The sequence below is a fragment of the Geodermatophilus sabuli genome (assembly GCF_900215145.1).
In the GTDB taxonomy this organism is placed as follows: Bacteria; Actinomycetota; Actinomycetes; order Mycobacteriales; family Geodermatophilaceae; genus Geodermatophilus; species Geodermatophilus sabuli.
The window spans coordinates 282,538-339,896 of the sequence record NZ_OBDO01000004.1 but is presented as its reverse complement, the minus strand read 5'-3'; the positions used below and the strand labels follow the sequence as shown (position 1 = coordinate 339,896).

Here is a 57,359-nt window from a genome sequence, read left to right as displayed (position 1 = left end):
GCACCAGCGCCACGCACATGGAGTGGTTCTTCGGGCCGAAGGGGCTGAAGTTCAGCGAGATCGGCTGCCGGCCGCCCGGTGTGGGCGCCTGGGACCTCTACTCGGCCGCCAACGATCTCGACATCTACCGCCAGTGGGCCGACTCGATCGTCCACGGGCAGGTCTGGGGGCAGCCGTCGCGGCAGTACTCGGCCGGCATCGTGGCCCTGCGGCCGGAGCGGGACGGCACCATCTCCGGCTACTCGGGCGTCGACGACATCCAGGCCCGGCACGGGCAGTGGGTGCTGGACGCGCACCTGCCGCCGCCCGGGACGCCGACCCAGCCCGAGACCGCCGGCTACATGGCCAACGCGTACGTGCGCATGCGGCACCCCGACTTCGACACGCTGCGCGGGATGCTCGACGACGTCGGGCGCACCGTGCACGTCTACGCCCGCTGAAGCCCGTGACCCCTTCGATCACGCTGCTCGGCCCGCAGCGGCGGCCGACCCTGGATCGGGTGCTGTCCTCCCTGGGTGTCGGTGGCCCGGTGGCCGTCGTCAACGCCGGCTGGCAGGAGCGGGAGTCCGACGACGCCGAGATCCTCGCGCTGGCCGGTGGGGAGGCGACGAACCTGCGGTTGTTCGCCCGCTGGATGGACGTGCTGCGGGCCGACCCGGAGTACGCCGCGGCCGAGCGCGAACACCGGCTCGTGCTCGACGAGCTGCAGCAGCTCTACCTGATCCGGCTGGACCACGCCCTGCAGGCGGTGTCCGCGGTGGCCGCCCGGCCGGACGGGCACGCGAACACCCAGGCCATGGCGCTGGAGGACGCGCTCGCGGCGGTGCGGCTGCTCGACGCGACGCACGTGGCCCGGGTGCAGGAGCTGCACGGCGCCTTCTACGCGAGGTGGCGGCCGGAGGAGCGGGGTCCGATCGCCGGGCACCGCGAGGAGGTCCGCGGGCTCCTGGCGACGGCGGAGTGCCTCGTCGTCGCCGGTGGGCACGTCGGTGACCTGCTCCGCGTCCTCCACCTGTTCCACCTCTCGCCGCACCTGCCGCCGCGGCTGGTCGCGTGGTCGGCCGGGGCGATGGCGCTGGCGCCGCGGGTGGTGCTCTTCCACGACCGGGCGGCGCAGGGCGCCTCGTTGACCGAGGTCTTCGATGCGGGCCTCGGCGTCGTCCCCGGGGCGGTCGTGCTGCCGCACGCGCGGCGGCGGCTCCGGACCGACGACCTCCCCCGGATGTCGGTGCTCGCCCGCCGGTTCGCGCCGGCGTCCTGCCTGGTCCTGGACGACGGCGTCCGGCTCGACCTCGGCCCCGGCGGCGCCCTGCCACCGGATGTCCGGCTGGTCGGGGACGACGGGCGGATCACCGAGGGGGCGGCGGCATGACGGCGGCGCGGACGGGGAGCGGGCGCCTGGCCATCAACCGGCTCAAGTCGGCGAAGCCCCTCGACGCCGAGGCGGTCGACCGGTTCCTCGGCCGGCACGAGGTCCCGGTGGTCGAGGGGGACCAGTGCACCTTCCTGTGGCGCGGCGAGGCCGACGAGGCGTGGGTCTGCCAGCGGATCGTCGGGCTGCCCGACCGGATCCCGCTGCGCCGCCTGCGCGGCACCGACCTGTGGCAGCTGGTGCTCGAGCTGCCGGAGGGCTCGCGGGTCGAGTACCAGATCGAGATCCGGCGTGGCGACCACTACGAGCGCTTCAACGACCCGCTCAACGAGAAGCGGTCGCACAGCCCCATGGGCTCGTCGTCGGTCTGCTTCGCAGCGGGCTACGAGACGCCGGACTGGGTGCTTCCGGATCCCGAGGCGCGCCCCGGCGAGCTCAAGGAGCTCGTGCTGCGCAGCCGCGCGCTCGGTCGCGACGCGCACGTCACGGTGTACCTGCCGGCCCGGTTCCGGCCGACGGCGTCCTATCCGCTGCTGGTGGTGCACGACGGCGGGGACTTCCTGCAGTACGCCTCGATGAAGACCGTCCTGGACAACCTGATCCACCGGCTGGACGTCGCGGAGACCGTGGTCGCCTTCACCCACCCCGGCGAGCGCCTGGACGAGTACGCGAACTCCACGGCCCACTCCCGGTTCCTCACCCAGGAGCTGCTGCCGGAACTGGAGTCGTCGCTCCCTCTCGTCGGGCAGCGGGCGGGCCGGTGCCTCCTGGGCTCGTCGTTCGGCGGGGTCGCTGCGCTGTCGGCGGCCTACCGCTCACCGGACACGTACGGGTCGCTGGTGCTCATGTCGGGGTCGTTCGTGTTCACCGACATCGGCACCGACCACGGCGGCGGGCCGGCCTTCGACCCGGTGGTGAAGTTCGTGAACCGGTTCCGGGCCAAGCCGCGCTGCGTCGCCGACCGCGTGTTCATGTCGTGCGGCGTCTACGAGCAGCTGATCGTGCCGAACCGGTCGATGGTGCACGTGTTCGAGAACGCCGGCATGCAGGTCCGCTACACGGAGGCCCGGGATGGCCATTCGTGGGAGAACTGGCGGGACCGGCTGCGCGACGCGCTGTCCTGGGTGTACCCAGGGCCCCAGAAGCTCTACTACGAGTGAAGGGCACCGGTCCGAGGATCCGGAGCGGACTGCCAGCGCGTCCTGCGACGGTGGTGCGACGACGGGCACGGGCCCTCCCGGGGTTCGGCGCGCCACCGTGGTGGTGCGTTCAGGACCGTCCGCAGTGGTCGAGACGGCGATTGTCGACCACCATCTCGACCTCCATTGCACCCTGTCCGGGGCGGTTCGCCGTCGCTGCGCATGCGGCTTGCCTGCGCCTGTGGGCTCCGGCGAACGGCTGCGGACCCGCTGCCGTCGGCTGGGGGTCGGGGTGGCCTCGTCATGCAGACGCCCCGGGCTCCTGACCTGCAGGAGCACTGGGGCGCGAGAGTGTCCGAGGGGGGACACGGTGCTTCCGCACACGTCTGCGACCTCACGAACCGACCGCCCGGACGTCAGGGGAGGCGCCTACGGCGTGGGGCCGTAGGCGGCACGGCCCTGGACGGCGGACGTCCCGAGATCGCTGCCCGTCAGGGCCTGACCCTGCTCGACGGCACTGGTCCACGTCGCGGTGGTGGCGACGGCGGCGAAGTTCGAGTTCAGCAGTGCCATGAGCGTCTGATGGACCTGCTGGGCGGAGGCGCTGCCGGCGTCGTTCACGATGTTGATGGCGCCGGTGGCGTCCGAGAGGACCTCGACGGCGATGCCCAGGTCCTCGGCGGCGGCTGCGGTGCCGATGACGCAGTTGTTGGTCATGTACCCGACCAGCGTGACGCAGTCGACCTCGTTGGCCGCGAGCCAGGAGGCGACGTCGGTGCCGGAGAAGACGCTGGCGTTGCTCTTGGTCACCTGCTTGCACGCGTCCGTCGTCCGCTTCTCGACGTCCGGGTGCAGCGCCTGCCCGGTTGAACCGGCCGCGAAGACCGGCGCCCCGTCAGGCAGCTCGTGCCTGACGACGACGACCGGGAGCTCGTGCTCCGCCGCAACGTCCATGGCGGTGACGATGCGGGCCAGGGAGTCCTCACGCGGCGGGTACTGGATCTCCAGCGGTCCGTCGAAGTAGTCGTTCTGCACGTCGATGACGACGAGGGCGCGGCGGGGGGCGGACATGGCTCGTTCTCCCTGGTTGGGCGGCGGTGACGCCCTTCAGGTTGCCGCCTGCTCCCGGCGTACCGTGAGTGGCAGGCGAGACGATGAACGATGAGATCAGGACAAGCGTGGAGATCGCGGTGCATGCCTTCGACGGCATGACGATGTTCCACCTGGCCACACCTCTGCTGGTGTTCGGTGAGGTGTCGCGGCTCGGCCTGGCGCCCGGCTGGCGCACCCGCGTGTGGACGCAGGACGGGCGCGGCATCCGCACGGCTGAGGGCTTGCGCGTCGAGGACGTCGCGGGACCCGAGGTGGTGCCGGGCGCCGACATCCTGGTGCTGCCTTCCTGGCCCGCTGATCTCCCGCGCGCCGGCGACGAACTGGTGCACGTGGTCAGCCGTGCGCACGCCGGCGGGTCGACCGTCGTCGGTCTGTGTCTGGGCGCGTTCCCCGTCTCGGACAGCGCGCTCCTCGACGGCCGGGGCGCCGTCACGCACTGGGCGGCGGCACCGCTGCTGCAGCAGCGTCGGACCGCGGTGCAGGTCAACGCTTCTGCCCTCTACCTCGACCACGGCGACGTCCTCACGTCGGCCGGCACCGCCTCGGGCCTGGACGCCTGCCTGCACGTGGTCCGCACCCGCCTCGGAAGCGCTGCGGCCAACACGCTCGCCCGGCACCTGGTGGTGGCGCCGCATCGCGACGGGGACCAGGCGCAGTTCGTCCAGCGGCCCGTGCCCGAGCCGGGTGGAGTGGGCCCGATCGGCGCGACCATGGAATGGGCGCTGGCCAACCTCGACCGGGACCTGTCCGTCGAGCAGCTGGCCGGCCACGCCCGGATGAGCGGGCGCAACTTCACCCGCCGGTTCACCGAAGCGGTCGGGACCACCCCTGCCCGCTGGATCCTGACCCAGCGACTCGAGGAGGTCCGGCGGCTGTTGGAGACCACGACCTGGTCGATCGAGCGGACAGCACGCGCCTGCGGCTTCCGCAGTGCCGTGACCCTCCGTCAGAACTTCACCGCGGCCTACGCCACCACTCCGACGTCCTACCGGCAGCGGTTCCGCGTCCCAGACGGTGCGTGAGGTCGCCATGGAACCGCCCGGGTCTCTGACCTGCGAAGACACGGGGCCGGTGCGGTGTCCGAGGGGCGACACGCACACGCACACGCCTCGCGGGTGCCGTCTGACGGGCGTACCGCGCGCTGATCACACCGCTGTCGTCATCCCCGTCATCGGCAGCGTCGCGCACGTCAGCGTCGTCGCGGCGGGGCGGACCATCCGTTCTCATCAAGGTCCTGGCTCGGTACATCCAGGCGGTCGGCCAGGCCTCGCGCATCCGGACATCGAGCGGGCGCCGTTGTGCGAGGAGCCGTTCGTCCACCCGTCAGAACACCCGCAGCGCCGATGCGTACGGCGCGGTGGTCATCACCTCGGCACGGCGCCCCACGTCCATCGCCATCGACTCCGATGATGCCCCGACTCACCCAGCGCGGGTGGTTCGGCGGCTGCCACCTGCGCCTGCAATCGGACTCGGCCGGATGCTCGCACACAGGCAACCCCTGACGATGAAGGTGTTCGCCGGCGGAATGCCGCGGCAATGGAAGGACGATGATGACGTATTCGATTCTTGGTTGGGAGGAGACCAACGGAGACCTCGGCGTGGCTGTTCAATCCAGGTTCCCGGGGGTGGGCAGTCTCGTTCCGTACGGCGAGTCCGAAGTCGGCGTCGTCGCGACGCAAGGATTCGGGAACCCTCGACACGGTTCTGCCGGGTTGATGCTCCTGAAGTGTGGGGCCACGCCACAGCAGGCGGTCGACGTCCTGCTCAACGACGACGCTCAGGGTCACAAACGGCAGTTCGCTCTCGTCGACCGGCGCGGCCGCGTCGCTGCCTATACGGGAGCAGACCTGCACACCTGGGACGGCTGGGCGGGCAGCACCTCGGGGCGACACTGCGTGGCGCTCGGGAACGGGCTCGCGAGTAGCGACGTCGTCGACCGGATGGTCAGGACTTTCGAGGGCTCGCGCGCGTCTCTCGCAGAACGACTGATGGCAGCCCTCGAGTCGGGCCAACGAGCAGGCGGTGACATACGAGGCCAACAATCCGCTGCACTGCTGGTGTTGAGGCGCAACGGCGGTTATGGGTCATTGGACGATCGTCACGTCGTGATCTCCATCTACGACCACGAGGAGCCGATCGATGAGCTCGTGCGGTGCTACGCCCTGCACAGGCTCTCCTACTTCCCGAGCGAGCCGTCCGAGCTGGTGCCGATCGGTCCGGAACTCGCACTCGAGCTGAAGGGCTTCATGGCGGCCCTCGGCTTCTACGAGGGCGCGCTGGACGACACCTGGGACCTGGCCGCCCGGAGGCGGTGGGACCTCTTCCTGGGGAGCGAGAACTACGACAACCGGATCAACGACGGCGGGATGCTCGATCTCGAGGTACTCGCCGACCTACGTCGCAAGTACGGCCGGAGCGCGGTCTGACCACAGCCGTCACCTCAGGAGCCGGGTCACCCCGTTCGGGTGACGCTCCAGCCGCTCCGGCGTGGTGCATTGGCACCGGAGATCGATTCGCATCTGCGGGAGGGCGTGTACTGATGTGCAGATGGATGGCCTACTCGGGCGACCCGATCCTCGCCCACGACCTGCTGTTCCGGCCCGAGCACTCGATCATCGACCAGAGTCTGCACGCAAAGCTGGGCGGGTTCACGACGAACGGTGACGGCTTCGGCATCGGGTGGTACGGCAACGGCAACGGCGAGGGGGCGGCGCCGGTCGTGTACAAGAGCACCCATCCGGCCTGGAACGACGAGAACCTGCGCGAGGTCGCCACGCAGATCCGCACGCCGCTGCTGTTCGCCCACGTCCGCGCCTCGAGTGGGACCCCGGTGCAGCGCAGCAACTGCCACCCGTTCCGGTACGGGCGGTGGATGTGGATGCACAACGGGTCGCTCGCCGGGTTCCAGGAGATCAAGCACGATCTCCTGATGGCGGTGGACGCGTCGCTGTTCCCGGGAATCGAGGGATCCACCGACACCGAGACGCTGTTCTTCCTGGCCCTCACCTTCGGCCTGGCCGACGACCCACCCACAGCGGTCGCCCGCGCGGTCGGCTTCGTCGAGGACGTCGGCCGACGCCATGGCGTCGAGTACCCGGTCCACATGACCGTGGCAACCAGCGACGGCGAGTCGATCTGGGTCTTTCGTTACTCCAGCGAGAAGGCCACGAGTTCGCTCTACTACTCGACCGATGTCTCCCAGCTACGCCGGCTGTATCCGGAGCTGGAGGTCCTGGACCGCCTGGGAGCCGACGCGCGCTTCATCGTCTCGGAGCCCCTGGGGGAGCTCCCCGGCGCCTGGAACGAGGTACCCGAGGGGTCGTGGGCGTTCGTCCGGAGGGGCGAGCACGGCATCCAGCCGTTCCACCCGACGGTCCCTGCGTGAGCCGGCGGGGGCCGGAGCAGAACACCACGATGAGCGAGCTGCAGAACCTGCGCGCACGCGTCGCCGAGCTGATGCCGAAGGCGCTCGAGGAGCTGTCCGAGCTCGTCGCCATCCCGTCGGTCGCCGACCCCCAGTTGTTGCCGCCGCAGGAGTGCGTGCGCGCAGCGGAATGGGTGGCCGACCGGTTCGCCGACGTGGGCTTCGACGACGTCGGCCTCGTGGAGACCCCCGACGGCAGCAGCGCGGTCATCGGGTCGCGACCGTGCGGGTGACGGCGGACGTCGGGAGTTCCGGCCAGGCCTCTCGAGCGACGACGGATGGGCGCGCCTACCGAGCGACGACGGCTGCCATGCAGTCCGTCTACGGCAGGCCGGTCGTCGAACTGGGTCAGGGGGGCTCCATCCCGCTCTGCAGTGTTCTCGCAGCCACCCATCCCCGAGCGGAGATCACACTGATGGGGGTCGAGGAGCCGCTGTCGTCGATCCACCCGCCGGATGAGAGCGTGGATGCGAAGGAGATCGCCGACATGGCACTCACGGAGGCGTTGTTCCTGCAGGAGCACGCGGCGGCGCCCCGCTGAGCATGTGGTCGAGCCGATGGCCGGCCGGGTTGGTCATCGTCGCCCGCTATCCGCCGGGCGTCACCGCCGTCGGGCCGCACCACCCAGACCGCCGTCCGCACGCCACCGTCGGTGGCGACCTCGCACGCCAGCCAGCGGCTGTCGGCCGCGCACCGGCACAGCGATCACCGGATCGGGAGCAGGGCGAGGTGCCGCGCATCCGGCTGCGGGCCGACGAGGACGACGTCCGTCGTCACCGTTCTCCCGTCACCGCGGCTGGTCCTCCACCTTCTGCAGCCACATCTCGAGCACCGCCAGCTGCCACAGCGCGTTGGAGCCGAGCGTCGTGCGGGTGACGTTCGGCTCGCGCAGCATGCGCTCCACGGCGTCCGGACGGAACAGGCCGCGGCGCTTGGCTGCTGGATCGGTCAGCGCGTCCCGCACGCGCTCCAGGTATGGGCCGTCCAGCTGCCGGATCGCCGGCACCGGGAAGTAGCCCTTCGTGCGGTCGATGACCTCGTCGGGCACCACGCCGCGACTGGCCCGCTTGAGCACGCCCTTGCCGCCGTCTGCGAGTTTGAGTTCCGGAGGGATGCGCCCTGCGAACTCGACCAGCTCGTGGTCGAGGAACGGCACTCGCGCCTCCAGCGCCCACGCCATGGTCATGTTGTCCACCCGCTTCACCGGGTCGTCGACCAGCATGATGGTGGTGTCGTTGCGCAGCGCGGCGTCGACCGACGTCTCGGCGCCGGGCCGGCCGAACTGCTCGGTGATGAAAGCGGTGGGCGCGTCATCGGGGACCAGCCACTCCGGTTCGACGAGCTCGGCCATCGCCGGCCAGCGGCGGTCGAAGAAGACCTGCGAGTAGGCCTCGACGGCGTCCTCCCGCGGGACGCCGGCCAGGGGTGGGTACCAGTCATAGCCGCCGAGCACCTCGTCGGCGCCCTGGCCGGTCTGCACGACCTTCACGTGCGCGGAGACGTCCTCGCTGAGGAGGTAGAAGGCGACACAGTCGTGGCTGACCATGGGCTCGCTCATCGCCGCGACGGCAGCGTCGACCCCGGGCAGCAGCCGGGCACTGTCGATCTTGATGCGGTGGTGGTCGGTGCCGAATCGCTCGGCGACCAGCGTGGAGTACTCGAACTCGTCGCCGGACTCCCCGCCGGCGGAGTCGAACCCGATGCTGAAGGTCGAGAGCCCCGTCTGCCCCATCCCGGCCAGCAGCGCGACGATGAGACTGGAGTCGATGCCACCGGACAGCAGCACCCCGACCGGCACGTCGGAGACCATCCGGCGTTCGACGGCGATGCGCACCTTCTCCAGCAGCGCCTCCTCCCAGTCGCGCGCGGTCCAGTCACGGCGGCCCTCGTCGCGGGAGAAGTCGGGTCGCCAGTACTCGCGGTCGCGGGTCGTGCCGTCGGCCTCGATGGTGCGGACCGTCGCCGGCGGTAACTTGCGGACCCCGGACAGGATCGTCCGCGGCGCAGGGACGACGGAGTGGAAGGTCATGTACTGGGCCAGCGCCGTCCGGTCGATGGACGTGTCGACGCCGCCGCCGGCCACCAGCGCCTGCACGGTGGAGGCGAAGCGGATCCGGTCGGGGCGCGCATCGATGTAGAGCGGCTTGATGCCCAGCCGGTCGCGGGCAAGCACCAGCCGGCCGGTGCGGTGCTCGACGATGGCGAAGGCGAACATGCCGAGGAAGTGGTCGACGCAGTCGGTGCCCCACTCGGCGTAGGCCTTGAGCACGACCTCGGTGTCCGACGTGGAGAAGAAGCGGTGGTCGGCCCGGTCGAGTTCGGCGCGTAGTTGCCGGTAGTTGTAGATGATCCCGTTGAAGGCGATGGTGAGCCCGAGATGCGGGTCGACCATCGGCTGGGCGCCGCGCTCGGAGAGGTCGATGATCGACAGCCGCCGGTGACCGAGGCCAACCGGGCCGCGAGCCCACAGTCCCTCGCCGTCGGGCCCGCGGTGCTGCATGCAGGCGGTCATGCGGTCGAGGCACGCGACGTCAGCGCGCGCCCCGTCCAGCCGCAGCTCACCGGCCAGTCCGCACATGTGTCTGTCCTCCCTCCTCCGGGCCGAGCACGATCCAGGTGTCCTTGGCGCCACCGCCGCGCGAGCTGTTGACGACGAGCTCCCCAGGGGCGGCGACCCGCGTCAGCCCGAGGTCGGGGACCCGGCAGTCCTCGGGGTCGGTTCCGGTGAGGTACACGAACGCGCGCAGGTCGACGTGCCGCGGGTGGAGCCCGGTGCTGTCCAGCGATGGCGCGGAGGAGAGTGCGACGACTTCCTGGGCCACCCAGTCGGTGGGCCGTGCCGCGAGCTCCGCCCGGCGCGCGGCCACCTCCGACGCGCTCGCCGCCGGGCCGATGAGCACGCCCGCGCCGCCGTAGCCGTCGACCGGCTTCGTGACCAGTTCCCCGATGCGTTCGAGCACGGCGCGGCGTTCCGTCTCGTCCCCGGGACGATAGGTGGGGACCGACTGGAGCAGCGGGTGTTCGTCCAGGTAGTAGCCGATCAGCTCGGGCACCCAGCAGTACATCGCCTTGTCGTCGGCCACCCCGGTGCCCGGGGTGTTGGCGAGCACGACCGCGCCGGTCGCCGCCACCTCGAGGACCTCCGCACCGATCGGCCGGCCGGCGGAGTCCACCAGGTCGGCCAGCTCCTCGTCGAGCCGGAGGTAGAGGGAGCCGATCGGGCGGCCCCCGGCCCGGGGCACCACGTGGCCGCCGACGATGTCGAGATCGTCCGCGCCGACCAGCAGCAATCCGGCGCCCTCGGCCAGGCGACGGTGCTCGAACCAGGCTGAGCTGTCCGGCCCGCTGGACAGGAGCGCCCCGGAGGTTCCCGGCTCCGCGCGGGCGAGCAGGGTCGAGCGCAGGAGCGCGTACCCGGTGGCCGGGTCGGCCAGACCGGGGGGACGTGGCAGGTCGGGCATGACGTCGTCCACGAGCCGGCGCACGGCTATCGCGTACGCCGCGCCGCTCGGGTTCCGCACGTTGTCCTCGAGCACCCGCCAGTCGCCGTACTCGGTGCGGACGATGTCGAAGCCCATCACGGGGGCACGCACGGCGTCGGCGGGCAGCCCGGTCGCCTCCGGCCGCCACCCGGGACAGTCGAGGACGACATCGCGGGGGACGACGCCGTCGGCCAGCACCTTCTGCTCCCCGTACACGTCGCCCAGGAAGTGCTCGAGCGCCCGGGCCCGCTGGATGAGCCCGGCACGCAGCGCCTGCCACTCGTGCCTGGCGATCACCCGGGGCACGAGGTCCACGGCGAAGGGACGCTCTTCGCCGTCGACGCGGAACGTCATCTTCTGTCCTGCGAGCCAGGACGCGCGCACGCGCTCGCGCCGCAGGACCTCCTCCGGCGGCAGCGCGCCGACGACGTCCATGAGCTCGCGGTAGGCCACCCGCGGCACCGAGCCGGCACCGATCGCCTCGTCGCCTGCCCGAGAGCGGTAGCGGCGCAGGGCAGGGGGAGACATCACGGGTCCGCCGGCCGGACCGTGGGTCTCGTCCACGACGAGCCGCATGACGTCGTCGAGGTCCCCGCGCTCGGCGTACACGGCGCGCTGCCGGTCGGCGGAGTTCCCGCGGGCCAGCGCGGTCTCGGTCAGCTCGCTCACCGCGTCCCAGTCGCCGAGCTCCTCGAGCTGCGGACGTAGCCGATCGAGCAGGCCGCGTACGACCTCTGCGCCCGGACGCGGCCTCGGGTGCGGGGCGGCAGCGACGAGATCGCGCGAGAGCCCCGACCTGGCCGCCTGCCAGAGCGCGGCGCGGTGCAGCGGGGGAGGAACGGGCAGGTACGGCCGACCGGCCTCGATGTCGAGCTCGGCGGCGCGCAGCATCGCGCGGAACAGCCCTGCGATGAGGACGGCGTCGTCGACCAGGGGGCAGGCGTCACACACCCGCAGCTCGAGTGTCGGAGCGTGGGAGGAGGGCCGCACGTCGAAGTAGGCCATCTTGGCGTCGGCGATGACGCCGGAGCCGATGAGGTCGGCGAGCAGCTCGTCGTACTCGCGGGCCGAGGCGAGCGGGCCGGGGGATCCGGCGGTGGGCCAGCGCTGCCAGATGATCGAGCGGATGCTCGCGTAGCCGGTGTCCTGACCGTTCCAGAACGGGGAGCTCGCCGACAGCGCGAGGAGAACGGGCAGGTCGCGGGCGATCCGCTGGGCGATGTCGACGGCGAGGTCGCGGTCGGAGACGCCGACGTGGATCTGCGTCCCGCAGATCAGTTGCTCGTCGACCAGCAGCCGGTACTGCTCCTGCATGCGGCTGTAGCGCCCGGTCGTCGTGAGCTCGAAGTCGGCGAACGTCGACCGCGGCGAGGTGCCGACGGCGGCAACGCCGAGCCCCTCACGCCCGGCAACCGCAACCAGTTCCTTGCGCAGCCGGAGCAGCTCTTCGCGCAGCTCGGACAGTGTCGTGACGACCGCCGTGTTCGTTTCGACGGTCGTCCGCTGGATCTCCGCGGAGTAGGAAGCCGAGGGCAGCCGACTGAGCACCTGCGGGGCCTGGGCGGACAGTTCCCAACTGGCGAGGTCGATGAGGTGGAGTTCCTCCTCGGCGCCGAGCGTCAGCTCTGCGCTCATGGTCGGAAAAGTAGCCCGCCGGAGGCTCCAGCGGGAGGTTGCTGCCGTTCCCGTTTCGCCACATCGGCGCGAGGTCGCCGACACCATCCCGGTGGCGCGGGGCTGACCGTCGCCGCTCGGGCTTCGCAGATCGAGCCTTCGACGGGGATCGTCTCGACATGGGTTCGTGAGACCCATGAACGACAGGAACCCCACGGCTCGAGAGCCGTGGGGTTCCTACTCGGTGTCCGAGGGGGGACTTCGGCCCCCTGACGTGGGCAGTCGCCCACCAGCGGCCGTCCCGATGGGGGAGGGGCGCGGTGTTGGCGACGTCCTGGAGCGGCAGGGAGCTGCGCGGCACGCTATGTCGTGCCGATGCTCTCGCGTTGACCCACGCATGCCCGTCGGCAGGAGGAGGCCGGAACGTAGAGACCGTCGCGTTCCGCGCGGACGGCGGCGAGCGTCCTCGTCGGTGCCCCGAGCTTGACGAGGACGTGCTCGAGGTGGGCGGCCACGGTCCGCGGCGCCACGACGAGGGCACGAGCGATCTCCTGGTTGGAACACCCCTCGACGAGGAGGCCCAGCACCTCCAGTTCCCGCGGGGTCAGCCCGTGCAGGTGGGTTGCCGGTGACAGCAGGGCCACGGCGGTCAGCCCCGGCGGCGCGTCGTCGGGGGCCGCCAGGACGGTGACGCGCACGTGCCCGCCGGGTGCGTGCGCGCCGCCCACCGGCCAGAGGAAGGACGAGCAGACGTGCCCGTCGCCGATCCGCTCCCGAGCGGCGTCGAGGAGGGGGGAGGCGGGGACCAGCAGGGCATCCACGGGCATGCCCGGAAGCGTCTGGCAGCCGCCGTCCGAGCGGAGCACCACGCCCGCCCTGGCCCCCCGGACCAGATGCACGACGGTGACCAGCGACCGCATCGGGTCGATGCCATGGGCCAGCATCGGCGCAATCCGCCCGAGCCGGCGGCGCACGGCCGGGGACGGTGGCTGCCGGCTGCCGGACAACACTGCGAGATGGCCGACGTGCCGCCCTCCGCGTGCGAACAGGGCGACGCCCAGCCCCTCGTGGATACCGGACGGGATCAGGCACTCGGCCCAGGTCTGCAGCTCCTCGGCCGGGTAGGGCAGGTCCGACGGGCCCAGCGGCGGACGCTCCCGGTCGGTGCCGGTGACCTCGATGTCTCGCGCGACCTGCGGGCCAGACAGGAACTCCACGGTCCGGGCGTCCAGGTCGACGGTCACCAGGGAGTGGTAGCCGTGGCCCAGCGGGTCGGCGAACGCCAGGAATGCCCCGTCGAACGGGACCATCCGGCGGAGGACCTCGAGCAGAGCCTGCGCGCGCTCGGACGTGGTGCCGGCCCCGGCAGCGGTCTCGGCCAGCAGCAGTTCACCGGCCTGGTGCGAGTGCATGTCGGCCCCCTGGAACCAAGCGGTAGCGGGCCGCTTCCAGCCACGACCGCACCCGTTGTTCGACCGGTCGGAGGACGACGCCGTTCCTGTACTCATACCGCGGAACGCGGCGGCTCACCACGTGTGCCCTGACGTAGAACCACAGGCCTGTGAGTCCAGGCCTAACCCGTCGACCGCCCAGTCCCTGTCCGCGTCCCGGCGGTAGCCTGCCCTGTGGACCTGCGCCAGCTCAGGTACTTCCTCACCGTCGCCGAGGAACGGCGATTCTCCGCTGCCGCGCGCCGGTTGCACATCGCCGCTCCGTCCCTCTCCCAGCAGATCCGTGCGCTGGAGCGAGACCTGCGCGTCACGCTCTTCGACCGCACTCCACGCGGAGCCGAGCTGACGCCCTCGGGGCGCGTCCTGGCGGAGCGGGCGCGGGTGATCCTGGCTGATGTCGACCGGGCCCGCGAGGACGTGCGATCCGCCGGACCCTCGAGCCGGGAGCAGGTGACCCTGCGGGTCTGCACGATGGCCGACCGGGTCCTCGACGGCCCGCTGCGCACGGTGGGTCACGCCGTCCCGGGCGTCGAGGTCTTCGTGACGTCCAGCCCGGGGGACGACGCCGTGGAGGCGGTCCGGCAGGGGCGGGCGGATGCAGCGGTCGTCTGGAGCCGGCCCCAGGAGCACCGGGACCTCGAGGGTGTCGTCCTCGGATCGGTGCCGTTCGGGGTCGTCCTGCCACAGGCTCACCCGCTCGCCGACCGGGCGGAGATCCCGGTGACGGCGCTCGCCCGCGAACCCGTGGTGATGTTCCCGCGGTCCCCCTTCTCCGGCATCTGGCAGCGCTCCGTGGACCACCTGCTGCCGGGCGGAGCGCAGCTGGGGCAGGTGGTCGTCGAACCGGACCTCATCAACAGCCCCGAGGCGATGGTGCGGGCGGTCGCAGCGGGGTCCGGCGTCGCCCCGGGGATCCTCGGGGTCGCCGAGCGCATGGGCGTCGGCGGGATCGTCGTGCGGCCGCTCGATCCCGCCTTGTTCCTCGACCTGGAGGTCGTCTGGCGGCGACCGGCCCGCCCCGCCGTCCGCCGCCTCGTCGACTTCCTCGTCGAGGCGGTCGGCGACCCGGACGTGCTCGTCTCGGCTCCCCGTCGTCCCCCTGAGGAGGGGGCGATCAGGGCTTCAGGACCACCTTCTCGCAGCCGTCCGCCTTGTTCTTGAAGATGTCGTAGCCGTGCGGGGCCTCGGCCAGGGGCAGCCGGTGGGTGATCACCCGGGTCGGGTCGATCTCGCCCCGCTCGATCCTGTCCAGCAGCGGGCGCATGTACCGCTGCACGTGGCACTGCCCGGTGCGCAGGGTGAGTGACCGGTTCATCCAGGCGCCGGCCGGGAACTTGTCGACCAGCCCGCCGTAGACCCCGATGACCGAGACGATCCCCCCGCTGCGGCAGGACAGGATCGCCTGTCGCAGGGCGTGCGGCCGGTCGGACTCCGAGCGGACCGCCTGCTTGAGCCGGTCGTAGAGGTGCACGTGGGCGGTGCCGTGCGAGGCCTCCATGCCGACGGCGTCGATGCACTTGTCCGGTCCCCGCCCACCGGTCAGCTCCAGCAGGGCGGAGCGGACATCGGTGTCGGAGTAGTCGATCGTCCGGTAGCCCTGGGAGGCGGCCATCTCGAGGCGGTAGGAGACGTCGTCGATGGCGATCACCGTGTCCGCGCCGAGCATGCGGGCGCTGTCCATCGCGAACTGGCCCACGGGGCCGGCGCCCCAGACGGCGACGACGTCACCGTCCTGGATGTCGCACATCTCCGCGCCCATGTAGCCGGTGGGCAGGATGTCGGAGAGGAAGAGCACGTGCTCGTCGTCGAGGTCGCTCTCGATGCGGATCGGGCCGACGTCGGCGAACGGCACCCGGGCGTACTCGGCCTGCCCGCCGGCGAAGCCGCCGGTGAGGTGCGAGTAGCCGAAGATGCCGGCCACGGGGTGCCCGAACATCTTCTCGGCGACGCCGGCGTTGGGGTTGGTGTTCTCGCAGCAGGAGTACAGCTCGGCCCGGCAGGCGAGGCAGGCGCCGCAGGCGATCGGGAAGGGGACGACGACGCGGTCGCCGACCCGCAGCCTCGACCCGTCGACGCCGGGGCCGACCTCGACGACCTCACCCATGAACTCGTGGCCCAGCACGTCGCCCTTCTCCATCGTGGGCACGTAACCGTCGAGCAGGTGCAGGTCAGACCCGCAGATCGCCGTCGACGTGATCCTCACGACGGCGTCGCGGCCGTTGAGGATCGTCGGGTCGGGGACGTCCTGCACCTCGACCTTGTTCGGGCCGACCCAGCAGTTGGCCTTCACGCCATCACCTCCTTGCGGGCCCGGAGCTCCTGCAGCTCCTCCTCGCTCAACGGCCGGGCCGGGCGCTGCGGGAACTCCTTGCGCGCCCGCTTGCCCCAGGGGGCGCCCTCGGAGCGCACGACCTCACCGGTCTCCATCACCTGCTTGAAGCGCCGCAGGTCGTCGTCGAGCGCCTGGGAGGGGTCGTCGCCGAAGTACCTGGCAACCGCCTTGCCCAGCGCGCCGGCGGGCATGTCGTAGCGCAGCGTGACGAGCACCTCGGTGCCCCGCCCGCCCGGTGCGGGCACGAACAGCACCTCGCCGGAGGTGTCGACGTCGGCGCCCTCGACAGAGGCCCAGGCGATGCGCTCCGCGGCGACGTCGCCCGTGGTCACGGCGTCCCACTCGACGACGGTGTCGAACGGTGCGCTGGCCGCCCAGTGGCTGGAGCTGGGGCCGGTCACCCGCACGTCGTCCAGGTGCGCCATGAACGTGGCGAGGTTCTCCAGCCGGTGCCAGAAGTCGTAGACCTCCTGCGGCGGCTTGTTGACGGTCGTTGCCGAGGTCAGCTCCATGGGCGTGCTCCTGGGGGACGGTGGGCCGGCGCGTCCAGCCAAGCCCGGTGGCGGGGTGACCTCCATCGGCAGGATGACCGATCTGCGCCGGCCCGGGCTCGGGGCCGGAGGGACGCGGTCGCCACGGCATCCATCGGTGACCGTTCCGGCACCCGGCAGAGCGATCCCTCCTCGAGGCGGCGTGGGCCTCCGGTTCCGGATCGGCATGTCTGCCGATACCCGGGCCCCCGCTGCTCCGGGTGCAATCGGGGCTACGACCCGAGCTCGGATCGGGAAGAGCCCGGCCCTGACGAGGAGGCAGCGTGAAGGCAGTGGTCTACGAGGGGCCGCGGCAGGTCAGCGTCAAGGACGTACCGGACGCGCGGATCGAGCGGCCGACCGACGTCCTGGTGCGGATCACCTCGGCGAACATCTGCGGCTCGGATCTGCACATGTACGAGGGCCGGACCGACTTCGAGCCGGGCCGCTGGTTCGGGCACGAGAACCTGGGCCAGGTGGTCGAGGTCGGCGACGGGGTCGACAAGGTGCGGGTGGGGGAGTACGTCGTCCTGCCGTTCAACATCGCCTGCGGGCACTGCAAGAACTGCGAGCGCCAGCTCACGAACTACTGCCTGACCGCGCAGCCGGAGCCGAACATGGCCGGCGCCGCGTACGGCTTCGCCGACATGGGGCCGTACGGCGGGGGGCAGGCAGAGCTGCTGCGCGTGCCCTGGGGTGACTTCAACTGCCTGCGGCTGGGGGAGGACGCCGAGGAGCGCCAGACCGACTACGTGATGCTCGCCGACATCTTCCCGACCGGCTACCACGCCACCGAGATGGCCGGCGTCCAGCCCGGCGACCAGACGGTCATCTACGGCGCCGGCCCGGTCGGGCTGATGGCCGCCCTCTCGGCGACCATCCGCGGAGCGAGCAAGGTGATGGTCGTCGACCGGCAGCCCGACCGGCTCAAGCTGGCCGAGTCGATCGGCGCGATCGCCATCGACGACTCGAAGGTCGATCCCGTGCAGGCAGTCCTCGACGAGACGATGGGGCTGGGCGCGGACAACGGCTGCGAGTGCGTCGGCTACCAGGCGCACGAGCCCGACGGGCAGGAGCAGGCCGACCTGACGATGAACCGGCTGGTCGCCTCGGTGCGCTTCACCGGGAGGATCGGCAACGTCGGCGTCTTCGTGCCCCAGGACCCCGGGGCCAGCGACGAGCTGGCGAAGCAGGGCAAGCTCGCCTTCGACTACGGCATGTTCTGGTTCAAGGGCCAGCACATCGGCAGCGGCCAGGCACCGGTCAAGAAGTACAACCGGCAGCTGCGCGACCTCGTCGCCGCGGGCAAGGCCGAGCCGTCGTTCATCGTGAGCCACGAGCTGCCGCTGGACGAGGCACCCGAGGCATACGAGCACTTCGACAAGCGGGACGACGGCTGGACCAAGGTCGTCCTCCACCCGACGATGGCGGGGGCGGGTGCCTGACATGGCCGGAGTGCTGAAGGGACGGCGGGTCGCCATCCTCGCGGCCGACGGGGTGGAGCGGGTGGAGCTGGAGCGGCCACGGCAGGCGCTGGAGGACGCCGGCGCCCGCACCGTCGTCGTCTCCATCACCAGCGGCGAGATCCTGGCGCGCGACCACGACCTCGAGGACGCCGGCACGTTCGCGGTCGACCAGCTGGTCGGCTCCGTGTCGGTCGACGACTACGAGGCGCTGCTCCTGCCGGGTGGGACGGTGAACCCGGACAAGCTGCGGATGGAACCGGCCGCGGTGCAGTTCGTCCGGGACTTCGTCCAGTCGGGCAAGCCGGTCGCCTCGATCTGCCACGGACCCTGGAACTTCGTCGAGGCCGACGTCGCGCGCGGCCGCCGGCTGACCTCGTGGCCGAGCGTGCGCACCGACCTGCGCAACGCCGGGGCCGAGGTGGTCGACGAGCAGGTCGTCACCGACGGCAACATCACGACGAGCCGGTCGCCCGACGACCTGCCGGCCTTCTGCGAGCGCATCGTGCAGGAGTTCGCCCGGGCTCCGCAGCCGGCAGCCGCGGGAGGTGGGGCATGACCACGTCCATCGGGAACGTGGCGTCCCTCGCCGCACGCGCCGGCGGGAGCGTCGTCCGCCAGGTGCGGTCGGCCATCGACCCGTCCGCCGCCCGGCCGGCCGGCGCGGGCCAGCCGGCGTCCGGGTGGCTCGTGGTGACCGTGCTCCGCGAGCCGTCCGACGTCGACACCGCGCAGCTGCCCGTACCCCTGGCCGAGTTCGGCGACCGGATCGAGGTCCGCGTCCGCCCGGCCGCCGGCGGCAAGGGCACCGAGCTGGCGGCCCGGCTGCGCGACCGGCCGTCGTCGGGACCCGCCCCCAGCCGGCTGAGCGGCAGCGACCCGCAGGCCGACCTGCGGTCGGCGCTGCGCCAGGCCAAGCAGCTCATCGAGGTGGGTGAGGTGCTGGCGGTCGACCCCGCACCGCACGGCAAGCGGACGGCGACCCCCGGCGGCGCGCTCCTCGAGGCGTGGACCAGGGTGGCGCCCAAGGCAGGTGTGCGATGAAGGCGGTGACCTGGCGCGGGGTCAACGAGATCGGCGTCGAGGACGTCCCCGAGCCCACGATCCTCAACGACCACGACATCATCCTCGAGGTGGGGCTGAGTGCCACCTGCGGCTCGGACCTGCACCTGGTGGGCGGCTACATCCCTGCCATGCGCGCGGGGGACGTGCTCGGGCACGAGTTCATGGGCACGGTGGCCGAGGTCGGTCGCGGCGTGACGAAGCACCAGGTGGGGGACCGCGTGGTGGTGGTCTCCTTCACCAGCTGCGGGCAGTGTTGGTACTGCAAGCAGGGGCTGTGGTCGCTGTGCGACAACGGCAATCCCAACCCGGGGATCACCGAGGCGCTGTGGGGCCAGTCCATCGGCGGCTGCTACGGGTACTCCCACGCGATGGGCGGATGGGCGGGCAGCCACGCGCCCTACATCCGGGTTCCCTACGCCGACCAGGGGGCGTTCGCGATCCCCGACGGCGTCTCCGACGAGCGGGCGCTGTTCGCCTCCGACGCCGCACCGACCGGCTGGACGGGGGCGCACCAGGCCGAGGTACGGCCGGGCGACGTCGTCGCGGTCTGGGGTGCGGGGGGAGTGGGCCAGATGGCCGCCCGCGCGGCCATGCTGATGGGCGCCGAACGGGTCGTCGTGATCGACCGGTACGACAACCGGCTCCAGCAGGTCCGCACACACGTCGGGGCGGAGACCCTCGACTACGAGGAGGTCGACGTCCCCGCCGAGCTGCGCGAGATGACCGGTGGCCGGGGCCCCGACGTCTGCATCGAGGCGGTGGGCATGGAGGCGCACAGCCCGGGCCCGCAGTATCTCTACGACCAGGTCAAGCAGCAGATGCGGCTGCAGACCGACCGGCCCACAGCGGTGCGCGAGGCGATCTACGCCTGCCGCAAGGGCGGGACGGTGTTCACCCTCGGAGTCTTCGCCGGCCTCGTGGACAAGTTCCCCCTCGGCGCGGTGATGAACAAGGCGCTGACCCTGCGCGGCGCCCAGCAGCACGGGCACCGCTACATCCCGGAGATCCTCGACCGCATGAGCCGGGACGAGGTGCGGACCGAGCACCTCGCCACCCACGTGATGCCGCTCGACGACGGGCCGAAGGGCTACCGGATGTTCAAGGAGAAGGAGGACGGGTGCGTCCGCGCCGTGTTCCGTCCGGGTGGTTGAGGCGCCGACGGGCGGACCGCCCCAGGCCCCGGCGCCGAGCCGGACGGTGGGCCGGCTGTGGGCCCTCGTCGGCCCGTCGCGGGTCCGCCCGGTGAGCGTGGCACGCGGCAGGACGGCGGAGGAGGCGGGCCCGCGGCCGACGATCCTGTCGTGGCGCCGCCTGCTGATCTGCCTCGGCGGTGGCCTCCTCGCGGCCGGGCTGACCACGGTTGCCGGAGTCCCCGAGATCTCCGTGCTCGTCGGCTGGGCCGTCGCAGCCGGCGGCCTGATGCTCTGGGTGTGGCGGATCAGCTGGCCGCGCGACTCGGAGGGGACGAAACGGCTGGCCGAGGAGGAGGGGCGGACCCGCGTCACGGACACGGCCGTGCTCGGCGCGGCGGTGGTCAGTCTCGCTGCCGTCGTGGAGGCGCTCGTCCGGTCCGGCTCGGGGGACGCCGTCGGTGTCGCGACCGTGGTGCTCGGCGTCCTGGTGGTCATCCTGTCGTGGGCGCTGGTCAACACGGTCTTCGCGCTCAAGTACGCGCGCCTGTACTACTCCGGCGGGGACGGTGGCATCGAGTTCGGCCAGCAGGAACCACCGACCTACAGCGACTTCGCCTACGTCGCGTTCAGCGTCGGGATGAGCTTCGCGGTACCGGACACCTCGCTCCAGGCCACATCGATCCGCAAGGTCGGGCTGGGGCACGCTCTGCTGTCCTACCTGTTCGGCACCGTGGTGATCGCCGTGGCCGTCAACCTGGTGACCAACCTGGGGCAGTCTTCGTGAGGCGCGCCGTTGCCGTGGCCCATCGGTCGCGGACGCCAGAGGTCAGCAACATCAGCTGACCCTCCGGGGCGCAGATCCGGGCCGGCAGCTCAGGGTCGCCGTATTCACCGGAGCGTTGTCCGTGCCGGCCCGGTCGCGCATTCCTGGACGCCTACCGGCGGCAGTGCCGGGAGCGCCTCCGGGGCTGAGCCGCGGCACGGGCAGGGCGCTGGCCATCGCCCGCGCCGATCGGCCTCATCGACATCGCATGCCGTCGTCCGGTCGAACCCCCTCGTTCGGCGACCGATACTCCCGACGTCACCGCATGACGCGCCGGCCGCCACCTGCCGGCCACCCACGCGACCCCGGGAGGCCGTGATCGCCGCTCCGAGGCACGGCGTTCCCCAGGCGAACCGGCTCACCCGAATTGCGGAACACGGTCAACCGGGACTGTCGATCGGCCGATACGCCGATGTGATCCTCGACTCGGCTCCCTCGACGCTGCGCAGCAGCGTCTACGAGGCACTGTTCATCCACGGTCTCGACGGGGTGCTGATCACCTCGGCCGATGGGCGCACGCTCGGCGCGAACGCGCGGGCCTGCGAGCTGCTCGGCCGGACGGAGCTCGAGCTGATCGAGCTCGGCCGGGACGGGATCATCGACCGGCGTGACCGCCGGTGGAGGGAGGCGCTCGAGACCCGGGCCCGGGAGGGCGCGTTCCGAGGGGTGTTCCGGTTGCGCCGCAGTGACGGATCGACGTTCCCTGCCGAGATCACCACCGCCACCTTCCTCGACGGGGACTCGCCACGGGCGTACGTGTCCTTCCGGGACGTGAGCACCGCGGAGGCGGAGGCGGCGCGGGCGGAGGCGACCACGCGGACGGCGGCCGAGCTCATCGACAACCTCGAGTCGATCAGCGACATGTACATCGGCGTCGACGCCGACTGGCGGATGACGTACATCAACGCGCAGGCCGAGGCCCGGCTGGGCGTCGCTCGCGACGAGGTCGTGGGCGAGGACATCTGGGCCCGGTTCCCCGCCCTGCTCGGCACGGAGTTCGAGAGGACCTACCGCCAGGTCGCGTGCACGGGACGGACCGCCACCCTCGAGGCGCGCTACGACGAGGCGGATCTGTGGTGCGAGGCCCGCGTGTACCCCCTGCGTCGGGGCGGGATCGCCATCTACTTCCGGGACATCTCCGAGCGGCGGGCCATGGAGCGGGAGCGGGAACGCCTGCTGACCGCCGAGCGGGCGGCCCGCGCGGCAGCTGAACGGGCGCAGCGCGACCTGGCCCACCGGGCCACACACGACGAGCTGACCGGTCTGCTGAGCCGCGCCGGGATGTTGCAGGAGGTGGACCGGGTCCTCGCCGGACAGCCGGAGGCCCGCCTCACCGTCGCCTTCATCGACCTGGACCGGTTCAAGCTGGTCAACGACAGCCTGGGGCACGGCACCGGGGACCGTCTGCTGAGCGAGTTCGCACGACGTCTCGCCGCTCTGGCCGGTCCGGGCGATCCGGTGGCCCGCTTCGGTGGCGACGAGTTCGTGGTGGTCCTGGTGGACCGCTCCGCCGAGGAGGTCGGCCGGTTCGCCCAGGAGGTCATCGAGGCGAGCCGGGAGCCGGTCGAGGTGGGTGCGCGCCTCCTCGTCACCGTCAGCGTCGGCCTGGCCACGGCGACCGGCCCGGCCGATCTCGACATCCTGCTCCGGGAGGCCGACGCGGCGCTCTACCGCGCCAAGGACACCGGCCGGGAACGGGCTGTCTGGTTCGACGAGCAGATGCACGTGGAGTCGGTGCACCGCGTCGAGATCGAGAACGACCTGCGCCACGCCCTGGACCGCGACGAGCTGCTGGTGGAGTACCAGCCCGCCTTCGACCTCCGGGTCGAGCAGATCTGCCACGTGGAGGCGCTGGTCCGCTGGCGGCATCCCGCCCGTGGCCTCGTCGGCCCGCAGGAGTTCATCCCGGTCGCCGAGGAGACGGGGCTCATCCACCGCATCGGCGAGCTGGTCCTCGCCCGGGCGATCGAGCAGGCCGACCGGTGGGCGCACATCGCGGAACTCCGGGTGTGGGTCAACGTCTCCCCGCAGCAGCTGGTCGACCGTGAGTTCCCCGCCCGGCTCGCTGCCCAGCTGGACCGTGCCGGGCTGCCCGCGCATCGCCTCGGGATCGAGGTGACCGAGTCGGCGCTCGCCGGCTGCTCCTGGGCGGGGGAGGTGCTGGAGCGGATACACGACCTGGGGGTGGCGATCGCCATCGACGACTTCGGAACCGGCTACAGCTCGCTGGCCCGCCTGAGCGAGTTCCCGGTCGACGTCATCAAGGTGGACAAGTCCTTCGTCCACGACCTCGGGACAGCTCGAGGCGAGGCGTTGGTGGCCGGCATCGTGACGCTGGCGCGGGCCATCGAGGCGCACGTCATCGCGGAGGGGGTCGAGACCCTGCCGCAGCTGACCGCGCTCAGCGCCCTCGGGGTGGACTCCGCCAGCGGCTACCTGCTCGCCCGGCCGTCCGCGCCCGAGCACCTGCCCATGACCCTCCCCGCCGAGGCGTCCTTCCGCTGGCGGACCGGCCTGCACCCCACTGTGGCGCGGGCCCCCCGACACGGCGTCGTCGTCGCCGAGGTGGTGAGCGCGCCGGAGCTGCGCACGCGAGGAGCCCGCTACCCCGGGATGCCCGCGCCGGGCCGGACGCCGGTGTCCGGCGTGCCCCTGTCCAGGCGCACGGCGGTGGTGACGTCGGCTCCGGACCCGATGCCCTCGGCGTCGGGCGTGAGCGCGGCGGCGATGTCCTCCTCGTCCTCGTAGGCCCGGTGGACGGCGGCGGTCAGCAGCCGCTGCTGGCGGTCGAGCGGGGCCTGCCGGTCGGGCGGGGCGACGCACTTGAGATCATGAAGCGCCGCGCACAGCCGGCGGGTCACCTGCGGGGAGGCCGCGCCGGCCAGCCGGATCTCGTCGAAGGCGAGCCGCACGTAGCCGTCCCAGGACAGCGTGCGCTCGACCAGCCGCACCACGCCGTCCTCGTCCCGGTCCTCCCCTGGGGGGAGCGGGCGCACGGCGAGCTGGCGCAGCAGGTCATGCAACCGGTGCAGCGCCTGGAGGGTCGTCGTGGGGTCGTTGAACGGCTGAGCGATCGACCGCTCCGCGATGTCGACCAGTTTGCGCACCCCGTAGGGGGCGTCCTCCGTGTGCACGCGCTCGGGGCCCACGAGGACCAGCCGCGCGATCTCCTCGGCCTGGAGCAGCGCGACCGGCGCGGCGACATCCCCTCCCCGCCGGAGGCCGGGGTGCACCCGGAACAGTGGTGCCCCGCCCGACACGAAGTCGCCGACGACGGGCACCAGTTCGAGGACGCAGTCGGCGCGGCGCGCGGCGGCGATCAGCCCGGCGCGGTCGACTCGGACGACGCTGCCCGGCTCCCGCGAGGGGATCACGTCGGGGTCGGGGTCCGGGCCGGTCGCCGCTCGGGGCGCCGGGAAGGACGACGCGATGAGGTCACGGGTGCGGTCGCCGACGAGGTCGATCAGGCCAGTTGCCCGCATGGTCTGCCCGGAGTGGTGCACGAACAGGATCAGCGTCACCAGGCTGGCGAACATCAGTAGGTGGGCCAGCAGCACCGTCAGGCCGGGAACGGTGCCGGTGTCCGAACCGCGGATCTCCCGGAGGGTGAGTACGGCGACGACGAACGTCGCCCCGAACAGGCCGATCGCCAGTTGGCTGAACCGGTCGGAGAGCAGTGCGCCCACGATCCGCGGGGAGAACTGGCCCATCGCCAGCTGCACCGCCACCAGCGTCACGGTGAGCACCAGGCTGATCAGCGAGGCCATCGCGGTGGCGAAGACCGACAGGGTCGTCTGCGCGTCGCTGGGCGTTCCGGTCACGCTCTGCGGGACGAGGGTGTAGCCCGACCGGCGGTCGAGCCAGAGCGTGCCGAGGGCGATCAGCACGCCGGCCAGGACGCACAGCAGTGGGACCAGCCACAGGCTGGTCCGTACGGCGTGGACGAAGCGGGTGAGGCGCATCGTGCTTCCTCTGAGGCTCGGACCGGCAGGCCGGCCGGCCGGTGTGATCCCGAGCCGTGAGCGCCACCGTGATCGGTCGCCGGCGAGGGCCGGCCTTCCATCCGGACGTCGGGCTCAGACGAGCCCCTCGTTGCGGGGCTCGATGCTGGCCGAGGGGTCCACCCCCTCGTCGGCGTCAGGCTGGACGGGGCCTTCGCCGGGCTCGGAACCGGAGCCGGCGGCGGTGTTCCGGGAGGATCGCTCCGGATCGGTCACATCCGTGGTCGTCGGCGCCTGACCGATGCGCTTGGCGGCCTGGCCGGTCCCGGTCTCCTCCAGCTCTGACTCGCTCACGACTCCTCCATCCAGTTGGTTCCAAGTCGGTGATCACGAAGCGGGCTCCACGAGCGCCGGACGCTCACAGGACGGCTGTCGTCGTACTGCGCTGCTCCTCCTCGCGGTCCCTCCGGAGACCGGACGGGTCACACCCGCGCCTGGTACTCCCAACCTGCAGGATGCCGCCGGGGGAGGCCATCGGTAGACCTGCCGATGTGCGCGCCGTCCGGGTACCGGTGCGAGGCCCGGGTGTGCCGATGGAACTCAGCGGCCGAGGCCTCGGAAGTGCAGGTGCAGCGGCCCGGCCGTCACGACGAGGCCCGCCCCGATGGACGGGGTCCGCACGCTGAGCGCGGACCAACGTCGCGGCGTCAGCCGGAGCTCGACGGTGAGCGCGTCCGGGTCCGTGGATTCCAGTCGTTCAGCCGGCGTTGGCACCGGGTGGTCCGAGCTCGGTTGCGCGACCGGCAGAGGGGCAGCCTGACGTAGGTCGTCAAGCAGGTCGTCTTGGAGTGTCCGCGGGCGTCGAGACCCCGTCGCGGAGAATTTTGTCGTGCTCATGCGGGAACCCTTTCGGCTGCGGCGAGCACCTCATCGGCGAGCGCTAGATAGGCAGAACCCACCGGGCTGGTCGGGTGGGAGAGGACCACAGGTCGCTTGGACAGCGTGCTGGTCGGCACGCGGCGGGAGAGCGGGACTCGGGTCGTGAGCAGAGGTAGATCGGTCCCCTCCAGAGCGCCGGCGACCTCGCGGGCAGCGCGCCCTTGCTGATCCCATACGGCGCAGGCGACTCCGACGAGAACCGCAGAGGTGTTCTCGTAGGTCCGGTGCTGCTCGAGGAATGCCGCGACGCGGGCGACGCCGAGCGCCGAGCCAGGGTCGCTCGTGAAGACGGTGAGCACGGCGTCGGCGGCGCATACCGCAGCGAGGGTGAGGCCTCCAAGGTCGCCGCGGGTGTCCAACACGATGTGGTCGTAGTCGGTGAGAAGCGGTCGCAGCACGCGCCGGATGCTGGTGATCAGGCCTCCCGTGCTGGCCAGCCGGGCGGCCATGGTCTCCAGCTCCGGATGTGCCGGCAGCAGATCCAGCCCCGGTGAGACGTCGTGCCGGATCACGGCCCGGGCATCGGCGGCGGAGTCGTCCAGGAGAGCAGCCAAGCTGTCGTCGCCCCGCTTGGCGACGACGCCGAAGGCTCGTCCTAGGCTGTCCTGCGGATCGACGTCCACGGCGAGCACCCTGCCGTGCCGGGCCAGAGCCGCGGCAAGGTTCGCCGCGGTCGTCGTCTTGCCCACCCCGCCCTTGGAGGAGCACACCGCCAGACGCATGCGGGGACTGTGGCAATGTGCGGGCCCCGAGTGGTGGAGGCGGGCCGCGACGCCGGACCACCCTGCCCCACCCGGCGCACTGTGCCCATCGTCACCATGTGCGCCGTTCTACGGACTCCACCATCCGAGTTCGTGACGCCCAGACGCACCTGTAGGTGGAGTCGTGGACACAGCCAGACCAGGCAGGTTGGTGAGCGTGTCGTCGTCCCGGGCGACCCAGGCACGGCCGTCGTCGATGCGGGCGAGCGGGTGCTGGATGAGCTTCGGGTTGTCGGCCAGCATCCGGATCCACGCGGACGCCCAGTTCCGCTCACATGCGGAAGACCTTCTTCACGATGTGGCCGACGACGGGGCCCGCGGCGGCGGACCCGTCTCCCTCGACTGGCAGTGCGCCGAGCTCGCCGTGCACACCTGGGACCTCGCCACGGCCATCGGACGGACGACTGGTGACCTCGATGCCGAGGTGGCCCAGCGCGGCTCGGCCTCCATGCGCGCCGGTCTCACCGACGGCCACCGAGGCCCGGCGTTCGGGCCCGAGCAGCGGACGCCCGAGGGTGCCGACGCCTGTCAACGCACAGCTGCGTTCGCCGGCCGGTCGGTCTGACGCCTTCCGCGGATCGTCTGACGCTGCCGGAGGCAGAGGGGGCTCCGCCTCCGGGTGGCTGCCCGCCACACAGGGTCTGACCACCTGCTGGACGATGGGGCTCGCGGTTCCAGGTCAGGGGCGCCGCGAGAGCGGCCTACGCTTCGTCGGTGCGCCCTTCGCGTGCCCGCCAGGCGAGGCAGGGCAGCCCCGCCCCTGGGCCACGGGCGCTCATCTCGATCCTGGTGCTGGCCGCAGGCGTGGCCCAAGGCTTCGGGCGCTTCGGGTACGCACTCCTGCTGCCTGCCGTCAACGCCGACCTGGTGCACTCCTACGCCGTCGCGGGACTGCTCGGCACCCTGAACCTCACTGCGTACCTCGGGGGAACCTCACTCGTCATCCTCACCGCCGGGCGCCTGGCACCAGCTATGTCGGTGCGCCTGGGCCTGCTGCTCACCACAGCCGGGCTGTCGGTCCTCGCGCTGGCGCCGTCGGTACCGGTCCTGGTGGTGGGGATGGTCCTGGCCGGGTTCGGCGGGGCGATGATCTGGGTGCCGGCTCCGGGGATCGCCGGATCCGCCGTCCACGTCTCCCGGCGTGGTCTCGCGATCGGCCTGACCGGCAGCGGCGTGGGTCTAGGGGTGATTGCGAGCAGTGGTCTGACCGCCGTGGTGCACGCCGTCGCCGGCTCCGGCGCGTGGCGCCCGGTGTGGGCGATCGAGGCGGTGCTGTCCGCGCTCGTCGCGGTGGCGGCCGCTCGATGGCTGCGCCCGCAGGTCGTCTTGGTCTCCGGCCCGGTCCGCATCTCCGCGCTGCGCGCGGTCCCCAGCTGGATCGGCTCGACGCTGTCGTACGGCGGCTACGGCCTGGCGATCTCCATCTACATGACCTTCCTGGTCGCCGCGTACGAGGACGACGCCGGCTTCGGCTCCGGGCACGCCTCCGGGGTGTTCGCCCTCACCGGGGTGTTCATCATCGCTGGCGGGATCCTGCTCGGCCGCTGGTCGGACTCGGTCGGACGGCGGGCGGCGATGACGTGGGCCTACGTGGGCATGACCGTGGCGGTCCTGCTCGTCCCGGTCGGGGCCGAGCCGTGGGCGTCGTCCTCCGCCGTCCTGTTCGGGCTCGCGATGTCCGGGGCGCCGGCGGTTCTTGCCGCCCACCTGGCCGACTGGCTGGACGCACGCCGGTTCGCCGCGGCGTTCGGGGCGGTCACCCTCGTCTTCGGGCTGGCCCAGTTGATCGGCCCTCTGCTCGGCGGGTCGATCGCCGACCGCACCGGCAGCTTCTCGGCGGCGTTCCTGCTCGCCGCCGCGGCCGCGTTCGGGGCTGCCTGTGCCGCCGCGACGCTGCCGCGGCGCGGTTCCGTCGCCGTATCCCCCGTGCGGGCGCCTGAGGTGCCCTGACCCGTGACTCGGGGTGTCCTTCGCCCGCGGACACGAGTGGGTCATGACGGTCGCGTCCCGGGTCGCCGGCGCCGGGCTCCAGCGGCTCGCTCCCGGGCGGGCAAGCCAAGCCGAGCGCCCCACCCAGCACCGCCACCGTGACGCCCCGGTGATGTCTCCGCGGGCGATACAGGACGACCGCGTTCAGCGGCCGACGCCCAGCTGCAGCAGGTCCGTGCCGACGGTCAGCGTTCCGGAGTAGCCGCTCTGGGCGGCCGCCCAGCGCAGCGGGGAGGGGTCGTTGGGCACGAGATGGTTGAGCACCAGGTGCCTGACCCTGGCGGGCTCGGCCACGTCCCGGCCGACCTGCTCGATGGTCGTGTGGGACTCCAGCAGGTGCTCGCGCAACCCCTCACGCAAGTCCGGTGGCGTGCGGGCCACGATCTCGTCCACGAAGACGGGGTCGATGACCTCGTGTACGAGGTAGTCGGTGTTCCTGGCCAGGTCGATGAGGTTCTGGCTGACCGTGGTGTCCCCGGAGACGACGATCGACCCGTCGGGTGTGTCGAAGCGGAAGCCGAAGGACGGCGCGGTGGGGTGGTGGTCGACGAGGGTCGCGGTGATCCTCACCTCCCCGTCCTGCCACACCTCGATCGGGCGGGGCAGCCGCGGTGGCCGACCCTCGGGGTCGATCTCCCAGATCCCGCTCAGGTCGATGTCCTGCACGTCGAACAGTGCGTCCGGTGCCGTGCCGCTGCCGTCGCGGGCGCGGTCGTTGAAGTCCGAGGCGAAGGCCTGGCGCAGGTAGCCGGTCATGCCGGCGATCCCCGGCGTCGGATCGTCCGGGTTGACCAACTCCGGCTCGGGGAGGTTCGGGCGGAAGAGGCGCGGGAGGGTGTCTCGCCGGCCGGGGCCGCGCACCGCGATGCGGTCCCCGGCCGGGCGCCCGGTGCGGTTGGACGGTCCGGTCACGTACATCGCCGGCCAGTCGGTGATGTGGTCGCTGTGCAGGTGGGTGAAGAAGATGCCGCGGACGTTGGTCAGGGACGAGGGGGCGGTGGGCTGTGCGGCCAGGCCACTCTGGACCAGACGCCGATACGAGCCGAGCCCTGCGTCCACCAGGTACACGCGGTTCTCGTAGACCACGGCGGTGGAGATCCCGAACACGTCAGACCTCGTGTACGCGGGACCGCCCCCCACGCCCAGCAGGATCAGCCGGGTGCGGGTGGCCACGGGGTGGTTCCGGCCGCCTCCGCCCGAGTGTGCCCTCGCCGTCCCCGTGCCGGCCATCAGCATCCCGCCGGCCACGGCGGTCGCCCCCATGCCCTGCAGGAAGCGGCGGCGACTGCTCTCGGGGAGTTCTCCGGCCCGGCTCATGGCGCGGGAGATGACGTCACACACGGCTTCTCCGTTCGTCGCTTGGCGAGCGAGGGAGGCTCGAAGGGGCCGGCCACCTCTCAGCTGTGGCCCCTGGTGCACGTAGCGCACGAAGGTTACGCCGCCGTGCTGGCCCTCCAGTACCGGATCGGCGGAGCCGGCCAAGCAGATCTGGTGGTAGGGAGCACGACCGGTCGCGTGCCTTGAGACGGAGGCTGCTGCCCTCGCCAGGAATCGCCGGTCGACCGTGCCTGACCAGCGGTCGTGTCCGGCGGGCAGCTCGTCGGCACCGATGGAACGGGAGCTCCGTACGTCGCCGGGGTCAGGCGGCCGTGACTTACCGACCCGACCGGCCTCGGGGACGTCGCGGCCGTCGCCCCGGTCGCGTGGAGGCCTGGCGTCAGCGCATGTGGCTTCCCGCCTTGTCGGATCCCGGAGTGGTGTGGTCGCCGCGGCTGCCACGGCCTGCACGGTCTGCTGAACCGCACCGGTCGCCGCGCTGTTGGGCATCGGCCTGACTGGCGCGGCGGCCACGGCCCTCGCTCTCGCCTTCGCCCGGCGTGGTGTCGCGCATGGTCCCGGGGACCGCTGTCGAGCCAGGCGGGACGTGATGTCCGGCCGGACCGCGTTGCGTGACGCGTCGGAGTGACTGGGAGCGATACAGCGGCCGGTACAGCAACGCGGTTCGAACGGCCGCGGCCGCCGGCCCAGCACCGACGGCGGCCCCGTGCGGATCCGCCGTTCTCGGCCACAGGTGGCGGATACCGGGTGGGGGTATAAGCTCGATGTGCTGCCGGTGCTCCTCCAGGCCGTTCCGGAGAGAGCACGACACCAACCAGGAAGGGGTAGTGGATGCATTCGCACAACGAGGAGGCGAAGTTCATGGCCGACATCAAGGAGGCCGCGCCGGAGATGGTGTCGGCGTTCTTCGGCTTCGACAAGGCCGTGTTCACCAAGAACACCGGCAACCTGGATCTGGCCACCCGTGAGCTGATCGCGGTCGGCGTCGCGGTGACGACGCAGTGCCCCTTCTGCATCGAGGACCATGCCAAGCGCGCCGTGAAGGCCGGTGCATCCAAGGCCGATGTGGCCGAAGCGGTCATGGTCGCGGCTGCCCTGCGCGCCGGCGGCGGCGTCACGCACGGATGGAAGGCGATGAAGGGCATCTCCGAGGACGAGTAAGCCCACCAACACCGCGGATGAAGGACGCGCCTCTCTGATCGCTGCGCGTTCCGGCGGTGGTGTGACCACCATTGGGTCGCCCTGGGTCCCGTGTTCTTCCTGCTGGCGCGGACGTCCGAGGGCATCCGCACCGACACGACCGTCGAGACCCTGGCGAAGCTCAAGCTGGCCTTCGCCAAGGACGGCACGATCACCCCAGGGACGGCGTCGCAGATCTCCGACGGCGCCTGCGCGGTCGTGGTCATGAGCGCGGAGGAGGCCGACGAGCTGGGCCTCACGCCACTGGCGGAGATCGGCGCGCACGGCGTCGTCGCCGGCCCAGACGCCACGCTGCAGACCCAGGCGTCCCGGGCCATCCAGAAGGCCTGCGGGGTGAGGGCATTGCCCCCCAGGAACTGGACCTGATCGAGCTCAACGAGGCCTTCGCCGCCGTGGCCGTCGTCTCCACCCGCGAGCGCGGCATCGACCCGCAGCAGGTCAACCCCAACGGCGGCGCCATCGCCCTCGGCCACCCGATCGGGATGAGCGGCGCCCGGATCGTGCCCGACCTGGCCCTCGAGCTGCGCCGGCGCGGCGGCGGCGAGCGCAGCCGGCACGTCCCTGGGGGTCGGCGCCTCTTGTCCCGGTCGTCGTCCATCGGCCATGGGGTGAGCGCGCCTGCCGGCCGCTCGACGGCACCGTCAGGTCGGTCCCGGACAGCCCGGTAGCAGACGCAGGCCGTACTCGATCGCGATGCGTGCGGCGGCGGTGCGGCTCCGAACCCCGAGCTTCCCCAGCAGGTGCTCCACGTGGTGAGCGACGGTCCGTTCGCTGATCTCCAGCCGGCGGGCGATGGAGACGTTCAGCATCCCGTCGCTGACGAACGTCAAGATCTCCACTTCTCGAGCGGTCAGGCCGTACGAGGGAGGTGCCGGATGCTCGATCACCAGGCTGCCGCCTGGTACCGCGATCAGTTCGATCTGGAGACCCGCGGTCCCGCGCGGCATGTAGAACAGCGCCCGGCTGGTCGGCTGGCCGCGGGTGCGCCAGGCCATGACGCAGAGCACGACGTCGGACCGGTCATGGAGGAGCGCGGGAACAGCGCGTCCCGGGATGGGCACGATCCCGGCCCATGCCGTGACCACCGCCGCGCTGACCTCCGCGTCGACGTAGGACAGGACATCGCTCAGGCGCCGGGTGGCATCGGTGGTCACCGCCATGACCGAGACCACCGACCGCAGGGCCTGCAGGACGTCCAGGGTCGGTCGATCGGGATCGTCGCAGCTCAGGTGCAGATCGCCGGTGTAGCGCCCGTCGGTGGTCAACAGCCGCGCCGTCGCCCCTCCGGAGTAGCCGGCCGGCCGGAACACCCGGACGGCCGATGGGCTCTGCCCGTAGTCCCCGGGAACGTCTCGCCAGCCCAGCGCGCCGCCATCAGGACGCCGGACGAGTTGCTGGTATCCGACGTCGTCCTGCAGGAATGCAGGAGACCTGAGGAAGTCGAGCACCTCCAGCCGGTAGCCGGTCGAGGAGAGCACGGTGTGCTGGCCGGTGATCGGATTGAAGCTCATCACCGAGGCCGCCAGGACGGGCGTGTGATCACAGATCTGTTCGAGGAGGGCAGTAGCGGCCGACCGTGGTGAGGTGGACTCGATCACCGCGGAGGCGATGCGGAGTGCGAGGGGGAGCCTGGCGTCGTGCACTCGCAGCACCTCGGTGGTGGTGGAAGGACTGCCGGAGGGACAGTCTTCCCACCACCACTCGGCCTAGCAAGGACGCGGCGCGCTCACGTCAGGCACCTGGGGCCTCGCCTGCTCCCCGGCCGCGACATCGGGACCCGCCCCGCGCGACCTCGAGACAGGCCTCAAGCGTCCGACGGCAGGGGCTCCAGTGGCGTGGGGTCGAGAAAGCGGCGCAGGACGTTGCCGGTGATCCGTGAGATGTCGTTGTCGTAGCCGTTGTGCGCGAGGCTGCCCGACCAGGCGATGGATCCGGTGGAGAAGACCCCGCCCCCGTTCGCCGTCGTCATGTAGACGATGTCGGCGCGCACCTGGAAGTTGTCCGTTCCCCCCAGTCCGTCGAAGGGGAAGTAGATGTCCTCGGCCACCAGCGGGTAGTTGTCCGAGTGCCTGCCGGCGCTCGTGGCAAGCAGGAGGGCGTTCGGCGGAGTACCCAACGTGAGGTCGTACCGGTCGCACTCGTGACCGGCAGCGCCCCCGCCCACCAAGCCGTGGTCTCCGATGACGGTGGCCCCGGCGCAGCCCTCGACGATGAAAGCCCCGTGCGGGGAGGCGAAGTCGGCCAGGGTGTCGTAGGCGGAGGAGCGGTCCATGCCCTCGGTGGTGAAGCCGACACCGAAGAGCTTCTGCGGCGCTCGGCCGCGGTTGCGCCAGATCCCGCCGCGCTCCGGGGTGAAGGCCATGTGCAGTTCCCCCGGGCGGGCCTGCCATGCACGGCATCCCCCCTCACCCTTGCGGACCTCGACGAGGTGCGGCTTGTCCGGGTGGAAGCTGGTCACCCAGTAGAAGCCGTTGGCGCCCAGGTACATCCCGCGGCCGCCGGTGCCGAGATAGGTCTCCCACGCGTCGAGCATCCGTGCGGAGTAGTACTCCGGGTGTGTACCGGTGAGCACGACGGAGTACCGGGACAGCAGTTCCACGCCCTCGGCGTCGAGGTCCTCGTCGGTGGCCACGTCGAAGTCGAGGCCGACGCCGGTCAGCCAGTCGACCAGGTGCAGGTCGGCGGGGAACTGCCACAGGGAGCCGGTCGTGTGCCGGTGTCCCGGACGCATCGTCGTGATGGGCCGCAGCCGACTGGTGTGTGCCACGCCGCTGCCGTCGTTGTGGTGGTCGTACGTGGACAGGCCGTACTCGGGGTGTTCCAGGAGGTGCAGGTCCGCTGCTGCCATCACCGAGGTGTGCCCGAGGATCGACTGCGCGACGGGCACGTCGGGGACGATGTGGTCGTTCGCGTAGGCGAGGTAGCTGGCGGTGGGGAACAGCAGGAGGACCTTCTCGGTCGCCGTGCCGCGGGGCGGCAGCACCCAGAAGGGGATGTGGTCCACGGAGTCGCCCAGCCTCGTCCGCAAGGCGTAGACGCCGCTGTGCAGGTCGTCGGGGACCGTCAGGCGGACGTCGGTGGTCCAGCCGGCGTCCTCGAGCGCATCGTCGGTGAAGTGGATCGCCCCGTACTGCTCCGGGGCGTGCCGGTAGTTCTCCTCCTCCCCGCTCCAGTTCCACCCCGTCATGGCGCGGTAGGGGGCGTTGTGGCAGACGCCGTGCCAGCCGTTCGGCCCGATGTCCGAACAGCGGTCCGAGGGAACGCCGGCCGGGCCGATGTCTGCGCCGAAGTCGTAGCGGGCGAGGACGTCGATGGCGGGACGCTCGCCGCGAGCCAGTGCCTCACGCGCGGCGCCGTCGAGCGGACCGCCGAAGACGGCGGGCGAGTCGAGCTTGCCGTTCAGGTGTCCTCGGGTGACACCGCGCGCGGTGTCCCAACCGGCGGCGAGGACGGTCGGGACCTCGGGGCTGCCGGGTACGGGGGCACCGGTACCCGATGCGCCCGTCGGCGTCGCCAGGCCGATGGCCGGGCTCCACAGGCTGTTGGTCGCGGTGAGCGTCGGTACGGCGCCTACTTCTGTCGTGCCACCAGCCCAGCTGGCGGTGACGGAATACCAGATCCAGGGCAGCAGGGGGGCGTCAGCGGAGGTCTCGTGCACCACCGTCCCGTCCCCCAGCCGGAGGGTCAGCCTTCCGCCCACCAGCCCCAGCCACCAGCCGGTTCGAGTCGCCTCGTCCCATCGGGAGAGCAGCGTCTGGCCGTCCACCGCCGGGGTGGTTGGTTGCGCGTACACGTGAAGCGCTCCGGTTGCGCCGAGAGCGAGGCCTCCACCGTCCTGGACGAGGACAGCTGAGCCGGGGTGGATCTCCTGCTTTCGGCCCGGGTAGCGACCGTTGGCCGCTGTGTCGATCACCGTCTCGAGGAAGCCGGGACCGGCCGGGTTGGTGTCGCCGTTCCGCAGCCTCACGACCTCGGCCTGGAACTCCCCGGGCTCATCGCAGCTGATCTTGAACTCCACCGTCTCGCCGGGCGCGACCGAGAACCGGTCGGCGTAACCGGTGATCACAGGGCGCGGCACGTCGACCATCACGCAGCTCCCTCGACGGCCTTGCGCAAGTCGGCCACCCGCCGCAGGAAGACCGCGTGCATCGCCTCCTGCTCCGTGGCCCAGGGGCCGTCGTCGAGGACGGGCGGCGCCTCACCGTGCACCCCGGTCAGCGTGGCGATCCGGTACTCATGCCAGGGCCGCACGGCAACGATGACGTACTTGCCCGGCAGCGGGGCTCGGCGCATGTAACGCAGCACTCGCTGCAGCGCGTCGCTGTGCGGCCCGGCGGGGTTGGCCTCGTGCTCGGCGATGACCGCGTCGGTGACCAGGGCGGCCGTGCGCTTCCGAGCGCCCCTGTCGAACAGTTCATAGACCTCTGACTGCCTGTCTCGCATGGGTCCTCCTCGTGCGCTTGACAGAGGGAGCCAAGCGACGACCTGTGACCGCGGACAATGGGCAGATCCGCCCACTGGGCCAGGCCCGGCTCGACCGGACATGCGTCTGTCGCCGGGTGGAGGCGCGACGTCGCCCAGGTGCTGTGCACAGGGAGGGCAGGCCAACGTCATCCCGCCATGGCGAGCTAACCGAGCGCCGTGCTCGTCACCTGCACGAGTTGTACGACCGCCGAGGTCACGGCCGGCACCGCCGCGCTCGCCCCAGCCCGGGACGAACCCGGGCTGGGGTGAGGACCGCCGGTGTCACGAGTCGTGCGAGGAGCAGTGCGTAGACGTGGACTGGGGCACGCCAAGCGCCGGGTTGCGGTCGAAGAAGCCGACCGGCTTGAGGGTGAACCCGGTGTAGTCGGTGGGCATGACCGGCCAGTCCTCGGGCCGCGGGAAGTGGGTCAGCCCGAAGGTGTGCCACAGGACGACGTCGGTGTCCTCCAGCGGGGCGTCGTCGGCGACGAAGGTCGGCAGCCCGCCCTCGCCGGGGTGCTGGTTGACGAAGTCGCCGGCCGGATAGCGCTCGGCGGGGTCGTAGGCGGTGACCCACAGGCTCTTGGTGGAGAAGGTCGCCCGCTGGTGGATCGACGACTGGTCGTCGGCCAGCAGCACGGGGGAGTTCTGCGGGTGCAGCGCGTAGCCGACCGGCTGGCCGAGCCGGTTGGTCTTCGACGGGTTGACCACGTGCCAGACCCGTCCGACCGTGGCGTCCCCGAGCCGCTGTGCCTCGGACTCCCGCGTCAGCGGCGTCGACCGCTTCATGAACGCGTTGCCGTACGGATTGGCCTCACCCATGGGCATGCGGACGGCCTCCACCTCGTGCACGGTGTTGCCGGTGCCGTCGACGGCCATGTCCAGCCGCGCGGAGAACAGGTGCTGGTGGAACGGCGCACCCAGCCCCGGGGCGACCTCGGTGGCGTAGGGGTGGTCCTCGCCGCGGTAGGCAGAGGTGAACACGATGCCCGTCGCCTTGCTCTCCAGCTGGATGGTGCCGTCGGTGTAGAGGTACCAGTAGAAGCCGTAGTCGTAGTTGCCGACGGTGGTGAAGAAGCTGATCACCAGCCGGCGGGAGCGGCGGGTCTCGGCCATGCCGTTGAACAGGTCGGTGTGCTTCCAGCCGACGCCGTAGTCCTCCTCGTGGAGGCAGATGGCGTTGCGGATCACCCGCGGCGCGCCGTCCTCGTCAGCCAGGGTGCCGTCGAAGTAGTGGATCTCGCCGAGGCAGTCGCAGCCCAGCTCGAGAGGGTTGCTGTAGCGGGCGAAGAGGTACTCGCCGACGTCGAAGTAGTTCTGCCAGAACCGCACCGGGGAGGGGTCGGCGTAGGGCACGACCATCTCGGCGATCGAGGCGCGGTGCACCACCGAGCGGCCGTCGATGGACAGCTGGTGGAGGACCAGGCCCTCCCGGGCGTCGAAGCCGACCCGGAACTCCCACCCGGCCCAGCGGACGACGTCGTCGTCGACGGTGAAGCTGGGGCCCTCGGGCTGGGTGATCTCGATGGGCTTGAGGTCGCGCACCGGGTGCGGGTGGGTGGCCTGGTCGAGGTCGGCGCGCTCGGCGGGCACCGGCAGGTCGAAGTGGTCGTGCACCGCCGTGGTGACGCCGCGGGTGATGTCGACGTAGGCGACGACGCCGTCCACCGGGTGCGCCCACGGCAGGTCGGCCGGGTCGGCCTGGTGGAAGCCGAGCACCCGCACGACCCGGTCGCCGGTCTCGTCGGGGAAGTAGGAGCCGGCCGACAGCGGAACCGCACGCACGTTCGCGACGTCCAGGCCGCGCTTGGCCATGGCGGCGACCCAGCGCTCGTCGGCGGCGAGGATCGGCTCGATCGCCTCGAACTCGGCGTCGAGGATCGGGACCTGTCCGTCGGCGACCCCGTCGATCTCGTCGTCCCTGACCACCGCTGCACCGGTGATCGAGACGGTCAGGTCGCGGCCGTTGCCGGTGGCCCGGTCGAGCAGCAGCGCACGCACCCGCCGCTCGACCGGCTGACCGGGGGACCAGGCCAGGACGTCGCGCTTGTGCGGCTCCTCCAGGCCCATGTAGACGAACTTGCTGCTCTCCTTCACCAGGCCGGCGTCGCGCACGATCGTGCTCACGGCGGTGATCTCCTCGGCGGTGAGCCGGGACAGCGGGTGGCTGACGGTGGTGCTCGGTGCGGTGAGAGTCATCTCGTCCTCCGGTTCGTGCGGTGGGTGGGTCAGATCAGGGGAGCTTCGTCAGCGGGCGTGGCGCGGGTCAGGTTCTGCGCCGCCTGGGGGCGGGCCCGGGCCAGCAACCAGCCAGCGGCCAGCGCGACGGCCAGCAGCACACCGACGCCGACGCCGAGCGGGGTGGACCCGCCCATCAGCAGCGCCAGGTTCTTCACGAGCAGGACCAGGATGAGGGAGAGCCCGACCACCCCGAGGGCGGGCGCGATGACCGTCTGCCACGGACGCCGGTCGACGCCCGTGCGCCGGAAGAACACCAGCACCGCCAGGCAGGCGAGGGCCATGAGCAGGACGATGCCGACGCTCGCGATGCCGGCGAGCCAGGTGAAGATCTCCAGCACCGGGTCCAGCCCCGCGATCGCGCAGACCACCATCAGCACCGCGCCGACCACCGACGTCACCAGCGACGCCACGTGCGGTGAGGCGTGCCTGGGGTGGCTGCGTCCGCAGGCGACGTGCAGGACGCCGGTGTTGCCCAGCGAGAAGAAGTACCGAGCCAACACGTTGTGGAAGGACAGGATGGCGGCGAACAGGCTGGTGACGAAGAGCACGAGCATGATGTCCGCGGCCGCCGTCCCCACGAAGTCCGCGGCGGTCGTCACGACGATGCCGCCCGGGTCGGCGGCCGACTCCTCGACGATCCGGCTGTCGCCCCAGGCGCTGACGATCGCCCAGGCTGAGAGGGTGTAGAAGACGCCGATGATCAGCAGGGCGGCGTACGTGGCCCGGGGGATCGTGCGCTCGGGGTCGCGCGCCTCGTCCCGGAAGATCGCCGTCGCCTCGAAGCCGATGAAGCCGGCGATGGCGAACATCAGGCCGATGCCCGGGGCTCCGGAGAGGACGTCGCTCGGCGTCAGGAACGCCGTCGAGAGTCCTTCGGGTCCACCGCCCTGGCCGATCACGGCGGCGTCCAGGACCAGGACGATGGCGACCTCGGCGATCAGCAGGACGCCGAGCACCTTGCTCGACAGCTCGATGTGCCGGTAGCCGAGCACGCCGGTGACGACCAGCACGAGGAGGGTCCACACCCACCACGGCACCGTCGGCCCGCCGTACCCGGTGACCAGGTCGTCGATGAGGAACCCGATGTACCCGTACACCGCGCCCTGCACGGTGATGTAGCTGATCAGCGCGATCAGCGCGCTCCCCAGCCCCGCCCCGCGACCCAGGCCGGTGCCGACGTAGGAGTAGAAGGCGCCGGCGTTGGGGACGTGCCGGGTCATCGCGGTGAACCCCACCGCGAAGAACGCCAGCACGACGGCGGCCACGACGTACATCGCGGGGTATCCGGCGCCGTTGCCCGCGGCGATGCCGATCGGCACCGATCCCGCGATGACGGTCAGCGGTGCGGCTGCGGCGACCACCATGAAGACGATCGAGCCGGCACCCAACCGTCCCTCGAGCCGGTGTGACGGCGAGTGACCGCCGACGGGGGTGGCCGTCGGTGAGGAGGTCGGGGGCGGGTCAGAGATGGTGGCCAAGGTGACCTCCGGAGGAATGGCAGCTCGGGGCTGCCGAGGAGTCGGTCTTCGTCGGGTGCACCTGCTCGTCGGACAGGCGGGTGTCGAACACTCGGCTCTCCTCGAGTCGTGGACACGCCGTCGAGGCGCTGACCGGGTCGTGGACAGGTGTGATGCCGTTGGGCTGGTCGCGTGGAGCACGCAGAACCAGCGTCGGCATCCATGACGGCTCGCTCGGGTGCGCGACGGACTTCACGAGGTGTCTCCTTCGCTCCCCGGGGCACGAACTCGGCTGGTCGCTGGAGTCGTTCAGATGTCTTCCTGCTGCTGGGTGCCTCAGTCCACGGTGAGCCAGGCCCCGCCGACCGGGAAGCGTTGCGCGAAGACGCCAGGACCCCGGTCGGTGAACGGTTCCTCTCCATGGGGGATCGGAATGGGACGGGGCGCGTCTTCCGGAGCGTGACCCGCTGACAGATCGGTCATGGACGGAGCGACCTCTGCGAGATCCACCGTCGTGTCCATGAACGTGAACGGCGAGCTCTCGATCAAGGTGTAGCTCACCCGGGTGTTGAACACTCCTGCGCGAGCATCGAGCTGGAAGAACTCCTCGGCGCGGTAGGTGCCAATCAATTGGCCCCGGGTGAACGAGTCGCGATCCTCGAAGCTCCGAGACCCGTCGGGTGCGGGATCGAAGTAGATGCGAAGGCGTGTGCGTGCGGACGTCCGGGCGTACAGGTGTCCGACGAATTCGTCATCGCCCGTGTGGAAACTCTCCAGGCCGAAGCCGCTGCGCATCGCAACGAAATGGGCACTTCCAGGTCCTAGCCCGTGTTGCGCTGCGCAGTCTCTCTCGAACAGGGACACGTCGTCGCCGAAGATCGGACTGCCATGACTCATCATGCCGTAGATGACGAATCGGCCCTCGAAGCGGGCGCCGGTGACGTCATTGGGTGGATGCGCTTCAAGGAACCCGCGTCCGCCTATCTGCATGGCGAGTCGAGCATTGGGCGTGCTCACTGTGATCTCCGATCTCGCGGGGGGAGTGCCGGGTCGACGGCGGTGCTCTGACCTCGGACGAGGCGCTTGGTGATCAGCCGTAACGCCCCGTCGCCGAACGTGAGGATCTGTCAGCAAGTGCAGGAGGGAGTACCGATCCGCTGGTCGGATGACATCAGGCCTCAGTGGGCCACTTTGTGAATTCCCTGCCGCCACCGGTCGAGGCCGCGGACGGGATGACCGTGCGTGGAGATGATCAGTTCGGGTTCGAGTTCGGTGAGTCGCTTGCGCGAGGCCACGGCCTCGGCCGGGTTGTGGTGCAGCTTGGCGGGCAGGTGCAGCCACCGAGGACTCGTGGGGTCTGGGGAGAGGTTGATCGGCCCGTCACCGACGATCAAGGTCCGGTCGGCCGCCCGCCAGAAGGCGAGGAGGCCGGGGCTGTGCCCGGGCTGGGCGATGGCTTCGAAGCCGGCGACGGTGTCGCCCCGTTTGAGCCGCCGGTCGACGTGTCGGCGAGCGCGACCGAGTGGGGCGATCCAGTACTTGCCGCCGGCGCCCGCGTGCCAGGCGATGTCGCCGTGCTCGAAGTCGTCGGCCTCGATCTCGCTCATGGCCAGTGGAGCCCCGGTGTGTTCGCAGAGCCATGCGGTGGCTCCCACGTGGTCGCCGTGGGCGTGGGTGACGACATGCTCGGACACATCTCGCCCGCGCAGGAAGTGGGCCAGGCGTTTCCGCGACCAGGGAAAGCCGGCGTCGACGACGACGTCGCCCTCGGGCCCCTCGATCACCACCGTGTTGAAGACGCTGCGGGGGAACAGAGCGCCGACGTGGATCCCGTCGGCGACCTTGCGCAACTCAGGCGGCATGACCAGAGCGTGGCACGGGTCACAGCCAGCAGGTGGTACAGACTTTGTACCACCAAGGGAGGGGGCTGACTCAGGCGTCGGGGGAGTGGACTTCGGAGACGCGGCCGGCGAAGGCGCTGAGCGTGAACCAGCCAGGGAAATCGGCCAACAGTTTCGCGTCGCCGGTCAGCACGAGGTCGTTGGTGGCGAGGGCCTGTCGCCAGGTGCGATGTCCGTACCACAATTCGTGCCAGACTCTCGAGCTGGCGCGAGCATGGACATCCACGGCGAACATGGGATGCCGGATGCAGGCGGAGGAATCTTCACCACACAGGACCAGCCATCCCAGCACCGGTTGCGGTTGCTGGTCGAAGGTGACTTCCACGGTGACGCGACGGGCGGGCAGGTTCTCCCGGGCGAGTCCGGATTGCATGCGCCACAAGAGCAGATGCGGGTCGAGCTGATCATCGGTAGGTCTCGGAAAGCTCCAGCGAACGCTCCATGCCCCGAGTTCCATCACCAGGCCGCGGAGATCCGCGCCCTTGTCGGTGAGTTCGTAGCCCTGCCTGCCGGATCCGTCCGCGGCTGCGGTGACAACAAGTCCTGCCTGCTGCAACGTGTGCAAGCGGTGGCTCAGCAGGGTGCGTGACAGTCCTGGCAGACCGCGGTGGATGTCGTTGAACCCGCGAGCGCCAGCGAGCATCTCGCGCAGGATGAGTATGTTCCATCGCTCACAGACCACCGAGGCTGCCATGGAGACGGGGCAGTACTCGGCGACACCCACGCTGGCGATCGTATGCTGCGCGACGACCGGCGGGCTGGCCCGTGCGCGGCTCTACTGCATCGAATTCTGCCGCGTGCGGCGTCTGCCGTCTGCGACGGTCGACGCGCGTGATGTCCGGGTGGACGTCACCGGGTCGGAGGCCACCCAGAACTGTCGACGGCGCCCGTTGACGGACCCCTCGCGACCGACAAGCTGAAGAGGAGTGGTGGGTATCGGGTGCGTGAGGAAGCTGCGCACGCTCCTACGGTCGGTTGCTGTCAGCGCCGGTTCCCGCTGGCGGTTGTGAACTGTTCACCAGCCAGTCGACTCCGCCGTCGCGGACGGGTCTCGTCTGCGACGTCTGCCGGGTCGGCGGCGCGCTGGGTGCCCCGGGTGGCCACGGTCGCGGCGACGAGGATGGCGGCGGCCAGCAGCAGGCCGGCTCCGGTGAGGAAGCCGGTGGTGTAGCCCTGCGCCAGCGCCTCGCCGGCCCGGGCCACGGCGCCGGGATCGTCGACAGCCAGGCCCTGCTGCAGCACCTGGGCGGCACCGGGCCGCTGCTCGTCGGCTGCGGTGGTGGAGACGGTGGTCAGCACGGCCAGGCCGAGCGCGGCGCCGATCTGCTGGGCCGTGTTGACCAGCGCGGAGGCGACGCCGGCCCGGTCCTCGGCGACGCGGTGCACGGCGGTCAGGGTCAGTGGCACGAACGCCAGGCCGAGGCCGAACGAGGTGAGGAACAGCGCCGGCATGATGTGCGCGACGTAGGAGGAGTCCACGGTCAGCGTGGACAGCCAGAGCATGCCGCCCGCCGCGAGCAGCAAACCGGGCGCGGCCACGACCCGCGGTGTGAGGCGCTCGACCAGCTTGGAGCTGATGCCCGAGGCCAGGATGATGCCGGCGGCGAACGGCAGCGACGCCACCCCGGTCTCCAGGGCCCCGAACTGCAGCACCTGCTGCAGGAACAGCGCCAGCAGGTAGAACGAGCCCATCAGGCCGGCGCCGATGAACAGGATGGTGGCGTAGGAGCCGGCCCGGTTGCGGTCGGCGAACAGGCCCAGCGGCAGCAGCGGCTCGGCCGTGCGTGCCTGCAGCGCCAGGAACACGGTCAGCAGCAGCACGGCGGCGGCGAACGCGGCCAGGGTGAAGGGGTCGGTCCAGCCGTGCTCGCCGGCGCGGGTGATGCCGTAGACCAGGGCGACCATCGCGCCGGTGCCGGTCACCGCGCCCGGGGTGTCCAGCCGGCCGCGGCCGCGGCCGCCCTCGGCGAGGACGGCGGTGCCGGCGAGGACGGCCAGGCCGATGGGGATGTTGATGAAGAAGACCCAGCGCCAGTCGAGCAGGCCGGTGAGCGCCCCGCCGAGCAGCACGCCGGCGACGATGCCGACGGCGGACATGGCGCCGTAGGCGGCCATCGCGGAGTTGCGCGGCTTGCCCGTCGGGAAGGTGGTGGCGATCAGCGCGAGAGCGTTCGGGGCGGCCAGCGCCGCGCCGAGTCCCTGCAGGGCGCGGGCGGCGATCAGGAGGCCGGTGTTGGGCGCCAGGCCGCCGAGCAGCGACGCGGCCACGAAGACGGCCAGCCCGGTCCGCAGCACTCGCCGCCGGCCGAACAGGTCACCGAGCCGGCCACCGAACAGCAGCAGCGCCCCGAAGACGAGGACGTAGGCGTTGATCACCCACGGCAGGCTCGCCGCGGAGACGTCCAGGTCGGCCTGGATGCTCGGCAGGGCGATGTTGGCGATGCTGTCGTCGAGGACCAGCATCAGCTGGGCAGTGGCGATCACCAGCAGGGACAGGCCCAGCCGACGACCCGCGGAGGCCTGCGACTGGTCGGGCGAGGCGGCTGACATGCGAGAACTCCTGGTGCTTGTGATGACGATGGGCTAGTACCCCATCGGGGTACTGGGCACCAGTAAGTGATACCCCACGGGGGTACCTTGTGCAAGCGGCGGTGGTCGATGTCACTGGGAAATCTCGCCGGCCACACATGCCGTTTGGGACGCCGGATTCGGCCGCAGATACACCTCGCCGCAGGTCGGCCACCCGGTTCTTCAGCGCGGTCATGACCGGATCCAGGGGATCCGCTCGGCGATCACCGTCGACGGGATCGTCGAAACGCCCGCAGTAGCGCCCGGATCCGCGGCTCGACCTCATCGATGACCGACGCCCGCACGACACGCTGACACCTCGGCGGCTCGGCGCAGCGCGGGTTGGATGGCGGCCATGGCGCGGCCCGCGGGTGGTCGCAGCGGCTGTTGCCATCGCATGCAACCTCCAACAGCTGATTCGCGCGCTCTTCGCCGCGGCCGCCCATCCGCGCGCCTGCGCTACACGGGCGGCGACCCCGATGCGGCATGGCTTCGGGGTGCCTGCACGTCAGTGCGGGGGGCAAGCGACGGAGGCGCCGAGATGTCAGAGCTGGCCTACTGCGCCGACAGGGAGTGTCGCCCGGAGCAGACGAGGTGATCGAGGCCTACCGCGCCGCCGCCAACTGACATCAGGAGAGGCCGGACTCCTGATGCGTTCCTGTGGGCCGGGAGGGGCGGGTGACCGCGAGAGTCCGCGGCGAAGTCGAGCGGATGACACGCTCGAGCGCGTGGGGGCACTACAGCAACCGGTACAGCAACGCGGTCTGGACGGCGACGGATCTGACTGGATGGCGCGTATCGAAAGGCCAGGACAGGCGCCGGACGGCGTCGATCGACCAGATGCCGAAGGGGGCCTGGACACCCGGGGTGGTGAATCGCCCAGGCGGAGCACAGGCGGCGACAGGCACCGAAGCGAAGCCGATGCATCCGCGCCCACCGGCGGAGACGAAGACCGGCCATGAGCGTGATGACTACGGACGGCGCCCCGGACGTCCTCCTCGTGGAGTTCGAGTTGGCCCGCCTGGACCTGGCGGCCGCCACCGCGGCCCTGCGCCACAAGGACACGCCTACCGCGCGCGGGGAGGTCGCGAACTGCCGGGCGCGGATCGACAGGATCCTCGACTCCTGGAACGCCGGCGTCCGAGTCCCTCTGTGACTCGGCCGTCGTCATCTCCGACTCGGACGGCTCCACTGAGGACTCGTGGCGAGCCGTCGGCGCTCACGGCGGTCGCCAGATCGCGTCCGGGCGTCGGCCTCTCTGGCGTCGTCACCGGTCGCTGGTATCCGGATCGGCCACCTGTTGCCAACGCGGTGACGGGAGCCGCACGACGCTGCTGGAGGCGGCGCACGGCGGGGGACCGGCAACCCAGCCAGTGCCTCGTGGACTCCGCACACGCCTCGACTGGCGTGAATGGATTCACGGCTGACATGGGTCCGCCGCCGGCGCCGGACGATTCGCGCCGACCGCTCACCCGGGTCACCCTGCGCCGGTGAGGATCCTGGTCACTGGCGCGTCGGGGTTCGTGGGCAGCCGGCTGGTCGCCGCGCTCGACGGGGAAGGCCACGAGGTCCGCGCGATGACCCGACGCCCCGAGCGCTACGAGGGGGCCGGCCACCCGGTCGCCGGAGACGTCGGGGAGGAGGGATCGCTGCGGGAGGCACTCGAAGGCTGCGAGGTCGCCTACTACCTGGTGCACTCCCTCGACGACCCGGACTTCGAGCGCAAGGACGCCGAGGCGGCGCGCACCTTCGCCCGGGCCGCGGCCGCGGCCGGGGTCGACCGGATCATCTACCTCGGCGGCCTGGGCCAGGACAGTGACCAGCTGTCCCGGCACCTTCGCAGCCGCCGTGAGGTCGAGCGGCTCCTGGGCGGCACCGGCGTTCCGGTGACGGTGCTGCGCGCGGGCATCGTCGTCGGCCACGGCGGGGTGTCCTGGGAGCTCACCCGCCAGCTCGTGGCGCACCTGCCCGCCATGGTCACCCCCCGGTGGGTGAGCACGCGGACGCAGCCGATCGCGGTCGCCGACGTCGTCCGGTATCTGGTCGGGGTCCTCGACGCACCGGAGGCCGCCGGGCGGGTGTTCGAGGTGGGTGGCCCCGATGTGCTCACCTACCTGCAGATGATGATCCGGGTCGCCGAGATCCAGAACCGGCACCTGTTCGTCGTCCCCGTGCCGCTGCTCAGCCCGCAGCTGTCCTCGCGCTGGCTGGCCCTGGTCACCGACGTCGACGTGGCCACCGGCCGCTCGCTCATCGACTCCATGACCAACGAGGTGGTCGTCACCGACGACGCCATCCGCTCGGTAGTGCCCTTCGAGCCGATGGACTACGACGAGATGGTGATGACCGCGCTGGTCGAACGGGCACGAGAACGCCGACGGCAGGCGGGGGAGCGGCGCAGCGGATGGCTGAGCCGCGGAGCGCGGCGTTGACCGGGCTCGCTGCCGTGCGGGCCCGGGTCCGGCGGGTGGCCGGGCCACTGCTGCGGAGCGTGCCGCGGGACCACTGGGAGAGCGACGAGGCCTTCCGGCGCCGCCGGCGGGTCACCGGCGCCACCGCGGTCACCGGCGCCTCGCTGCTGGGGGTGTCGCTGTCGACGCCGCCGGGTTCACCCCGGTTCTACTGGCTGACCCTCGGGGTCGCCGGCACCTGGGTGGTCGGTGGGCTGGCATCCGGTCCGCTGCACCTGGGACGGATGTTCGGGCCCGGGGAGCAGCTGCGCCGCCCGGTGCTCACGCCGGTCGTCTCGGGGGTCGGCGCCTTCGGGGCCTTCTACGCCGCGGCGCTGGTCGCCCGCCGGATCCCGGTCCTGGAACGGGCGATCGGGTCGGTGCTCCGCTACGCCGACCAGGGGACGACGCCGCTGGTCCTCACCACCACGTTGGCCAACGGCGTCGCGGAAGAGGTGTTCTTCCGCGGCTCGGTCTACGCGGCGGCGGGCGCGACCCGGCCGGTGCTCGCCTCGACCGCGGTCTACGGGCTGGCCACCACCGCCACCCGCAACCCGGCGCTGGTGCTGGCGAGCGTTCCGATGGGTCTGCTCTTCGCGCAGCAGCGCCGGGTCACCGGGGGGATCCAGGCGCCCATGCTCACGCACCTGGTGTGGTCGGCCCTGATGCTCCGCTACCTGCCGCCACTGTTCGCCCGCCGACTCGCAGAGGAGCGGTCGTCGTCACCGCGGTGAGGGAGGACGCCGGCCGGTGACGGGCCCGTCAGGCGCGGCCGGTTCGATGACCGGCCGCGCCTGTCAGCGGCGTCGGCGGGCGAGGACGGTCGCCAGCACCACCGCTACGGCGCCCGCGGCGAGCGGCCGGCGGCCGCGGCCGACGGCGATCACCACCACGGCCGCGCGGGGCCGTACCCGCCGGGTGCCCAGCAGCAGTCCCCCGGCCGGCGAGTCGACGCCGGCACCGGCGACGGCCACCGGGCGCGTGGGGGACTCCAGGTGCGCCGTGAACCCGGAGGCGGCCAGGGCCTCGGCCAGCCCGCCCAGATCCCGGCGGCCGGGCGCCACCCCGCTCCGTGCGGTCGCCGCCTCTCGGACCCGCATCACGAAGGCGCCGACGTCCTCGGCGACGATCCGCACGTCCGCGCCGTCGGCGTGCACCTGCACGCCCGCCCCGTCCACCTCCAGCGACAGCTCACCGGACAGGTGCACCGGGCCGCGTGGGTCCGTCATCCCCGGCTGGCGTTCTCGGCGGTCGTGATGCGCAGGGTGCCGTTGAGCCGCCAGACGGCGCGGGGGGCATCCGGCCCGGTCTCGCGAGGCACCTCGACGACCATGTCGACGAACTCGTAGTTGATTGCGGCGCCCTTGCCGGTCAGGTAGGCCCACATCTCCTTGCCGAGGTCGGCGAAGCTGGTCTTCTCGTGGCTCTTGATGTCCCGCAAGCCGGTTGCGGCGTCGGTGCTGGTCATGCTCATGGTGCGATCTCCTTGCGCGTCATGGTGGCCGCCGGCGTTCCGACGATCTCTTCCGTGGGTTGCTGATGACCTCTCTTCCGGACGACCGGCGCCCAGGGATGCGGACAGTTGGTCGTTCCTTCCGCTGGTGCTTCGACAGCGGGCGCCACTGTCGCGCCGCGGACAGGGTGGACGGCATGGCTTGCTCCGCTCTTCACGCCGTGGCCGGGGCGAATGGGTGGGTGGGCGCCGCGGGTGGCGATGGGCGCTCCTCGAGCGGATGGAGCAGGAGCGCGCCGTCGTCCGCCGCGGCGGCAGCGCGCATGCCCCCGAGGATTCACCGAGCACGGACGTGGCCGACGACGGTGCCCCCCTGTCCGAGGGCAGCGGCGACTACCCCGACACCGGGAACGCCACCGACGCCGCGCCGGCGCAGGTCGGTGGGCTCACGACCGTTCTGGTCCGCCCGAGTGCTCGGGGCGATGAAGTCACGCCCGGTACGACTTCTACGCCTACAGCGTGCCGCTCCGGGTCGGGCGAGGAGTTGCTCACCGCAGCCCTGGCGTGGGACCAGGACGACACGCCGTCCCCCGAGCGGTCGGCGTCCGACACCAGCCAGGTCGGGCAGGACTGGCCCATGAACGATGACAGGGCGCCCACGACGTGGGCGCCCTGCCAGAGACGGGTGATCCCCGCCCACCCGGGGTGGTTCTGCGATCAGGGTGGTGTGCACAGCGGGCTGCGGCGGCACGGTGGTCGAGAAGCAGGAGGCCACCGTGGGATCGACGTACTGCCTGATCGTCACCGACCCGATGCCGTCGGGAGTCATCGGGATGGTGCGGGACCGATTCGACGGCGCCCGCGTCTCCGCCGTGCCGGCCGGAATGGTGATCGAGTGTTCGATTCCCGACCAGGCCGCGCTGAGGGCGCTCCTGAACCAGGTGTGGGACGTGGGCGGCGCGGTCGTCCTCGTCGCCGTGATGCCCAGCAGCGAGAGGAGTCGACATGGCCACGATCAGCGGTGATCCCGTTGCGACGTCCGCCGGCGCGGCGGTGCGGGGCCGCCCTTCGCGGGTGCGCCGACCGTACCCGGGGGGCCGGTCACCATGGGTGTGGCTGCTCCTAGGCACGCTGCTGCTGCCCTTTGCGAACCTCCAGACCCTGATCCCCCTCACGGCCTGGGTGGCGCCGGTGTTCCTCATGCGCTTCTCGCGCAGCCAACGGCCCCTGACCGGGCTCCTCGTGCTGACGGTGGCCATGTCGCTGGCACTACTGGCGGGGCTCCGGAACGGGTTCTTCCCCGTGGAGGACGGGGTCGGCTACTACCTCTTCGTCGCCATGCTCGGTCTGGGGGGTGCGCTGCCCTTCGCGGTCGACCGCCTCCTGGCCCCGAGGCTGACCGGCCTGCCGCGCACGCTCGTCTTCCCGGCCGCCGTGACGACCGCGGACTTCATCGGCACGATCAGCAGCGCCTACGGCGCCGCCGGCAGCACTGCGTACTCCCAGTACGCCGGCCTCCCACTTCTGCAATTGGCGTCCGTCACCGGAATCTGGGGTTTGACGTTCCTGGTCAGTTGGCTGGCGCCGGTCGTGAACGAGCTCTGGGAGCGTGGGCTGGAGGGCTCCCGGCACCGGTCCCCGTCCGTGGTCTTCGCCGCGACGCTCGCGGCGGCTCTGGTCTTCGGCGGCGCGCAATTGGCGTTCGCCACGCCGGCGGCCGACACGGTCCGCGTGGCCGCCCTCGCCCCCGACCGGCAGCTGTCCGACCTGGCCTACTCGGCCCCGCCACTGACCCCGGGTGATCCCGCCGAGCGTGCCGCAGTCCGGGACGAGTACTTCCGACCGGTGCTCGACGAGCTGTTCGAGCGCTCCGAGCGCGAGGCGGAGGCCGGCGCGGAGATCATCGCGTGGTCGGAGGCGGCGGCGCTCACGCTCGAGGAGGAGCAGTCCGCCGTCGTGGCACGCGCGGCCGACCTGGCCCGGGAGCACGGCGTCTACCTGCAGGTCTCGATGATGGTGCAGCTGGCCGACGCCGGGGACGGATCGGATGGCGCAGCGGTGAACGAGAACCACGCCGTCCTGATGGACCCGCGTGGCACGGTCGTGTGGGACTACCTGAAATCCAAGCCGGTCCCCGGCGACGGGCACGACCCCGGCCCGGGGATCGTGCCGACCGTCGACACGCCCTACGGCCGGCTCGCCACGATCATCTGCCAGGACGACTTCTTCCCCGGCCTGGTCCGCCAGGCAGGGCGGGCCGGGGTCGACATCTTGCTCGTGCCGTCCAGCGACTGGCGGAGCATCTCGGCGTGGCACGCCCAGCAGGCACCGTTCCGTGCCGTCGAGAACGGCGTGGCGCTGGTCCGCCCCACGCGGCAGGGGATCTCGTTGGCCACGGACGCGCAGGGCCGCCTGCTCGGTCACAAGGCCGACTACTTCACCGCTGCCGACCAGACCCTCGTGGTGTCCGTGCCGACGCAGGGCACGGGCACCTGGTACGCCCGCATGGGCGACACCGTCGCCTTCGCCAGCGCCGTCGGCCTGCTCGTCCTGACGAGGGCGGCCTGGAACTCGCGGAGCCGGCGCCGGGACGGTGGTGCGGCTCCCGCAGCGACCGGCTCAGACCAGGCCGAGCGCCCTGCCCCGCTCGACGGCGTCGCGACGCGATGAGGCGCCGAGCTTGCGGTACAGGCTCTTGGTGTAGCCCTTCACGGTGTTCACCGACAGGAACAGCGCGGCGCTGACCTCCCGCTGGGTGGCCGGGCCGGAGAACGCCTGCAGCACCGACAGCTCCCGGTCGGTGAGCTCCTCGTGGAGGCGGCCAAGGCGCCGTGCGGCCCGCACGGCGCCCCGGCCGAGTCGCGTCTCGACCGCCTGCAGCTCCGCCGCCGCTAGCCGGCGGATCGGTGCTGCGTCCGCAACCTCGCGGGCACGGGTGGCCGCCTCGCGGGCGGCCTGGCGGTCGCCGGCGGCGAGTTGCACCTCGGCCAGGCTGCTCAGCGCCCGCACCAGTTCGACGTCCCGCCCCCAGACCTCGGCGAGCTCGACCGCGCGGCGCAGGCGGCGGCGAGCGAAGACCAGGTCCCCATCGGATCGCGCGAGGCGGCCCTCCACCAGCCTGAGCCAGGCGACCGACGCAGCGGCGGCCTCGCCCCACGCGTGCTCCACGGCGTCGGCGGGAGCCGCCACCTCGGCACAGACCTCCCGCGCTGCCTCGGCGGCACCCACCTGAAGCAGGTTCAGGGCCAGCAGCCCCGCGGTCTGCAGCAGTGCGGGTGTCGGAAGCAGCGCGCGCGCGGGGTGCTGCCAGGCTTCGTTGAGAAGCGCGACCGCGTCCCCGTACCGTTCGGCGCGCATGTGCGCGCTCGCCAGCGCGGCGCGCGCGAGGACGTAACCGGGAAGCGCGGGATCGGTCTCGAGATGCACGGCGCGGCCGCCCTCGACGAGGTCGGCGGCGGACCGGTCGCCCTCCTCGTGTCCGTAGGCGGCGCGCATCGTCAGCAGGCAGGCGCGGGCGCTGAGCCATCCGTCGATGGACGGGGTCCGGTCCTCGACCAGGAGATCGGCGGCGTCGCACCAGTGGCGCGCGCGGTCGAACCGGCCGCTGAGCACCGCGGCGTACGCCAGCATCACGAACACCTCGGCGTCGGCCGCCCCTCCGCTCGAGACCGCTTCCTCACCGAGCTGCAGGTAGACGGCAGCGGCACCGGACTCGAAGAACCACGCCTGAGACGTCCTCAGCAGGTCCATCGCGCCGTCGACGTCCCCGGCGGCGATCAGCAGCCGGGCGGCCTCGTCCATCCGGTCCTCTGCCGCGTACCAGTCGGCGGCCCGCCCCAGCAGCGAGGGCACGGCGTCGGGATGGGTGGTCTCCAGCTCCCGTCGCAGCACATCACGAAGGAGGCTGTGGCACCGGTACCACCGTCGACCCGGATCGAGCGCCGCCACGAACAGGTTCACGTCCTCGACGTGCCGCAGGATCTCGGCCGACCCGCTGCGCCCGAGGACGGCGTCGCAGAGGGATCCGGACAGGCGGTCCAGGACCGACGTCCGGACGAGAAGGTCTCTCTCCACCGGCTCCAAGGCGTCCAGGACCTCGGTCGCGAGGTAGTCCAGGATGTGGCGGTCGTCGCCGCGAAGTCGGGAGACCGCGGCCTCGGGCTGGTCGGAGCCGCGGACGGACAGCGCGGCCAGCTGCAGCCCGACCGCCCAGCCCTCGGTGCGTTCCCAGAGCTGCGTCGACGAGGACGGTGGCAACCGGACTCCGCCGACGGCGGCGACCAGTGCGGTCGACTCCTCCAGGGTGAACCGCAGGTCGGCCGCCCGGAGCTCGGTCAGCTGGCCGCGAGCCCGCAGCCTGGCCAGTGGCAGTGCCGGGTCGGCTCGTGCGGCCATCACCACGCGCAGGGACTCTGGCAGGTACGTGACCAGGAACTCGAGCGCCTCCCAGACCCGGCGGTCGTGCAGGACGTGGACGTCGTCCAGGACCAGCACGTACCGGCCGCTGGTCGCGGCCAGGTCGTTGATCAGCAGCGGCAGTGCGACGGCGACCGGCTCCACCGCCGGTGCGGACAGCGCCGCGAGCGCTCTCTTGCCGACTTGGGGGTCGACTCCGCGGAGCGCCGTGAGCACGTAGGTCCAGAACCGGACCGGCTCGTCGTCCGACGCGTCGAGCGACACCCACGCGGTTCGCGGCCGTTGCTCGGGCTCCCTCGCCCAGAGGGCCAGCACCGTCGTCTTGCCCCAGCCGGCGGGAGCCACCACCACGCACAGTCGTGCGTCCTGGGCGGCGCGGAGCCGGTCATACAACCGCTGCCGGACCACTGCCCCGGGTCGGGCAGGTGGGACCACGTGCTTCACGGACAGCAGCGGGGAGCTCGGTGGTCCCATCACGACGGCCTCCTGAAACCGGCGTCGATGCTTCCAGAACCCGTGCGCACCGGAGGGGTCTCGATCGCGGTGCCGCGGGGCGACGTCGGATCGGGACTCGCCGGTACCAGCGAGGCGCCGTGCACGGCGGAGCTGTCCTGCGGTCCGGGGGAGAAGGTGGGATCGAAGCCATGGCGGAGGCCGCTCGGGAAGCTGGCGGGCGGCGGTGTCGCCGGATTCCTCGTCGGCACCAGCGCGGCAGCCGGGAAGCGCCTGGCTGCCGTCGCGGACCGATCGAGCCCCTCATCCCCGGGGCTTGGTGGCTACCTGCGCCGGCATGGATTCCGAGACGCTCTACAGCTCGGAGGCCAGCCGGAGCACGCGGAGGTGCGGGCCAACCACTCGATGTACATCAAACTGGTGTCCGAGGGGGGACTTGGGCACCGGAAAGTGGGAGCCGTCCCACCAGCGTCTCCCGTGGTGGGGGAGGAGCGCGGTGTGCGCGGCTTCGTGGACATGGTCGGAACGTAGCGCGGCTGTCGGACAAGATCGTTCCGTTAGGCCGTGGGGTCCTCTTCCACGACGAGGCGCGTGAGTTCGAGCAGTCGACTACTGGCTGGGTGCTGGCGGTGGGGTGCTGATCGCGGTCGTGTCGGCGGTGCCGGGGGTGGCGCTGGTGGTGGCGCGTAGGTGTTGCCAGGCGGTGTGGTCGGCGGTGAGGATGCCGTCGAGTTCGGCGTGCAGGGCGTCGACGGCGGCCGGGTCGGGGGGCCGGCTGTCGAGGCCGGCCTGGTAGTAGTCCAGGCGGCGGGTGAAGGCCTCGAGGTTGCGGACGGTCTCGGTGCGCAGGATCCACAGGCCGCGGTGGGCGAAGAAGGCCTCGGCGGCGGCGAGCACGGTGATGATCGCGCCGAGGGCGAGGGCGATGTCGGCGAGGCGGTCCTGGGCGGTGCCGGTGGCGCGCACACCGAGCAGCACGGTGATGGTCGCTGACAGGGTGACGGTGGCCATCTGCAGGGCGAAGGCCTTGCGCTTGTCCCGTTTGCGGCGCCGCCGGTAGGCGGCGAGCTGCCGGCCCAGTTCCTGGTGTAGCCAGGTCAGCCGGGCGGCGCTGTCCCCGGCGGGTGAGCCGGTGGCTCTGTCCTGTGGGGTGGTCCCTGTGAGGGCTGACGGCGGTGTGGTGTCCGGGACCGGTGTCGCCGATGGGCTGGGTCGGAGGTCATCGCCCTGGGTCCGTTCCGTCCGTGAGGGTGGTTTCTCGGGCATGGCGGCCTCGTACTCAGCCGGCCAGGGGCTGGGCACTGCCGACGGATGACGGCGGGAGGTGACCCCGAGGCGGCGGCGCGCCGTCAGCCTGGTGAACGGGGCTCACCGCATACCCCTCAAGGCCGTGATCTCGGCGATCTCCTCGTCAGTCGCCTGGTGGAAGTCCGGGTTGGCTCGTAGCGCGGCGGTAGCGCGACGCAGTTCAAGCGCCGGGTCGGACGCGGTCGCTGCCCGCGCCAGCGCACTCGCCCCCTCCGCGCCGTCCGTCCGACTGGCAGCCAGCCGCTCAGCCGCTTCCCGTGCTGCCTCCGCGGCCTCATGGGCACGGCCCTGCAGCAGCAAGGCCCATGCCAGGTTCACCCCGGCCAAGCCCTCCAGTCGGTCCTGGCCCAGCTGGTGCGAGGTCTTCTGGCAGTCGGTGAGCGCCGCCACCGCTTCATCCTGGCGCCTCAGCCGCAGGAGAGCCAAGCCCCGCACGTTCCGCAGGTACTCCACGTTGTCCGGCACTCCGCCGAGGCGGTAGTCCTCAAGGGCTGCGTCGGCGGTGCTCAGCGCTTCGTCGTACTCGCCAGCCAGGATGAGGGCAAGTGACCGAATGTCGGCTGCGAAGGCCCGGACTCCGGGAGGATCTCCCAGGGTCAACAAGCCCGTCACTTGAGCGGCGACGCGCAGCGCTTCGTCGACGCTGCGCAGGTAGCACAAGGACAGTCCGTACTGAAGGCCGGCGAGCAAGCGGATGTCCCGTGGGGCGGTGTCGTCGATGAAGACCGGCGCGAGGATCTCGGCTGCTTCGGCGGCGCGGCCCATGTGACGCAGGGCGCTTCCGCGCCAGGTTGGCCAGTCGGCCGAGTCCGGATCGAGCGCCGCGGCAGCGTGGAAGTCGACTTCTGCCTGCTCTTGGGATCCGCCGTACATCTCGGTGAACGCCCGGCAGATGCGGAAGGGCAGGGTGTCCGACAGGTGCCCTCCGCGACTGATGGCCTGATTCAGCACACCAAACGCTCCTCGGCGGGCCAGGAACTCGGCCACGCTGGCAAGCACCTCGAGTGCCTGTTGATGCTCACCGGCGGCCCAAAGGTGCTTGTACTCACGCACCGTGGGATCGGCGTCGGGGACGTGGTCCCAGGTCTGCCGGGGTGGCGCTTGCCCGCGGTACCAGTCAGCCAGCCTGCGGTGTAGCTCGGCCCGACGGTCGGCCGGCAGGCTCCGCTGCACGTGGTCGGTGTCCAGGGGGTGCAGACGGTAGATGTCCTCGGACTCATCCCTGACGAGCTCCTGGCGCCCCAAGAGGTCATCGAGAGCATCCTCGAACTCGTCCTCCTCAGTAACGCATGCGAGCTCGAGCACTTCGTCATGACCCAGCGGCCGAGCGGCCACCGCCATGACGTCAATGATCTCCTTCGACGTTCCTTCGAGCTGGTCGTAGGCGATGCACACCAGCTGGTCCAACACGTCAGCCGGTGCCTGGTCCATCCGCAGCAGCCTGTCGACGCCCCGGGCCCTCCTGCTGCGCAGGTACCCGCTGATGAGCTGCAAGCCCCGAGGCATGCCTCCGACCCGGCGGGCGAGGCCCGCAAGCGTGACGTCGTCCAGGGCGGCCAAGACCGAGGACCCCTGCTGATCGTCCAGCTGCCGCAGCATTGCCACCGCCTCGTCGTCAGGCAGGCCGTCGGTGACGGGCACCGGCTTCGGCAACTGCACGTCCAGATCCGGTGGAACGCCGAGCGGCAGCTGCGAGGTGGTAATGACGATCGGCGGGTGGGGCGTGGCTACGACAGCACACAGGAATGCCACCAAGTCCTCGGCAAGGAGCATGCCTGTCCCCTTGTCCTGCAGATCGTCAAGGTTGTCCAGCACGACGACGACGGTGCGCTCGCGCAGCGACTGGAAGAGGTCGGGCAAGACGGCCGTACCCACGCCGGCCCACCGAGCGAGGAGTCGCTCTTCCTCCGCGGACGGCAGCAGCCCCGCAAGGCAGTGCACTATGCGTCCGAGCCGCACCTCACCGACACCGGTCCGGGTGCTGAGGAACACCACGTCGTCGACCAGGTGCGCCGCATCCTGCTCCGCAGTCAGGACGCGGGTGACCACTCCGCTCTTGCCGACTCCTCGTCGTCCCACGACCTGGGTGATCGGTTCCCGCGACCGGATCCGGTGGACGAGCTTCTGCCGTACGGTCTCCCGGTCGTACCAGTGCTTGAGTGCGCCGGCCGGAGGCACCCCGACGACTCGCCGGTCCGCCGCCACGGGCTCCGAAGAGCCAGAGGTCGTTCCGGACGGGGCCGCGTCATCGGCGCTATCCCGCTCCTCGCCGGATCCCGCACCCGTGCCGGAAGCGACCTGCGCGGAATCCGCCCCGGCGCGGCCCGATAGGCGGGCGGGGTCGAGGGCGCGCAGCAGGGCGGTGGCGAAGCTGGCGGCGTGGGCGGCGGCGCGGGGCTGCCAGCCGGCGGCATCGAGTTCGGCCTTGTCGGGACTGGTGGTGTCGCTGATGCCGCGGATGACCAGCGCGGGCAGGCTGTCGTTGAGGTGGGCGGCCTGGGCCAGGCCGACGCCCTCCATCTCGATGGCGACCGCGTCGTTGTGGTGCAGGCGCAGATGTGCGTACAGCGGGCTATCGCGGGAGGTGAGCACCACTTCACCGGCCGCGATCGGCTTTAGGTGTACCGCTGGTGGGGCTCCGTCGACCCGTCGGAGCTCCGGCGGCATCCACTTCTTCTTCCCCGCCACCCGGCGGGCCCTCTGCACCATACGGAACGGCGCGGGCCAGGTCTGGGGCCGGGCGAGGAAGTCCTCGGCGGCCTTGCCGCCGGCATAGGCGTCGACCCGGGTGGCGACCACTACGTCACCAACCAGGATGTCGTCCTTCAATGCCCCGGCGACCCCCACGAAGAGCACCAGATCCGGGCTGAAGAAGTTCATGGCCCGCTCGGCCAGCACCCCGGCCCCGACGTTGCCCTCGCCAAGCTCCCCGACCGCCACCGTCCACTGCGAGCCGGGCAGACGGCCTTCCTCGAACAGCGCCCCGCCGGGCAGCTCGCGCTCCTCCAGGTCGGTCAGCGTGGCCTCGACCGCCTCGAACTCGGCGGGCAGCGCACACAGGACCACCGCCCGCCCGCCGCCAGTTGCATCGCCTTTCGGCCGACTCCCGGTCACGGCTTCCCCCCCGCTTGCACCTGAGTAAAGGGAGCGTAGAACCAGTCATCCTGATACAGGGCCCTGTCTTCTCACGACGAGGCGCGTGAGTTCGAGCAGTCGACTACTGGCTGGGTGCTGGCGGTGGGGTGCTGATCGCGGTCGTGTCGGCGGTGCCGGGGGTGGCGCTGGTGGTGGCGCGTAGGTGCTGCCAGGCGGTGTGGTCGGCGGTGAGGATGCCGTCGAGTTCGGCGTGCAGGGCGTCGACGGTGGCGGGGTCGTGGGGCTTGCCGTCGAGGCCGGCCTGGTAGTAGTCCAGGCGGCGGGTGAAGGCCTCGAGGTTGGCCCGAGCACCTCGACCGCCTCGGCAGCCCGGCCCATGTAGCGCAGCGCGGTCCCGCGCCACGCCGGCCACTCGGCCGAGCCCGGATCGACCGCCGCTGCGG

Annotated in this window: 50 protein-coding genes and 1 pseudogene (2 of these 51 only partly in view); 25 read left to right on the top strand and 26 right to left on the bottom strand. The window is 71.5% G+C overall.

Features of this window, described 5'->3' with window-relative positions; translation table 11 throughout:
* The 3 genes in view from CRP39_RS11940 to CRP39_RS11930 are tightly spaced (at most 5 nt apart) and all read left to right on the top strand, a layout consistent with a single transcriptional unit that may run on beyond the window.
* Positions 1-440 carry the 3' end of an ATP-grasp domain-containing protein gene (locus CRP39_RS11940; protein WP_097206599.1) on the top strand. 784 nt of this gene lie to the left of the window's left edge, so 440 of the gene's 1,224 nt are visible here — the last part of the coding sequence; its start codon lies off the left edge, out of view; the stop codon is at positions 438-440.
* A 5-nt stretch (positions 441-445) separates the two neighbouring features.
* Entirely contained in the window at positions 446-1,372 is a 927-nt protein-coding gene (locus CRP39_RS11935) for a type 1 glutamine amidotransferase family protein (protein WP_097206598.1), read from the top strand.
* Positions 1,369-2,532: an alpha/beta hydrolase-fold protein gene (locus CRP39_RS11930; protein WP_097206597.1), complete on the top strand. Its 1,164-nt coding sequence runs from the start codon at positions 1,369-1,371 to the stop codon at positions 2,530-2,532. Before CRP39_RS11935 ends, CRP39_RS11930 begins: the two co-directional genes overlap by 4 nt.
* A gap of 408 nt (positions 2,533-2,940) precedes the next feature.
* Here CRP39_RS11930 and CRP39_RS11925 read toward each other — a convergent pair whose 3' ends face one another.
* On the bottom strand, positions 2,941-3,582 hold the full coding sequence (locus CRP39_RS11925) for an isochorismatase family protein (RefSeq protein WP_097206596.1): 642 nt from the start codon (positions 3,580-3,582) through the stop codon (positions 2,941-2,943).
* Between the two features lie 83 nt (positions 3,583-3,665).
* Between CRP39_RS11925 and CRP39_RS11920 the strand changes: the two genes are divergently transcribed.
* The 5 genes from CRP39_RS11920 to CRP39_RS26805 all read left to right on the top strand — a co-directional run bounded on the left by CRP39_RS11920 (position 3,666) and on the right by CRP39_RS26805 (position 7,589).
* Positions 3,666-4,646 carry a GlxA family transcriptional regulator gene (locus CRP39_RS11920; RefSeq protein WP_216359702.1) on the top strand — a complete coding sequence of 327 codons (981 nt, stop codon included), beginning with the start codon at positions 3,666-3,668 and terminating at the stop codon, positions 4,644-4,646.
* Between the two features lie 525 nt (positions 4,647-5,171).
* Positions 5,172-6,050: a DUF1028 domain-containing protein gene (locus tag CRP39_RS11915; RefSeq protein ID WP_097206594.1), complete on the top strand. Its 879-nt coding sequence runs from the start codon at positions 5,172-5,174 to the stop codon at positions 6,048-6,050.
* A gap of 125 nt (positions 6,051-6,175) precedes the next feature.
* Positions 6,176-7,009: a class II glutamine amidotransferase gene (locus CRP39_RS11910; RefSeq protein WP_097206593.1), complete on the top strand. Its 834-nt coding sequence runs from the start codon at positions 6,176-6,178 to the stop codon at positions 7,007-7,009.
* A complete protein-coding gene (locus tag CRP39_RS11905; RefSeq protein WP_097206592.1) occupies positions 7,006-7,281 on the top strand; it encodes a hypothetical protein in 276 nt (91 codons plus the stop codon). The genes CRP39_RS11910 and CRP39_RS11905 overlap by 4 nt, the downstream gene beginning before the upstream one ends.
* A 77-nt stretch (positions 7,282-7,358) precedes the next feature.
* The gene (locus tag CRP39_RS26805; protein ID WP_172442406.1) at positions 7,359-7,589 is read left to right on the top strand and encodes a hypothetical protein; all 231 of its coding nucleotides are present in this window, start codon (positions 7,359-7,361) and stop codon (positions 7,587-7,589) included.
* A 246-nt stretch (positions 7,590-7,835) separates the two neighbouring features.
* On the opposite strand, the gene CRP39_RS11895 is transcribed toward CRP39_RS26805, so the two are convergent.
* The 3 genes from CRP39_RS11895 to CRP39_RS11885 all read right to left on the bottom strand — a co-directional run bounded on the left by CRP39_RS11895 (position 7,836) and on the right by CRP39_RS11885 (position 13,556).
* Entirely contained in the window at positions 7,836-9,626 is a 1,791-nt protein-coding gene (locus CRP39_RS11895; RefSeq protein WP_097206591.1) for an N-acetylglutaminylglutamine amidotransferase, read from the bottom strand.
* Positions 9,607-12,165 (bottom strand): carboxylate--amine ligase/circularly permuted type 2 ATP-grasp protein, encoded by a 2,559-nt coding sequence (locus tag CRP39_RS11890; RefSeq protein WP_172442405.1) that lies wholly within the window; start codon positions 12,163-12,165, stop codon positions 9,607-9,609. Before CRP39_RS11890 ends, CRP39_RS11895 begins: the two co-directional genes overlap by 20 nt.
* A 341-nt stretch (positions 12,166-12,506) precedes the next feature.
* Entirely contained in the window at positions 12,507-13,556 is a 1,050-nt protein-coding gene (locus tag CRP39_RS11885; protein WP_097206590.1) for a helix-turn-helix transcriptional regulator, read from the bottom strand.
* Between the two features lie 213 nt (positions 13,557-13,769).
* Between CRP39_RS11885 and CRP39_RS11880 the strand changes: the two genes are divergently transcribed.
* Positions 13,770-14,756, top strand: a complete 987-nt coding sequence (locus CRP39_RS11880; protein WP_097206589.1) for a LysR family transcriptional regulator — start codon at positions 13,770-13,772, stop codon at positions 14,754-14,756.
* Here CRP39_RS11880 and CRP39_RS11875 read toward each other — a convergent pair.
* Together CRP39_RS11875 and CRP39_RS11870 are read right to left on the bottom strand one after the other, a co-directional pair.
* On the bottom strand, positions 14,710-15,885 hold the full coding sequence (locus CRP39_RS11875; protein ID WP_097206588.1) for a zinc-dependent alcohol dehydrogenase: 1,176 nt from the start codon (positions 15,883-15,885) through the stop codon (positions 14,710-14,712). The genes CRP39_RS11880 and CRP39_RS11875 overlap by 47 nt on opposite strands.
* Positions 15,882-16,439, bottom strand: coding sequence for an SRPBCC family protein (locus tag CRP39_RS11870; RefSeq protein ID WP_097206587.1), 558 nt, complete (start codon positions 16,437-16,439; stop codon positions 15,882-15,884). The genes CRP39_RS11875 and CRP39_RS11870 overlap by 4 nt, the downstream gene beginning before the upstream one ends.
* A gap of 302 nt (positions 16,440-16,741) precedes the next feature.
* On the opposite strand from CRP39_RS11870, the gene CRP39_RS11865 reads away from it, so the two are divergent.
* The 6 genes and pseudogenes from CRP39_RS11865 to CRP39_RS11840 form a co-directional block, all read left to right on the top strand.
* A complete protein-coding gene (locus CRP39_RS11865; RefSeq protein WP_097206586.1) occupies positions 16,742-17,902 on the top strand; it encodes a glutathione-independent formaldehyde dehydrogenase in 1,161 nt (386 codons plus the stop codon).
* A 1-nt stretch (position 17,903) separates the two neighbouring features.
* Positions 17,904-18,479, top strand: coding sequence for a type 1 glutamine amidotransferase domain-containing protein (locus tag CRP39_RS11860; protein ID WP_097206585.1), 576 nt, complete (start codon positions 17,904-17,906; stop codon positions 18,477-18,479).
* Positions 18,476-18,964 carry a hypothetical protein gene (locus CRP39_RS11855; RefSeq protein WP_097206584.1) on the top strand — a complete coding sequence of 163 codons (489 nt, stop codon included), beginning with the start codon at positions 18,476-18,478 and terminating at the stop codon, positions 18,962-18,964. Before CRP39_RS11860 ends, CRP39_RS11855 begins: the two co-directional genes overlap by 4 nt.
* Complete coding sequence (locus CRP39_RS11850; protein WP_097206583.1) at positions 18,961-20,136, top strand: zinc-dependent alcohol dehydrogenase; 1,176 nt, start codon at positions 18,961-18,963, stop codon at positions 20,134-20,136. Before CRP39_RS11855 ends, CRP39_RS11850 begins: the two co-directional genes overlap by 4 nt.
* 91 nt (positions 20,137-20,227) lie before the next feature.
* Positions 20,228-20,902, top strand: a complete 675-nt coding sequence (locus CRP39_RS11845) for a DUF1345 domain-containing protein (protein WP_245853802.1) — start codon at positions 20,228-20,230, stop codon at positions 20,900-20,902.
* Between the two features lie 354 nt (positions 20,903-21,256).
* Positions 21,257-23,380 (top strand): annotated as a pseudogene (locus CRP39_RS11840) (putative bifunctional diguanylate cyclase/phosphodiesterase); the annotation flags it as partial.
* 164 nt (positions 23,381-23,544) lie between these two features.
* Here CRP39_RS11840 and CRP39_RS27545 read toward each other — a convergent pair.
* From CRP39_RS27545 to CRP39_RS11825, 3 genes are all read right to left on the bottom strand, one after another.
* Positions 23,545-24,903 carry a DUF2254 domain-containing protein gene (locus tag CRP39_RS27545; RefSeq protein WP_097206581.1) on the bottom strand — a complete coding sequence of 453 codons (1,359 nt, stop codon included), beginning with the start codon at positions 24,901-24,903 and terminating at the stop codon, positions 23,545-23,547.
* 114 nt (positions 24,904-25,017) lie between these two features.
* On the bottom strand, positions 25,018-25,236 hold the full coding sequence (locus CRP39_RS11830) for a hypothetical protein (protein WP_097206580.1): 219 nt from the start codon (positions 25,234-25,236) through the stop codon (positions 25,018-25,020).
* A 539-nt stretch (positions 25,237-25,775) separates the two neighbouring features.
* Entirely contained in the window at positions 25,776-26,543 is a 768-nt protein-coding gene (locus CRP39_RS11825) for a ParA family protein (RefSeq protein WP_097206579.1), read from the bottom strand.
* 337 nt (positions 26,544-26,880) lie between these two features.
* Here CRP39_RS11825 and CRP39_RS26380 point away from each other — a divergent pair, with 337 nt between their 5' ends.
* Both CRP39_RS26380 and CRP39_RS11815 read left to right on the top strand, forming a co-directional pair.
* Positions 26,881-27,147: a DinB family protein gene (locus tag CRP39_RS26380; protein WP_143426624.1), complete on the top strand. Its 267-nt coding sequence runs from the start codon at positions 26,881-26,883 to the stop codon at positions 27,145-27,147.
* Positions 27,148-27,296: 149 nt separating this feature from the next.
* Complete coding sequence (locus CRP39_RS11815; protein ID WP_097206577.1) at positions 27,297-28,532, top strand: MFS transporter; 1,236 nt, start codon at positions 27,297-27,299, stop codon at positions 28,530-28,532.
* 183 nt (positions 28,533-28,715) lie between these two features.
* Here CRP39_RS11815 and CRP39_RS11810 read toward each other — a convergent pair whose 3' ends face one another.
* Positions 28,716-29,912 carry an MBL fold metallo-hydrolase gene (locus CRP39_RS11810; RefSeq protein WP_097206576.1) on the bottom strand — a complete coding sequence of 399 codons (1,197 nt, stop codon included), beginning with the start codon at positions 29,910-29,912 and terminating at the stop codon, positions 28,716-28,718.
* An 858-nt stretch (positions 29,913-30,770) separates the two neighbouring features.
* Between CRP39_RS11810 and CRP39_RS11805 the strand changes: the two genes are divergently transcribed.
* The 3 genes from CRP39_RS11805 to CRP39_RS27535 all read left to right on the top strand — a co-directional run bounded on the left by CRP39_RS11805 (position 30,771) and on the right by CRP39_RS27535 (position 31,777).
* Positions 30,771-31,070: a carboxymuconolactone decarboxylase family protein gene (locus tag CRP39_RS11805; RefSeq protein ID WP_216359701.1), complete on the top strand. Its 300-nt coding sequence runs from the start codon at positions 30,771-30,773 to the stop codon at positions 31,068-31,070.
* A gap of 90 nt (positions 31,071-31,160) precedes the next feature.
* Positions 31,161-31,475 carry a thiolase family protein gene (locus CRP39_RS27540; protein WP_245853800.1) on the top strand — a complete coding sequence of 105 codons (315 nt, stop codon included), beginning with the start codon at positions 31,161-31,163 and terminating at the stop codon, positions 31,473-31,475.
* Positions 31,436-31,777, top strand: a complete 342-nt coding sequence (locus CRP39_RS27535; protein ID WP_245853811.1) for a hypothetical protein — start codon at positions 31,436-31,438, stop codon at positions 31,775-31,777. The genes CRP39_RS27540 and CRP39_RS27535 overlap by 40 nt, the downstream gene beginning before the upstream one ends.
* Here the strand turns inward: CRP39_RS27535 and CRP39_RS11795 are convergent.
* The 10 genes from CRP39_RS11795 to CRP39_RS11755 form a co-directional block, all read right to left on the bottom strand.
* Positions 31,751-32,620, bottom strand: coding sequence for a helix-turn-helix transcriptional regulator (locus CRP39_RS11795; protein WP_143426623.1), 870 nt, complete (start codon positions 32,618-32,620; stop codon positions 31,751-31,753). The genes CRP39_RS27535 and CRP39_RS11795 overlap by 27 nt on opposite strands.
* Positions 32,621-32,913: 293 nt before the next feature.
* Positions 32,914-35,196, bottom strand: coding sequence for a N,N-dimethylformamidase beta subunit family domain-containing protein (locus tag CRP39_RS11790; RefSeq protein ID WP_097206573.1), 2,283 nt, complete (start codon positions 35,194-35,196; stop codon positions 32,914-32,916).
* On the bottom strand, positions 35,196-35,552 hold the full coding sequence (locus CRP39_RS11785; RefSeq protein WP_097206572.1) for a N,N-dimethylformamidase alpha subunit family protein: 357 nt from the start codon (positions 35,550-35,552) through the stop codon (positions 35,196-35,198). Before CRP39_RS11785 ends, CRP39_RS11790 begins: the two co-directional genes overlap by 1 nt.
* Before the next feature lie 303 nt (positions 35,553-35,855).
* Positions 35,856-37,772 (bottom strand): primary-amine oxidase, encoded by a 1,917-nt coding sequence (locus tag CRP39_RS11780; protein ID WP_097206571.1) that lies wholly within the window; start codon positions 37,770-37,772, stop codon positions 35,856-35,858.
* A gap of 29 nt (positions 37,773-37,801) precedes the next feature.
* A complete protein-coding gene (locus tag CRP39_RS11775) occupies positions 37,802-39,292 on the bottom strand; it encodes an APC family permease (protein ID WP_216359700.1) in 1,491 nt (496 codons plus the stop codon).
* Entirely contained in the window at positions 39,276-39,527 is a 252-nt protein-coding gene (locus CRP39_RS26375) for a hypothetical protein (RefSeq protein WP_143426622.1), read from the bottom strand. Before CRP39_RS26375 ends, CRP39_RS11775 begins: the two co-directional genes overlap by 17 nt.
* 80 nt (positions 39,528-39,607) lie before the next feature.
* Positions 39,608-40,288, bottom strand: a complete 681-nt coding sequence (locus CRP39_RS11770) for a hypothetical protein (RefSeq protein ID WP_143426621.1) — start codon at positions 40,286-40,288, stop codon at positions 39,608-39,610.
* A 161-nt stretch (positions 40,289-40,449) separates the two neighbouring features.
* The gene (locus CRP39_RS11765) at positions 40,450-41,121 is read right to left on the bottom strand and encodes an MBL fold metallo-hydrolase (protein ID WP_172442403.1); all 672 of its coding nucleotides are present in this window, start codon (positions 41,119-41,121) and stop codon (positions 40,450-40,452) included.
* An 82-nt stretch (positions 41,122-41,203) separates the two neighbouring features.
* A complete protein-coding gene (locus tag CRP39_RS11760) occupies positions 41,204-41,896 on the bottom strand; it encodes a winged helix-turn-helix transcriptional regulator (protein WP_097206568.1) in 693 nt (230 codons plus the stop codon).
* A 257-nt stretch (positions 41,897-42,153) separates the two neighbouring features.
* Entirely contained in the window at positions 42,154-43,722 is a 1,569-nt protein-coding gene (locus CRP39_RS11755; RefSeq protein WP_097206567.1) for an MFS transporter, read from the bottom strand.
* A gap of 976 nt (positions 43,723-44,698) precedes the next feature.
* On the opposite strand from CRP39_RS11755, the gene CRP39_RS11750 reads away from it, so the two are divergent.
* The 3 genes from CRP39_RS11750 (at position 44,699) to CRP39_RS11740 (ending at position 46,924) form a co-directional block, all read left to right on the top strand.
* Complete coding sequence (locus CRP39_RS11750; protein ID WP_097206566.1) at positions 44,699-44,896, top strand: hypothetical protein; 198 nt, start codon at positions 44,699-44,701, stop codon at positions 44,894-44,896.
* A 334-nt stretch (positions 44,897-45,230) separates the two neighbouring features.
* Positions 45,231-46,172, top strand: a complete 942-nt coding sequence (locus tag CRP39_RS11745) for an NAD(P)H-binding protein (RefSeq protein ID WP_097206565.1) — start codon at positions 45,231-45,233, stop codon at positions 46,170-46,172.
* Entirely contained in the window at positions 46,145-46,924 is a 780-nt protein-coding gene (locus tag CRP39_RS11740) for a CPBP family intramembrane glutamic endopeptidase (protein WP_097206564.1), read from the top strand. The genes CRP39_RS11745 and CRP39_RS11740 overlap by 28 nt, the downstream gene beginning before the upstream one ends.
* Positions 46,925-46,987: 63 nt before the next feature.
* On the opposite strand, the gene CRP39_RS11735 is transcribed toward CRP39_RS11740, so the two are convergent.
* Both CRP39_RS11735 and CRP39_RS11730 read right to left on the bottom strand, forming a co-directional pair.
* Entirely contained in the window at positions 46,988-47,419 is a 432-nt protein-coding gene (locus tag CRP39_RS11735) for a hypothetical protein (protein ID WP_097206563.1), read from the bottom strand.
* A complete protein-coding gene (locus tag CRP39_RS11730) occupies positions 47,416-47,664 on the bottom strand; it encodes a hypothetical protein (RefSeq protein WP_097206562.1) in 249 nt (82 codons plus the stop codon). Before CRP39_RS11730 ends, CRP39_RS11735 begins: the two co-directional genes overlap by 4 nt.
* Positions 47,665-48,395: 731 nt before the next feature.
* On the opposite strand from CRP39_RS11730, the gene CRP39_RS26800 reads away from it, so the two are divergent.
* Positions 48,396-48,668, top strand: a complete 273-nt coding sequence (locus tag CRP39_RS26800) for a hypothetical protein (RefSeq protein ID WP_172442402.1) — start codon at positions 48,396-48,398, stop codon at positions 48,666-48,668.
* 85 nt (positions 48,669-48,753) lie between these two features.
* The gene (locus CRP39_RS11720; RefSeq protein WP_172442401.1) at positions 48,754-50,313 is read left to right on the top strand and encodes a nitrilase-related carbon-nitrogen hydrolase; all 1,560 of its coding nucleotides are present in this window, start codon (positions 48,754-48,756) and stop codon (positions 50,311-50,313) included.
* Here the strand turns inward: CRP39_RS11720 and CRP39_RS11715 are convergent.
* From CRP39_RS11715 to CRP39_RS11700, 4 genes are all read right to left on the bottom strand, one after another.
* Positions 50,263-52,533: a winged helix-turn-helix domain-containing protein gene (locus tag CRP39_RS11715; protein ID WP_097206560.1), complete on the bottom strand. Its 2,271-nt coding sequence runs from the start codon at positions 52,531-52,533 to the stop codon at positions 50,263-50,265. The genes CRP39_RS11720 and CRP39_RS11715 overlap by 51 nt on opposite strands.
* 588 nt (positions 52,534-53,121) lie before the next feature.
* Positions 53,122-53,778 (bottom strand): SLATT domain-containing protein, encoded by a 657-nt coding sequence (locus tag CRP39_RS11710; RefSeq protein WP_097206559.1) that lies wholly within the window; start codon positions 53,776-53,778, stop codon positions 53,122-53,124.
* Positions 53,779-53,880: 102 nt separating this feature from the next.
* Entirely contained in the window at positions 53,881-56,934 is a 3,054-nt protein-coding gene (locus CRP39_RS28035) for a phosphorylase family protein (RefSeq protein ID WP_097206558.1), read from the bottom strand.
* 103 nt (positions 56,935-57,037) lie between these two features.
* A protein-coding gene (locus CRP39_RS11700; RefSeq protein WP_097206557.1) for a hypothetical protein crosses the window boundary here: on the bottom strand, positions 57,038-57,359 show its end. It continues 1,532 nt past the right edge of the window; the window shows 322 of its 1,854 coding nt (coding positions 1,533-1,854); its start codon lies beyond the right edge, outside the window — the gene reads right to left on this strand; its stop codon occupies positions 57,038-57,040.

Bases quoted from the DNA above. Each gene is read 5' to 3' on its own strand.
- CRP39_RS27545 (WP_097206581.1), bottom strand. From the start codon at position 24,903: ATGCGCCTCACCCGCTTCGTCCACGCCGTACGGACCAGCCTGTGGCTG.
- CRP39_RS11925 (WP_097206596.1), bottom strand. From the start codon at position 3,582: ATGTCCGCCCCCCGCCGCGCCCTCGTCGTCATCGACGTGCAGAACGAC.
- CRP39_RS11895 (WP_097206591.1), bottom strand. From the start codon at position 9,626: ATGTGCGGACTGGCCGGTGAGCTGCGGCTGGACGGGGCGCGCGCTGAC.
- CRP39_RS11870 (WP_097206587.1), bottom strand. From the start codon at position 16,439: ATGGAGCTGACCTCGGCAACGACCGTCAACAAGCCGCCGCAGGAGGTC.
- CRP39_RS11755 (WP_097206567.1), bottom strand. From the start codon at position 43,722: ATGTCAGCCGCCTCGCCCGACCAGTCGCAGGCCTCCGCGGGTCGTCGG.
- CRP39_RS11855 (WP_097206584.1), top strand. From the start codon at position 18,476: ATGACCACGTCCATCGGGAACGTGGCGTCCCTCGCCGCACGCGCCGGC.
- CRP39_RS26805 (WP_172442406.1), top strand. From the start codon at position 7,359: ATGCAGTCCGTCTACGGCAGGCCGGTCGTCGAACTGGGTCAGGGGGGC.
- CRP39_RS11795 (WP_143426623.1), bottom strand. From the start codon at position 32,620: ATGAGCTTCAATCCGATCACCGGCCAGCACACCGTGCTCTCCTCGACC.
- CRP39_RS11715 (WP_097206560.1), bottom strand. From the start codon at position 52,533: ATGGGACCACCGAGCTCCCCGCTGCTGTCCGTGAAGCACGTGGTCCCA.
- CRP39_RS11730 (WP_097206562.1), bottom strand. From the start codon at position 47,664: ATGAGCATGACCAGCACCGACGCCGCAACCGGCTTGCGGGACATCAAG.
- CRP39_RS11785 (WP_097206572.1), bottom strand. From the start codon at position 35,552: ATGCGAGACAGGCAGTCAGAGGTCTATGAACTGTTCGACAGGGGCGCT.
- CRP39_RS11740 (WP_097206564.1), top strand. From the start codon at position 46,145: ATGGCTGAGCCGCGGAGCGCGGCGTTGACCGGGCTCGCTGCCGTGCGG.
- CRP39_RS11890 (WP_172442405.1), bottom strand. From the start codon at position 12,165: ATGAGCGCAGAGCTGACGCTCGGCGCCGAGGAGGAACTCCACCTCATC.
- CRP39_RS11860 (WP_097206585.1), top strand. From the start codon at position 17,904: ATGGCCGGAGTGCTGAAGGGACGGCGGGTCGCCATCCTCGCGGCCGAC.
- CRP39_RS11825 (WP_097206579.1), bottom strand. From the start codon at position 26,543: ATGCGTCTGGCGGTGTGCTCCTCCAAGGGCGGGGTGGGCAAGACGACG.
- CRP39_RS11885 (WP_097206590.1), bottom strand. From the start codon at position 13,556: ATGCACTCGCACCAGGCCGGTGAACTGCTGCTGGCCGAGACCGCTGCC.
- CRP39_RS11750 (WP_097206566.1), top strand. From the start codon at position 44,699: ATGAGCGTGATGACTACGGACGGCGCCCCGGACGTCCTCCTCGTGGAG.
- CRP39_RS11790 (WP_097206573.1), bottom strand. From the start codon at position 35,196: ATGGTCGACGTGCCGCGCCCTGTGATCACCGGTTACGCCGACCGGTTC.
- CRP39_RS11850 (WP_097206583.1), top strand. From the start codon at position 18,961: ATGAAGGCGGTGACCTGGCGCGGGGTCAACGAGATCGGCGTCGAGGAC.
- CRP39_RS11710 (WP_097206559.1), bottom strand. From the start codon at position 53,778: ATGCCCGAGAAACCACCCTCACGGACGGAACGGACCCAGGGCGATGAC.
- CRP39_RS11920 (WP_216359702.1), top strand. From the start codon at position 3,666: ATGAACGATGAGATCAGGACAAGCGTGGAGATCGCGGTGCATGCCTTC.
- CRP39_RS11780 (WP_097206571.1), bottom strand. From the start codon at position 37,772: ATGACTCTCACCGCACCGAGCACCACCGTCAGCCACCCGCTGTCCCGG.
- CRP39_RS11930 (WP_097206597.1), top strand. From the start codon at position 1,369: ATGACGGCGGCGCGGACGGGGAGCGGGCGCCTGGCCATCAACCGGCTC.
- CRP39_RS11910 (WP_097206593.1), top strand. From the start codon at position 6,176: ATGGCCTACTCGGGCGACCCGATCCTCGCCCACGACCTGCTGTTCCGG.
- CRP39_RS11805 (WP_216359701.1), top strand. From the start codon at position 30,771: ATGGCCGACATCAAGGAGGCCGCGCCGGAGATGGTGTCGGCGTTCTTC.
- CRP39_RS11915 (WP_097206594.1), top strand. From the start codon at position 5,172: ATGATGACGTATTCGATTCTTGGTTGGGAGGAGACCAACGGAGACCTC.
- CRP39_RS11735 (WP_097206563.1), bottom strand. From the start codon at position 47,419: ATGACGGACCCACGCGGCCCGGTGCACCTGTCCGGTGAGCTGTCGCTG.